Origin of the sequence: Amycolatopsis marina, assembly GCF_900111885.1 — a bacterium.
Classification (GTDB): domain Bacteria; phylum Actinomycetota; class Actinomycetes; order Mycobacteriales; family Pseudonocardiaceae; genus Amycolatopsis; species Amycolatopsis marina.
The window spans coordinates 1-56689 of record NZ_FOKG01000028.1; the positions used below are offsets into that span (position 1 = coordinate 1).

Annotated in this window: 55 protein-coding genes, 2 tRNA genes, 2 rRNA genes, 1 other RNA gene and 1 pseudogene (1 of these 61 cut by a window edge); 40 read left to right on the forward strand and 21 right to left on the reverse strand. The window is 68.2% G+C overall.

What is annotated here, in order from left to right:
- From BM199_RS29470 to BM199_RS29480, 3 genes are all read left to right on the forward strand, one after another.
- Positions 1-110, forward strand: a 23S ribosomal RNA gene (locus tag BM199_RS29470); the annotation flags it as partial.
- An 89-nt stretch (positions 111-199) separates the two neighbouring features.
- A 5S ribosomal RNA gene (gene rrf, locus BM199_RS29475) occupies positions 200-316 on the forward strand.
- A 142-nt stretch (positions 317-458) separates the two neighbouring features.
- A complete protein-coding gene (locus tag BM199_RS29480; protein WP_091678492.1) occupies positions 459-869 on the forward strand; it encodes a hypothetical protein in 411 nt (136 codons plus the stop codon).
- Positions 870-874: 5 nt separating this feature from the next.
- Here BM199_RS29480 and BM199_RS29485 read toward each other — a convergent pair whose 3' ends face one another.
- Positions 875-1630, reverse strand: a complete 756-nt coding sequence (locus BM199_RS29485; protein ID WP_091678638.1) for a type 1 glutamine amidotransferase — start codon at positions 1628-1630, stop codon at positions 875-877.
- 78 nt (positions 1631-1708) lie between these two features.
- On the opposite strand from BM199_RS29485, the gene BM199_RS29490 reads away from it, so the two are divergent.
- Positions 1709-4681: a bifunctional [glutamine synthetase] adenylyltransferase/[glutamine synthetase]-adenylyl-L-tyrosine phosphorylase gene (locus tag BM199_RS29490; RefSeq protein WP_091678495.1), complete on the forward strand. Its 2973-nt coding sequence runs from the start codon at positions 1709-1711 to the stop codon at positions 4679-4681.
- Between the two features lie 83 nt (positions 4682-4764).
- Positions 4765-5196, forward strand: coding sequence for an acyl-CoA thioesterase (locus tag BM199_RS29495; protein ID WP_091678498.1), 432 nt, complete (start codon positions 4765-4767; stop codon positions 5194-5196).
- Between the two features lie 61 nt (positions 5197-5257).
- Here the strand turns inward: BM199_RS29495 and BM199_RS29500 are convergent, their stop codons facing one another.
- Positions 5258-5671, reverse strand: a complete 414-nt coding sequence (locus BM199_RS29500) for an SDR family oxidoreductase (protein ID WP_245788901.1) — start codon at positions 5669-5671, stop codon at positions 5258-5260.
- On the opposite strand from BM199_RS29500, the gene BM199_RS29505 reads away from it, so the two are divergent.
- The 3 genes from BM199_RS29505 (at position 5570) to BM199_RS34305 (ending at position 7466) form a co-directional block, all read left to right on the forward strand.
- On the forward strand, positions 5570-6664 hold the full coding sequence (locus BM199_RS29505; RefSeq protein WP_245788891.1) for a dihydroorotase: 1095 nt from the start codon (positions 5570-5572) through the stop codon (positions 6662-6664). The genes BM199_RS29500 and BM199_RS29505 overlap by 102 nt on opposite strands.
- Entirely contained in the window at positions 6661-7212 is a 552-nt protein-coding gene (locus BM199_RS29510; RefSeq protein ID WP_218160465.1) for an HpcH/HpaI aldolase/citrate lyase family protein, read from the forward strand. Before BM199_RS29505 ends, BM199_RS29510 begins: the two co-directional genes overlap by 4 nt.
- 74 nt (positions 7213-7286) lie before the next feature.
- Positions 7287-7466: a hypothetical protein gene (locus BM199_RS34305; RefSeq protein WP_218160466.1), complete on the forward strand. Its 180-nt coding sequence runs from the start codon at positions 7287-7289 to the stop codon at positions 7464-7466.
- Positions 7467-7599: 133 nt separating this feature from the next.
- Here BM199_RS34305 and glnA read toward each other — a convergent pair whose 3' ends face one another.
- On the reverse strand, positions 7600-9024 hold the full coding sequence (gene glnA / locus BM199_RS29515) for a type I glutamate--ammonia ligase (RefSeq protein WP_091678504.1): 1425 nt from the start codon (positions 9022-9024) through the stop codon (positions 7600-7602).
- Between the two features lie 174 nt (positions 9025-9198).
- Here glnA and BM199_RS29520 point away from each other — a divergent pair, with 174 nt between their 5' ends.
- Complete coding sequence (locus tag BM199_RS29520; protein WP_091678507.1) at positions 9199-9684, forward strand: RDD family protein; 486 nt, start codon at positions 9199-9201, stop codon at positions 9682-9684.
- A gap of 43 nt (positions 9685-9727) precedes the next feature.
- On the opposite strand, the gene BM199_RS29525 is transcribed toward BM199_RS29520, so the two are convergent.
- Positions 9728-10456, reverse strand: a complete 729-nt coding sequence (locus tag BM199_RS29525; protein ID WP_091678510.1) for a DUF4191 domain-containing protein — start codon at positions 10454-10456, stop codon at positions 9728-9730.
- Positions 10457-10558: 102 nt separating this feature from the next.
- Between BM199_RS29525 and BM199_RS29530 the strand changes: the two genes are divergently transcribed.
- From BM199_RS29530 to BM199_RS29555, 6 genes are all read left to right on the forward strand, one after another.
- Positions 10559-12637, forward strand: coding sequence for an ATP-dependent DNA helicase UvrD2 (locus BM199_RS29530; RefSeq protein WP_245788903.1), 2079 nt, complete (start codon positions 10559-10561; stop codon positions 12635-12637).
- A 217-nt stretch (positions 12638-12854) separates the two neighbouring features.
- Entirely contained in the window at positions 12855-13148 is a 294-nt protein-coding gene (locus BM199_RS29535) for a hypothetical protein (protein ID WP_091678517.1), read from the forward strand.
- A 138-nt stretch (positions 13149-13286) separates the two neighbouring features.
- Entirely contained in the window at positions 13287-13661 is a 375-nt protein-coding gene (locus tag BM199_RS29540) for a WhiB family transcriptional regulator (protein WP_091678519.1), read from the forward strand.
- A gap of 88 nt (positions 13662-13749) precedes the next feature.
- Positions 13750-14016 (forward strand): hypothetical protein, encoded by a 267-nt coding sequence (locus BM199_RS29545; RefSeq protein WP_091678522.1) that lies wholly within the window; start codon positions 13750-13752, stop codon positions 14014-14016.
- Positions 14017-14130: 114 nt separating this feature from the next.
- A complete protein-coding gene (locus BM199_RS29550; RefSeq protein WP_091678642.1) occupies positions 14131-15045 on the forward strand; it encodes a class I SAM-dependent methyltransferase in 915 nt (304 codons plus the stop codon).
- Complete coding sequence (locus BM199_RS29555) at positions 15042-15230, forward strand: hypothetical protein (RefSeq protein WP_091678644.1); 189 nt, start codon at positions 15042-15044, stop codon at positions 15228-15230. Before BM199_RS29550 ends, BM199_RS29555 begins: the two co-directional genes overlap by 4 nt.
- A 193-nt stretch (positions 15231-15423) precedes the next feature.
- Here BM199_RS29555 and BM199_RS29560 read toward each other — a convergent pair whose 3' ends face one another.
- The 3 genes from BM199_RS29560 to BM199_RS29570 all read right to left on the reverse strand — a co-directional run bounded on the left by BM199_RS29560 (position 15424) and on the right by BM199_RS29570 (position 18986).
- A complete protein-coding gene (locus BM199_RS29560) occupies positions 15424-16392 on the reverse strand; it encodes a hypothetical protein (protein WP_245788893.1) in 969 nt (322 codons plus the stop codon).
- 112 nt (positions 16393-16504) lie between these two features.
- Positions 16505-17854: an ABC1 kinase family protein gene (locus tag BM199_RS29565; protein WP_091678651.1), complete on the reverse strand. Its 1350-nt coding sequence runs from the start codon at positions 17852-17854 to the stop codon at positions 16505-16507.
- 49 nt (positions 17855-17903) lie between these two features.
- Entirely contained in the window at positions 17904-18986 is a 1083-nt protein-coding gene (locus BM199_RS29570) for a TOMM precursor leader peptide-binding protein (protein WP_091678525.1), read from the reverse strand.
- A 215-nt stretch (positions 18987-19201) separates the two neighbouring features.
- On the opposite strand from BM199_RS29570, the gene BM199_RS29575 reads away from it, so the two are divergent.
- Positions 19202-19723, forward strand: coding sequence for a M48 metallopeptidase family protein (locus BM199_RS29575; protein ID WP_425425614.1), 522 nt, complete (start codon positions 19202-19204; stop codon positions 19721-19723).
- A gap of 66 nt (positions 19724-19789) precedes the next feature.
- Here the strand turns inward: BM199_RS29575 and BM199_RS29580 are convergent, their stop codons facing one another.
- Entirely contained in the window at positions 19790-21211 is a 1422-nt protein-coding gene (locus BM199_RS29580; protein ID WP_091678527.1) for a zinc-dependent metalloprotease, read from the reverse strand.
- Between the two features lie 340 nt (positions 21212-21551).
- On the opposite strand from BM199_RS29580, the gene BM199_RS29585 reads away from it, so the two are divergent.
- Positions 21552-22715, forward strand: coding sequence for a YlbL family protein (locus BM199_RS29585; RefSeq protein ID WP_342741744.1), 1164 nt, complete (start codon positions 21552-21554; stop codon positions 22713-22715).
- A gap of 8 nt (positions 22716-22723) precedes the next feature.
- Here BM199_RS29585 and BM199_RS29590 read toward each other — a convergent pair whose 3' ends face one another.
- Positions 22724-23290, reverse strand: a complete 567-nt coding sequence (locus BM199_RS29590) for a PPA1309 family protein (protein WP_091678530.1) — start codon at positions 23288-23290, stop codon at positions 22724-22726.
- Positions 23291-23452: 162 nt separating this feature from the next.
- Between BM199_RS29590 and BM199_RS29595 the strand changes: the two genes are divergently transcribed.
- The 9 genes from BM199_RS29595 to BM199_RS29635 all read left to right on the forward strand — a co-directional run bounded on the left by BM199_RS29595 (position 23453) and on the right by BM199_RS29635 (position 32316).
- Positions 23453-26407: a UPF0182 family protein gene (locus BM199_RS29595; RefSeq protein WP_091678532.1), complete on the forward strand. Its 2955-nt coding sequence runs from the start codon at positions 23453-23455 to the stop codon at positions 26405-26407.
- Positions 26408-26475: 68 nt separating this feature from the next.
- Positions 26476-26549 (forward strand) — tRNA-Met (locus BM199_RS29600).
- A 237-nt stretch (positions 26550-26786) separates the two neighbouring features.
- Positions 26787-26860 (forward strand) — tRNA-Met (locus BM199_RS29605).
- 331 nt (positions 26861-27191) lie between these two features.
- The gene (locus BM199_RS29610) at positions 27192-27692 is read left to right on the forward strand and encodes a helix-turn-helix transcriptional regulator (protein WP_091678535.1); all 501 of its coding nucleotides are present in this window, start codon (positions 27192-27194) and stop codon (positions 27690-27692) included.
- Positions 27693-27945: 253 nt separating this feature from the next.
- Positions 27946-29055: a peptide chain release factor 2 gene (prfB, locus tag BM199_RS29615; RefSeq protein WP_091678537.1), complete on the forward strand. Its 1110-nt coding sequence runs from the start codon at positions 27946-27948 to the stop codon at positions 29053-29055.
- A gap of 90 nt (positions 29056-29145) precedes the next feature.
- Positions 29146-29835: a cell division ATP-binding protein FtsE gene (gene ftsE, locus BM199_RS29620; protein WP_091678541.1), complete on the forward strand. Its 690-nt coding sequence runs from the start codon at positions 29146-29148 to the stop codon at positions 29833-29835.
- Between the two features lie 67 nt (positions 29836-29902).
- Positions 29903-30802, forward strand: coding sequence for a permease-like cell division protein FtsX (ftsX, locus tag BM199_RS29625; protein WP_091678544.1), 900 nt, complete (start codon positions 29903-29905; stop codon positions 30800-30802).
- A gap of 87 nt (positions 30803-30889) precedes the next feature.
- Positions 30890-31372, forward strand: a complete 483-nt coding sequence (smpB, locus tag BM199_RS29630) for an SsrA-binding protein SmpB (RefSeq protein ID WP_091678546.1) — start codon at positions 30890-30892, stop codon at positions 31370-31372.
- Positions 31373-31434: 62 nt separating this feature from the next.
- Positions 31435-32316 (forward strand): amidohydrolase family protein, encoded by an 882-nt coding sequence (locus tag BM199_RS29635; RefSeq protein ID WP_425425615.1) that lies wholly within the window; start codon positions 31435-31437, stop codon positions 32314-32316.
- On the opposite strand, the gene BM199_RS29640 is transcribed toward BM199_RS29635, so the two are convergent.
- From BM199_RS29640 to BM199_RS29660, 5 genes are all read right to left on the reverse strand, one after another.
- Entirely contained in the window at positions 32279-33619 is a 1341-nt protein-coding gene (locus tag BM199_RS29640) for an acyltransferase family protein (RefSeq protein ID WP_091678549.1), read from the reverse strand. The two genes, BM199_RS29635 and BM199_RS29640, sit on opposite strands and share 38 nt — an antisense overlap.
- A gap of 94 nt (positions 33620-33713) precedes the next feature.
- Positions 33714-33932 (reverse strand): hypothetical protein, encoded by a 219-nt coding sequence (locus BM199_RS29645; protein ID WP_091678552.1) that lies wholly within the window; start codon positions 33930-33932, stop codon positions 33714-33716.
- Positions 33933-34134: 202 nt separating this feature from the next.
- Positions 34135-34779, reverse strand: coding sequence for a response regulator transcription factor (locus tag BM199_RS29650; protein WP_091678554.1), 645 nt, complete (start codon positions 34777-34779; stop codon positions 34135-34137).
- A gap of 27 nt (positions 34780-34806) precedes the next feature.
- Positions 34807-35922, reverse strand: a complete 1116-nt coding sequence (locus BM199_RS29655) for a sensor histidine kinase (protein WP_425425616.1) — start codon at positions 35920-35922, stop codon at positions 34807-34809.
- 56 nt (positions 35923-35978) lie between these two features.
- Positions 35979-36677, reverse strand: coding sequence for a sensor domain-containing protein (locus tag BM199_RS29660; protein WP_091678557.1), 699 nt, complete (start codon positions 36675-36677; stop codon positions 35979-35981).
- A 302-nt stretch (positions 36678-36979) separates the two neighbouring features.
- Here BM199_RS29660 and ssrA point away from each other — a divergent pair.
- The 4 genes and pseudogenes from ssrA to BM199_RS29680 all read left to right on the forward strand — a co-directional run.
- Positions 36980-37376, forward strand: a transfer-messenger RNA (tmRNA) gene (ssrA, locus tag BM199_RS29665).
- A gap of 386 nt (positions 37377-37762) precedes the next feature.
- Complete coding sequence (locus BM199_RS29670; RefSeq protein WP_091678559.1) at positions 37763-37993, forward strand: hypothetical protein; 231 nt, start codon at positions 37763-37765, stop codon at positions 37991-37993.
- Positions 37994-38254: 261 nt separating this feature from the next.
- Positions 38255-38458, forward strand: a complete 204-nt coding sequence (cspE, locus tag BM199_RS29675) for a transcription antiterminator/RNA stability regulator CspE (RefSeq protein ID WP_091678561.1) — start codon at positions 38255-38257, stop codon at positions 38456-38458.
- A gap of 143 nt (positions 38459-38601) precedes the next feature.
- A pseudogene (locus BM199_RS29680) lies at positions 38602-38917 on the forward strand (DUF2267 domain-containing protein); the annotation flags it as partial.
- On the opposite strand, the gene BM199_RS29685 reads toward BM199_RS29680, so the two are convergent.
- Complete coding sequence (locus BM199_RS29685; protein ID WP_091678567.1) at positions 38914-39696, reverse strand: IclR family transcriptional regulator; 783 nt, start codon at positions 39694-39696, stop codon at positions 38914-38916. The pseudogene BM199_RS29680 and the gene BM199_RS29685 overlap by 4 nt on opposite strands.
- Positions 39697-39783: 87 nt before the next feature.
- Here BM199_RS29685 and hutH point away from each other — a divergent pair, with 87 nt between their 5' ends.
- The 6 genes from hutH to BM199_RS29715 all read left to right on the forward strand — a co-directional run bounded on the left by hutH (position 39784) and on the right by BM199_RS29715 (position 48024).
- A complete protein-coding gene (hutH, locus tag BM199_RS29690) occupies positions 39784-41322 on the forward strand; it encodes a histidine ammonia-lyase (RefSeq protein WP_091678569.1) in 1539 nt (512 codons plus the stop codon).
- Complete coding sequence (gene hutU / locus BM199_RS29695; protein ID WP_091678571.1) at positions 41319-42971, forward strand: urocanate hydratase; 1653 nt, start codon at positions 41319-41321, stop codon at positions 42969-42971. The genes hutH and hutU overlap by 4 nt, the downstream gene beginning before the upstream one ends.
- A complete protein-coding gene (locus BM199_RS29700) occupies positions 42968-44179 on the forward strand; it encodes an allantoate amidohydrolase (RefSeq protein WP_177242852.1) in 1212 nt (403 codons plus the stop codon). The genes hutU and BM199_RS29700 overlap by 4 nt, the downstream gene beginning before the upstream one ends.
- Positions 44176-45510, forward strand: a complete 1335-nt coding sequence (locus BM199_RS29705) for a formimidoylglutamate deiminase (protein WP_091678574.1) — start codon at positions 44176-44178, stop codon at positions 45508-45510. The genes BM199_RS29700 and BM199_RS29705 overlap by 4 nt, the downstream gene beginning before the upstream one ends.
- Positions 45507-46676, forward strand: a complete 1170-nt coding sequence (hutI, locus tag BM199_RS29710) for an imidazolonepropionase (protein WP_091678577.1) — start codon at positions 45507-45509, stop codon at positions 46674-46676. The genes BM199_RS29705 and hutI overlap by 4 nt, the downstream gene beginning before the upstream one ends.
- A 361-nt stretch (positions 46677-47037) precedes the next feature.
- A complete protein-coding gene (locus tag BM199_RS29715; RefSeq protein WP_091678579.1) occupies positions 47038-48024 on the forward strand; it encodes a LysR family transcriptional regulator in 987 nt (328 codons plus the stop codon).
- A gap of 304 nt (positions 48025-48328) precedes the next feature.
- Here BM199_RS29715 and BM199_RS29720 read toward each other — a convergent pair whose 3' ends face one another.
- Together BM199_RS29720 and BM199_RS29725 are read right to left on the reverse strand one after the other, a co-directional pair.
- The gene (locus BM199_RS29720) at positions 48329-49168 is read right to left on the reverse strand and encodes a TauD/TfdA dioxygenase family protein (RefSeq protein WP_091678583.1); all 840 of its coding nucleotides are present in this window, start codon (positions 49166-49168) and stop codon (positions 48329-48331) included.
- 25 nt (positions 49169-49193) lie between these two features.
- Positions 49194-50021, reverse strand: coding sequence for an isocyanide synthase family protein (locus BM199_RS29725; RefSeq protein WP_177242853.1), 828 nt, complete (start codon positions 50019-50021; stop codon positions 49194-49196).
- A 298-nt stretch (positions 50022-50319) separates the two neighbouring features.
- Between BM199_RS29725 and BM199_RS29730 the strand changes: the two genes are divergently transcribed.
- Positions 50320-50523: a hypothetical protein gene (locus BM199_RS29730; RefSeq protein ID WP_143101950.1), complete on the forward strand. Its 204-nt coding sequence runs from the start codon at positions 50320-50322 to the stop codon at positions 50521-50523.
- A gap of 99 nt (positions 50524-50622) precedes the next feature.
- Here the strand turns inward: BM199_RS29730 and BM199_RS29735 are convergent, their stop codons facing one another.
- Both BM199_RS29735 and BM199_RS29740 read right to left on the reverse strand, forming a co-directional pair.
- Complete coding sequence (locus BM199_RS29735) at positions 50623-51432, reverse strand: hypothetical protein (RefSeq protein ID WP_245788897.1); 810 nt, start codon at positions 51430-51432, stop codon at positions 50623-50625.
- Positions 51429-51644: a hypothetical protein gene (locus BM199_RS29740; protein ID WP_091678600.1), complete on the reverse strand. Its 216-nt coding sequence runs from the start codon at positions 51642-51644 to the stop codon at positions 51429-51431. Before BM199_RS29740 ends, BM199_RS29735 begins: the two co-directional genes overlap by 4 nt.
- Positions 51645-51795: 151 nt before the next feature.
- On the opposite strand from BM199_RS29740, the gene BM199_RS29745 reads away from it, so the two are divergent.
- Both BM199_RS29745 and BM199_RS29750 read left to right on the forward strand, forming a co-directional pair.
- On the forward strand, positions 51796-53370 hold the full coding sequence (locus BM199_RS29745) for a sensor histidine kinase (protein ID WP_245788899.1): 1575 nt from the start codon (positions 51796-51798) through the stop codon (positions 53368-53370).
- The gene (locus BM199_RS29750) at positions 53367-54026 is read left to right on the forward strand and encodes a response regulator (protein WP_091678602.1); all 660 of its coding nucleotides are present in this window, start codon (positions 53367-53369) and stop codon (positions 54024-54026) included. The genes BM199_RS29745 and BM199_RS29750 overlap by 4 nt, the downstream gene beginning before the upstream one ends.
- A gap of 27 nt (positions 54027-54053) precedes the next feature.
- Here the strand turns inward: BM199_RS29750 and BM199_RS29755 are convergent, their stop codons facing one another.
- Together BM199_RS29755 and BM199_RS29760 are read right to left on the reverse strand one after the other, a co-directional pair.
- Complete coding sequence (locus tag BM199_RS29755) at positions 54054-54872, reverse strand: hypothetical protein (protein ID WP_091678605.1); 819 nt, start codon at positions 54870-54872, stop codon at positions 54054-54056.
- A 3-nt stretch (positions 54873-54875) separates the two neighbouring features.
- On the reverse strand, positions 54876-55808 hold the full coding sequence (locus BM199_RS29760; RefSeq protein WP_091678608.1) for an ABC transporter ATP-binding protein: 933 nt from the start codon (positions 55806-55808) through the stop codon (positions 54876-54878).
- Between the two features lie 139 nt (positions 55809-55947).
- Between BM199_RS29760 and BM199_RS29765 the strand changes: the two genes are divergently transcribed.
- Positions 55948-56689, forward strand: the 5' portion of a protein-coding gene (locus BM199_RS29765; protein WP_091678672.1) for an ion transporter. The gene runs 68 nt beyond the window's last position; 742 of the gene's 810 nt are visible here — the first part of the coding sequence; its start codon is at positions 55948-55950; the stop codon falls past the right edge of the window.

Here is a 56689-nt window from a genome sequence, read left to right on the forward strand (position 1 = left end):
CCCTTTGTGGGTTAAGGCCCCCAACAGACCATTGGGTTGATAGGCCAGAAATGGACGCACAGTAATGTGTTTTGAGTTGACTGGTACTAATAGGCCGAGGACTTGCCCACAAACATGCTACGCATCCGCTCTACAGCTCTGAAACACCACACCACCACCGGTCCGGCCGGTGGACAGGTGGTTGGTTGTTTCACAGAGTTACGGTGATCATAGCGCCAGGGAAACGCCCGGTCCCATTCCGAACCCGGAAGCTAAGCCTGGCAGCGCCGATGGTACTGCAGCCGAAGGGCTGTGGGAGAGTAGGACGTCGCCGAACACCCTTTGAAGAATGCCCGGAGCCCCGGTCGAGAAGCACACCTTCTCCCGGGGCTCCGCGCATTTCCACCCCGCCACCCGAATTTGCGGCAACTTGCGGCCATGGCCGGGCGCCGTCCCGGCCGTGTTCCTACGCTGAGGCAATGGAAAAGTTGAGTCGGGTGGCGCTCGGTGTCCTGTCTGTGATCGCGGTGCTCGGCGGGATCACGCTCGCGGTGAGAATGATTCTGTACTTGGGCCCTGTCGGGTACGTGCCTGAACTGGCGGAGATCGGCGGCTGGGGGATCATTGCCGGCCCGCTCGCGTTGGGGGTCTACGCCGCGGGCGCCGTCGAGGCGAGGCTCGCGTCGCGTATCGGCGTCGGCGTCGGCCTGATGTTCGCTGCCTTCTTCGCCACTGTGCTGATTTCGTATGTCGTTTCGCTGACCGCGCATAGAGGTGGTCCGCGGGGCAATGTGGAGGACGGCACTGCGGGAATTCTGTGGCTGCTCGCCGGTGCGTTCTTCCTCTGGCGCCTCGCGGTCCGTCGCTGGCCGGTGCAGCTGCCCGGGTGAGCTGCTCAGGCCAGGGGCAGCGTGCTGCGTGGCTTCTGTGCGGGCGCGATCCGGCCTGCCGCCAGTTCGACGAACCTGTGCGCGAACGGCCGCCAGGTTTCCGCGATGTCTGCGTGCGCGGTCGCGAGCGTGTCGTCGTTCAACCCACCTGGCCGGGCGTACTCGGCCAGCTCCGGGGAGTCCGCGGCCCACCTGCGAACCACGTCAGGTGTCGTCTCGATGTGGAACTGGATGCCGTAGACGCAGCGATTCAGACGGAACGCCTGGTTCGCGTAGCCAGGGGCGGAGGCCAGGAGGTCGGCTCCCGCCGGCAGTCGCTCGATCACATCCTGGTGGAACTGCAGCACATCCTGAACCAGGGGAAGGTCGGCGAAGAGCGGGTCCATCCACGCGACGTCCTTCTTCGACACCAGCGCGGGCCCGACCTCCGGTCCCTGCTTGCCCCGTCCGACCACGCCACCCGTCGCGACGGCAAGCAGTTGCGCGCCGAGGCACACCCCGAGGGTCGGGATCGCGTTGCCTGCCGCTGTGGCCAGGAGCCCGCGCACCGCGGCGAGCCAGGGATGGGCGCGGTCCTCCTCGGCGTTCATGCCACCACCGAGGCACACCACGCCCTGGTACCCCTCGATGCCGTCCGGCAGGGTGTCCATGGGCGGTAGCCGCACGTCCAGTTCGGCGCCCGCCTCGGACAGCCAGTCGCCGAGGGGGCCGATCGGGTCGGATTCGTCGGGCTGGATCACCAGCAGGCGCACGCCGTTCACGCCCACCAGGATACGTGCGGTGTATCGCCGGTGATGTCTCGCATGGTCCGCTGAGGCTGCGGACTACGGTAAGACGCGATGGCAGAACGAGCTCGGGCGACCGCGTCGGCGGCGCGGTTCGGTTTCACCGACGACCGCGCCGAGCAACTCCTGCGCGATGCCGGGTGGTGGAGCGAATCGGGACCCCTGCCGGGCAGCGACGCGCTGCTCACCGCCTTCGCCCGCAGCCCTGATCCGGATCTCGCGCTGCGGGGAGTCGACCGCGTCCGGGAGGCGGACGAATCCGGCTGGCCCGAGCTGGCCGAGGAGCTTCGCACCAACGCCGTGCTGCGGGGCAGGCTGCTGTCCGTGCTCGGCTCGTCCACCGCGCTTTCGGACTTCCTCGCCGGGAACCCGGCCCAATGGCGCAGGGTCGTGGGCGCCGGCCTGACGAGACAAGAGGACTACGCGACCACCCTCGGCGCGGCCGTCCGGGACGACGAGGGTGTGCTCAGCGGCGCGGCGGCCGAGCAGGCCCTCCGTGTCGGCTATCGCGGCCTGCTGCTGGAGGTCGCGGCCGCGGACCTCGGTCACCTGGTGGAGCGGGAACTGGAGCAGCCGGACTACACCAGGATCGCCGCCCTGCTCACCACGCTCGCCGAGGCCGCCCTACGTGCCGGACTGGACGTGGCTGTGGGGGAGGTGGACAACGCCGAAGCGGCCCAGCTGGCCGTGATCGCCATGGGCAAATGCGGCGGCAGGGAACTCAACTACGTCAGCGACGTCGACGTGATCTTCGCGGCGGAGGGCGACCTCCAGGTCGCCACCAGGTTGGCCACCACGATGATGCGCACCGTCGGCAAGGCGTGTTTCGAGGTCGACGCCGCGTTGCGACCCGAGGGCAAGGCCGGCGCGCTGGTGCGGACGCTGGAGGGCCACGAGACGTACTACAAGAAGTGGGCCAGCACCTGGGAGTTCCAGGCCCTGCTCAAGGCGCGCCCCGTGGCGGGTGATCCCGACCTAGGGCAGCGCTACGCCGAGCTGGTCGCGCCGCTGGTCTGGTCGGCATCGGAACGGGACAACTTCGTCACCGACGTGCAGCGCATGCGGCGAAGAGTCGAGCGGCACGTACCGAGCGAGCTCGTCGACCGTGAACTCAAACTGGGCAGGGGCGGCCTGCGCGATGTCGAGTTCGCCGTGCAACTGCTGCAGATGGTGCACGGCAGGGTGGACGCGGACCTGCGCTCGGCATCCACGATGGAGGCGCTGTCCGCGCTCGGGTCGGGTGGCTATGTCGGCCGTTCCGACGCCGCCGAGCTGGAGGAGTCCTACGAGTTCCTCCGCACCGTCGAGCACCGGCTCCAGCTGCGCAGGCTGCGCCGCACCCACTTGTTTCCCGACGATTCCGAGACCGCGGAACTGCGCTGGCTGGCGCGGGCGTGCGGACTGCGCCCGGTACGCGGCAGGTCCGAGGGCGAGGCCCTGATCACCGCGTTCCGCAGACACGTACAGCGGATCCGGCGATTGCACGAGAAGCTGTTCTACCGCCCACTGCTCGACTCGGTGGCACGCGTGCCGACCGCCGCGTTGCGGCTGACGACCCAGCAGGCCGCGAGCAGGCTGGCTGCGCTCGGCTACGCCGCACCCGACGGGGCGCTGCAGCACATCCAAGCGCTGACGTCGGGGGTTTCCCGGCGTGCCGCGATCCAGCATGCGCTGCTGCCGGTACTGCTCGATCTGCTGGCGGACACCCCGGATCCCGACGGGGGGCTGCTCGCGTACCGGCGGGTGTCCGAGGCCCTCGCGGAGACGCCCTGGTATTTACGGGTGCTGCGCGACGAGTCGGCTGTCGTGGAGCGGGTCGCCCTGCTGCTCGGCACCTCGAAGCTGGTGCCCGACCTGCTGGTCCGCGCGCCCGAGGTGTTGCAGCTGCTCAGCGACCCCAACCGGCTGGCGGGCCGGTCACCGGCGGAGGTCGCGACGTCCCTGCGCGCAGCGGCGCGCAGACAGCCCGGTCTCGAAGCCGCTGTCACCATCGCCCGTTCCCTGCGCAGGCACGAGATGCTTCGGGTCGCGGCCGCGGATCTGCTGGACCTGCTCGACGTGCCCTCGGTGTGCGCGGCCCTCTCCTCGGTGTGGAGCGCCGTGCTGGAAGCCGCGCTGGCGGCGGCCGTGCGGGTGCGCAAGGCGGAACTGGGCAGCGAGCTGGCCACCATCGCCGTGATCGGGATGGGCAGGCTCGGCGGCGCCGAACTCGGCTACTCCTCGGACGCTGACGTGCTGTTCGTCTGTGAGCCAGCCGAGGGCGCCACTGATGCCGAGGCCGTCCGGTTCGCGTCCTCGGTCGCCGAGACCGTGCGCAAGGCACTCGGGGCGCCCAGTCAGGATCCGCCGCTCGAGGTGGACACCAATCTTCGGCCGGAAGGCCGCAACGGCGCGCTCGTGCGGACGCTCGCCTCCTACCGGGCGTACTACGAACGCTGGTCCGAGGTGTGGGAGGCACAGGCGCTGCTTCGCGCCCGGCCGGTAGCGGGAGATCCCGAGCTGGGGGAGCGGTTCATCGAGGCGGTGAACCCGTTCCGGTACCCGGAGGGGGGCCTCGACCCGGTGCGGATCAGGGAGGTCCGGCGGATCAAGGCCAGAGTGGACACCGAGCGGATGCCGAAGGGAGCCGACCGCACGACGCACACGAAGCTGGGCCGCGGCGGGCTGGCCGACGTCGAATGGACCGCCCAGTTGTGGCAGCTGCGGTACGCGCACGAGGTGCCGGGGTTGCGGACCACGTCGACCCCTGGCGCGCTGCGTGCCATGGCCGAGGCGGGGCTGGTCGAGTCCGAGGATGCCGAGGCACTGGTCGACGCCTGGATGCTGGCGACAAGGGCCCGCAACGCGGGCATGCTGGTCCGCGGAAAGCCGGTCGATCAGCTCCCGGGATCGGGGCGGGAACTGGCCGCCGTGGCCCGTGTCCTCGGTTACCCGGCCGATGAGGACCCCGGCGAGTTCCTCGACCAGTACCGCCGCACGACCCGGCGGGCGCACGCCATCGTCGAACGCCTCTTCTACGAGGACTGAGTCCGGTCCTGCTCGCGCGGGAGAAACTGCCTGCTCGGTCACCATCGGCACGCGCTGTCGGTACGGAGATTTACAGTGACTGCGTGACCGAGCGCGAACCATTCCGGGTACAGATCAAAGTCCGCCACTACGAGCTGGACACGTTAGGGCATCTCAACCACGCCGTGTACCACTCGTACGGCGAGGTGGCGCGCCTGGAGTTGATGGAGCAGGCCGGGCTGCTCACCAGCGGCATGCGGGAGGAACGCCTGGCCGCGGTCCTGCTCGAGTCGCACATCAGCTTCCGCAGGGAGTTGCGGGCAGGTGACGTCGTCGACGTCACCTGCGAGTCGAAGTTCGGCGAGGGCAAGACGTTCCGGATGGACTCGATGATCTACAAGTCCGACGGCACCACGGCGGCGGAGATCACCTGCACGCTCGGACTGATGGACCTCGAACGCCGCAAGCTTGTCGCGGACCCCCTGGACAGGATCAAAAAGGCCGGGGTCGACGTCGCGATGCTCGGCGCGACCTGAACGGACGCTCGCCGAAACGGAGCACGTCCACAGCAAGCGCGGCCACAGCCACCGAAGTAGCTCAGCCCATCCACATTCCGCCGTTGACGTCGACGGTGGCACCGGTGATCGACGCCGCGCCGGCTGAGCAGAGCCAGCCGACCGTCTCGGCGATCTCGGCCGGGGTCGCGATGTGGTCGAGCGGAATGGTGGCGCGCAGCGCGGTGAGCTCGTCCTCGGTCAGGCGATCGATCATCGTGGTCGCCACCGGGCCGGGTGCCACGCAGTTGACCCGGATTCGGCGGTGTGCCTGGTGCTTCGCCAGATGCCGGGTCAGCCCGATGAGCCCGGCCTTGGCCACCGCGTAGGCCGGGCCGGACAGCTCGGTGCCGCCGTGCCGCCCATTGACGGAACTGAACAGGACGCGGGAACAGAGAGCCGGGCATGTGCCCAGGGCGGCGTCACCACCGCACTGAACTACATGCGCACCGGGCAGTACTACCTGAACCGGGGCGGCGACTACGCCGATGTGTTCCCGGAGGTGCTTTCCGCCACCGAAGGAAAGTCCTACGTGGACTACGCCTACCACCTGGCCCCGATGATGCGTAGGCACATCGAGGAAATTCCGGCGCTGGTCCGCGACCACGGGGTCACCTCATTCAAGGTGTTCATGTTCTACGGCAGCCACGGACTGCACGGGCGGTCGACAGACCAGAACTCGTTCCTGATGATCCCCGAGGGCGAGCGTTATGACTACGCACACTTCGAGTTCGTCATGCGCGGCATTCAGGCCGCCCGCGAGCAGTTTCCCGATCTCGCGGACGAGATCTCGCTGTCGCTGCACTGTGAGACCGCCGAGATCATGGACGCGGCGCTGCGGATGGCCCAGGCGTTCCCGCACATCCGCTTTCGGCGTGAGGTGACGGTGGGACATCTGCTGGCCGACATCGACACCGCGTCGGGGATCGGCGGAAAGGTCAATCCGCCACTGCGTCCCCGCGAGGATGTCGAAGCGTTGTGGGAGCACGTGCTGGCCGGCGAGGTCGACTGGGTGGTCAGCGACCACGCCTGCTGCCGTGACGAGCAGAAGTTCGGTGACCCTCGGGAGGACGTGTTCGTCGCCAAGTCCGGCTTCGGCGGTGCCGAATATCTGCTTGCCGGCCTGATCACCGAAGGCACGCGGCGCGGCCTTCCCCTTGGTGAGATCGCCAAACTGACCGCCTGGAACCCTGCCACCCGTTTCGGCCTCCGCACCAAGGGGGCGATCGAGGCCGGGTTCGATGCCGATTTCGCCCTTGTCGACGCGGATACCGAGTGGACGGTCCGGGCGGCGGATTCGGAGTCCACGCAGGAGTACACCCCGTTCGAAGGTTTCGCGATGACCGCGGCCGTCACGGACACCTTCGTTCGCGGGCACCGGGTCCTCGATACCGGCAAGGTCGTTGGCGACCCGATCGGCCGCTACCAGAAGCGACCCACCGGCGCATGACTGCCCGCAGCTACCTCTACGTCCCAGGGGACCAGCCCGAGAAGCTGGCCGGCGCCGCTCGCCGAGGCGCCGACGCCTTGATCGTCGACCTGGAGGACGCCGTCGCCCCGTCGCGCAAATCGGACGCGCGGGCGGCGGCGTGCGCCTACCTCCGTACGGGGAAGGCGTGGGTCCGGATCAACTCCGAAACGGCATCACTGGACCTGGACGCCATCCTCGGTCGCCCCGGGCTGGCCGGGGTCGTAGTGCCCAAGGCGGAACCGGAGTTGCTCGCTGAGGTGGACGCGCTCCTTGCGGCGCATCCGGACCTGCCGATTCTGGCGATCATCGAAACCGCTCGGGGTATGCGCCGATTGGACGCGGTCGCGGAGTCCGCCCGCGTGGTCCGCCTCGGCCTGGACGAGGCCGATCTGGCAGGTGAACTGGGGCTGCGTCCCGGCCCGGATCGGGTGGAATTGTGGCCTCTCCGTTCGCAGGTCGTTGTCGCTTCCGCCGACGCCGGACTTGTGCCCCCGTTGGGCCTGTCGACACCTCGGTTCGTGATCTGACCCGGCTGGCCGATTCCACCCGGCTCCTGCTCCGGCAGGGCTTCCGCGCCCGGACCGCGATCACACCGGCTCAGGTGGACACCATCAACGCGGTGTTCACGCCCACACCTGATGAGGTGGCTGCCGCTCGTCGCGCCATCGAGCGGCTGGACCACGCGGACTCCGGCCTGGCCGTGGATACCGACGGCCGGCTGCTGGACCCTGCGGTTGTCCGTACGGCCCGTGAAGTGCTGAGCCGGGCCTCCGGCTCCTGAACACTCTTGCCGCTGTCGTATCGGTGGCACCTGAGAACGCGGAACGGCGACTGACCATGCACAGCACTGAGCAGTGTTTGTGCAGGTCAGTCGCCGTTCTGGCGATCGGGCTCTGGTCAGCCCTCGATCCCGATCACACGTCGTAGTAAAGCGCGAACTCGTACGGGTGCGGGCGCAGGCGCAGCGGGTCGATCTCGTGCTCGCGCTTGAAGGCGATCCAGGTCTCGATGACGTCCGGCGTGAAGACACCGCCCTCGAGCAGGTAGTCGTGATCGCGCTCGAGGTTGTCCAGCACGGTGCCGAGGTCACCCGGCACGAGCTTGACGTCCTTGGCCTCCTCCGGCGGGAGCTCGTAGAGGTCCTTGTCGATGGGGGCGGGCGGCTCGATCTTGTTCTTGATGCCGTCGAGCCCGGCCATCATCATCGCCGCGAACGCCAGGTACGGGTTCCCCGACGGGTCCGGGCAACGGAACTCGGCCCGCTTGGCCTTCGGGTTGTTGCCGGTGATCGGGATGCGGACGCAGGCCGAGCGGTTGCGCTGCGAGTAGACCAGGCTGACCGGGGCCTCGAAACCGGGCACCAGGCGGTGGTAGGAGTTCACCGTCGGGTTGGTGAACGCCAGCAGGCTCGGCGCGTGGTGCAGCAGGCCACCGATGTAGTGGCGAGCGGTGTCCGAAAGGCCCGCGTAACCCGACTCGTCGTGGAAGAGCGGCTGGCCGTCCTTCCAGAGCGACTGGTGTGCGTGCATTCCGGAACCGTTGTCACCGAAGAGCGGCTTCGGCATGAAGGTGGCGGTCTTGCCCGCCTTCCACGCCGTGTTCTTCACGATGTACTTGAAGAGCTGCAGGTCGTCGGCAGCGTGCAGCAGCGTGTTGAACTTGTAGTTGATCTCCGTCTGACCTGCGGTGCCGACCTCGTGGTGGGCGCGCTCGACCTCGAAGCCCGACGCGGACAGCTGGGTCACGATCTCGTCGCGCAGGTCGGCGAGGTGGTCGACCGGGGGCACGGGGAAGTAGCCGCCCTTGAAACGGGTCTTGTACCCCTTGTTGCCACCCTCTTCGTCGGCGCCGGTGTTCCACCAGCCCTCGACCGAGTCGATCTCGTGGAACGAGCCGTGCTCGGCGGAGTCGAACCTGATCGAGTCGAACACGTAGAACTCGGCTTCAGCGCCGAAGAACACCGCGTCGGCGACACCGGACTCGGCGATGAACTGCTCCGCCTTGCGAGCGATGTTGCGCGGGTCGCGGCTGTAGGCCTCACGGGTGAACGGATCGTGCACGAAGAAGTTGACGATCAACGTCTTGTGGTCGCGATACGGGTCGATCGTCGCCGTGGCGAGGTCCGGCAGCAGCAGCATGTCGGACTCGTGGATCGACTGGAAGCCACGCACGGAGGAGCCGTCGAACGCGAGCCCTTCTTCCATGGCCTCGCGGTCGAACGCCTTTGCGGGGACGGTGAAGTGCTGCATCACACCCGGCAGGTCACAGAACCTGATGTCGACGAACTCGATGTTCTCGTCGGCGATGAGGCGCTGGATATCGTCTGGAGTAGTGGACACCCTCTGTAGCTCCTTCGTGTTCGTTGCCCGCGGGGGGTACTCTCTTCGGCTCACGCTAAGAGCGCGGTGTTGCCCGACAGTCACCCGAATGTTTCGCCAGTGTTAACGGGTTGGCGAATACCGGAATCCCGACCAGGGCGAACGGCCCACGGGTGAGCGGAATACCCTGGACGGGTGGCGAGATGGACCGGTGAATGGCTCTCCGCACCCGCGGCTTCTCGGAGAATAGATGAATCCGAGCTCCCGCGCTGGCCCGGCGAGCGACTAGGGTTGCCCAAGGAAGGTGTCGGCTCCGCGGCAGGCGGTGGTCGCCGCTTCCTGGCCTTGGCGATAGACCTGGCCATGGCGTCCCTGCTGACCACCTTGTTCATTCGGCCCGACTTCAGCGACCCCGCAGTCATGCAGGGGTTCAACCTGTGGGCCGGTGCCGTGTGGGCCCTGATCACGATCGTGCCGGTCGCGTTCTTCGGCCTCACCCCAGGGATGCTCGCGCTCGGCATCCGGGTGGGCAGGCTGGACGGCGCGTCCTCTGTCGGGCTGTGGCGTGCGGTGGTGCGGGGCGCACTGACGTTCCTGATCATCCCCGCCGCAGTGCGCAATCCGGACGCCCGTGGCTGGCACGACCGGCTGACCGGCACGGTCGTGGTCCGCCTGCGCTGAGCACCGTCCCCGCGCAGGCGAGTCCTGACCCCGTTGTACGGAGTCAGCGGCGCCGGATCGTGCGCTGCACGTTGCGCATCTTGGCGCCCTGCGGCATCGGTCCCTTGGGCATCGCGGCCCCCCGAGTGCTCAGCGCGGCCAGCTTCGCCTCGAGCGCGTCGACCTGCGCGGGCTTGAGGTTGCGAGGGAGCTTCATCAGGTGTCGCTGCAGTTTGCGCAGCGGAACCTGGCCGTCCTCGTGCCCGATCACGACATCGTAGATCGGTGTCTCGCCGACCAGTCGTGCCACGCGCTTCTTCTCCTGCGCGAGCAGGCCCTTCACCCGGTGCGGCGCTCCCTCGGCCACGAGGATGACACCGGGACCACCGAGCACCCGGTGCACGGCGTCCAGTTGCGTGGTCGCGGCGACGGTCTGGGTCACCCTCCAGCGGCCCCGCAGATTGTCCAGCGCCCAGGCGGCGGCACCCGGCTGGCCGTCGGCCTTCGAGTAGACGGTTTTCTGCACGCGCCTGCCGAAGATGATCACGGCCGCGAGCACGCCGAGCATGATGCCCACAGGAAGCAGCGCCCACTCGATGCCCAGCAGCAGCCCGATGCCGAACACGGCAGCCGTGACCACCAGCACCGCACCCAGCATCCAGGGGATGAGCGCCTTGTCTTCCTTGCGCTGCATCTTGAAGGCTTCGAAGATCTGCCCGCGCCTCGCCTTGCTGGCAGCGCGCTTCGCCTTCTTCGCTTCCTTCTTCGCAGCCTTGTCCTGCTTACCCGCCATACGGTCCAGGATACGGCCGGGTGGGCAAGCGGTGACCTGTCGGCCCCCTCTGCGAGGATGCGGGCCGTGTCTTCCTTGGGTAGCGCTGCGTCCGAGACGTCTCTGACGTCGTCGAAAGCTCCCGCGAAGGCCGATGACCTGCTCGATGGTCTCGATCCTGAGCAGCGGGCCGCGGCCGTCGCGCCGCGGGGGCCGGTCTGCGTGCTGGCCGGCGCCGGCACGGGCAAGACCCGCACGATCACCCACCGCATCGCGCACCTGGTTCGATCCGGGCACGTGGCGGCGGGGCAGGTGCTGGCGGTGACGTTCACCGCGCGGGCCGCGGGGGAGATGCGGTCGAGGCTGCGTGCGCTCGGCGTCGAAGGGGCACAGGCGCGGACCTTTCACGCCGCGGCGCTGCGTCAGCTGCGCTACTTCTGGCCACGCGTGGTCGGTGACCAGCAGTGGGATCTGCTCGAGGGCAAGTTGCGCATGGTCGGGCAGGCCGCCAACCGCGTCGGCGCGGGCACGGAGCCCGAGGTACTGCGCGATCTGGCCGGGGAGATCGAGTGGGCCAAGGCCTCGCTGATCAGCCCCGAGGACTACCCGGCGGTGGCGAGCAGGTTGCAGCGGGACATCCCGGAATCCCCCGCGAGGGTCGCCGAGGTGTACCGGATGTACGAGCAGCTGAAGACCGCGGCGTCCCAGCTGGACTTCGACGACCTGCTGCTGCACACCACCGCTGCTCTGGAGGAGCACGGAACGGTGGCGAACGAGTTCCGGGACCGGTACCGCTGCTTCGTGGTCGACGAGTACCAGGACGTCACTCCGCTGCAGCAGCGACTGCTGGACGCCTGGGTCGGTGGCCGGGACGACCTGACGGTCGTGGGGGACGCGAACCAGACCATCTACTCCTTCGGCGGGGCGTCGCCGAAGCCGCTGCTCGAGTTCACCAGACGGTTTCCCGAGGCGGCCGTCGTGCGGTTGGAGCGGGACTACCGCTCGACTCCGCAGATCGTGGACCTGGCCAACCGGGTCATCGGCGCGGCGCGAGGCAGGCCGGCCGGATCCCGGCTACGGCTGATCGGTCAGCGCCCTGACGGGCCTGCGCCGCGGTTCGGCGAGTACGACGACGAGCCTGCCGAGGCCGCGGCCGCTGCCGCTCGGATCAGGGAACTCCTCGACTCCGGAGTGCCCGCCAGTGAGATCGCGATCCTCTACCGCGTCAACGCCCAGTCCGAGGCGTACGAACAGGCGCTCGCCGAGCTGGGCATCCCGTATCTCGTCCGGGGCGGGCAGCGCTTCTTCGATCGCCGCGAGGTGCGTCAGGCGGTGATCGCGTTGCGCCAGGCCGCGGCGAGTTCACCGGAGGGTGAACTCGCCGATCTGGTCCGCAGGGTGCTCGCCGCGGTCGGCCTGACCGAGCAGCCGCCGCAGGGAGGGGCGGCCAAGGAGCGCTGGGACGCGCTGCTCGCGCTCGTCGAGTTGGCGGAGGAGCTCCAGCGCACGGTCGAGGGGGCCACCTTGCGCACCTATGTCGCCGAACTTGAACAGCGGGCGTCGGCACAGCATCCGCCCACCGTGGAGGGCGTGACCCTGGCATCGCTGCACGCCGCGAAAGGCCTGGAGTGGGACGCGGTGTTCCTGGTGGGGCTCGCCGAGGGCACCATGCCGATCCAGCACGCCGACGGCGACGAGCGTGCGGTCGAGGAGGAGCGCAGGCTGTTCTACGTCGGGGTGACCCGCGCACGGGAGCACCTCTCGCTCAGCTGGGCGCTGTCCCGGCATCCTGGTGGCCGGCGCAATCGCAGGCGTAGCCGGTTCCTGTATGGGCTGCTTCCCGAGGAGCATCCGGCGGCGCGGGTGGCGCGGCCGCAGCCGAAGTCCGCGGCCGGCAAGGCCAAGTGCCGGGTGTGTGGTGGCCCACTGATGGCGACGATGGAGATAAAGCTGGGCCGCTGCGGTTCATGTCCGTCCGATCTGGACGAGGAACTGCTGGCCAGGCTCAAGGACTGGCGCGTGGAGCGAGCCAGGGAGCTGAAGGTCCCCGCCTATGTTGTCTTCACCGACGCGACACTCGTCGCGATCGCCGAGCAGCGCCCGGTGGATCACAGCGCACTCGTCGCGATCTCCGGCATCGGGGCGGGAAAACTCGACCGCTTCGGCGCCGAGGTCCTCGCCGTGGTGCGCGGAGCGAGCTGAGACGACTGTCGCGGTCGGTAGCCGGGCCGGCACGAGTTGCCAGGTATATCCCCTGTTCAGGGGTGTTTCCGGAGATCTTTGGAGATTTCTGGAAAATCGGTTGCCCCCGTACGCCGAAGAGCAATAGCCTGCATGTACTGGGTGGAAGCAACCACGCATGTTTCGCCGACGAGCACCATGGCGAGCCGTCCGGACAGCGTGAGGAGGTGGCAGCGAGATGAAGATCTTCGAACTGATCGGCACTCCTGGCACCAGGCTGTCCTGCGCCGCCAACACGCGCTTGACCGCTCGCCGGGAGTCCGGCATGTCCTGGGGCACCCAGCCGTGGCATGAGATGAGCTCTCGCACCGCTCGTGTGCGTAATGACCTCGTCCAGGCACTCGCTGGAGCCGACGCCAAGGCTGAGCGCATCTCCATCGCGCAGCGCCTCGCGTTCGTCCCGGTGACCGTCGATCTGCCGATCTACAAGCAGGTCTCTGCTCCGTCGTCTGCACATGAGCGAAGTCCCTGACGCTCCGTCAGGAGAACAGGCTCACAAAGGCCGCGGAACCGTAGACCGGATCCGCGGCCTTTGTGCTGTTCAGACCACCTTTTTGTCCAGCCGGCCTCGTCAGTCAGCAGTACAAACACGACACAAAGGAGAACGAGAATGTCTTCGGCAATCGCCTTCGCGTCAGAGAAGGCGTTATCCGACGAACTCGTCGACCATGGCATTGGGGACCTGCTCGACACGGTGTCCTCGCCCGACCTGGACCTGCCCTGCCGTTCGGGTGACGCGGACCTGTGGTTCGCCGAATCTCCCGCAGAACTGGAGCGGGCCAAGGGTTTCTGCGCCGACTGCCCGGTACGGGCAGCCTGCCTGGCAGGTGCTCTCGCACGGCGTGAGCCCTGGGGCGTATGGGGTGGCGAGATTTTCGAGCGCGGCGCCGTCGTCGCGCGGAAGAGGCCGCGGGGGCGGCCTCGCAAGAACGCCGTTGTCGAGCACAAGCCGGCAGCTGATCGCAACAGGAGCGTTGCGGCATGAGCAAACCTATGCAGCGCGCGATGAAGGTAACAAGCGGTGAGGGGCGAATGCCTTGCACGCCGAACGAAGTGAGGCAGGTCGAGACGGCATGAGCACGAGCATCAGCACCTCGAAACAGCGCACGTTGATGGCAGGCAGCGCTGCGGAGCGGATGCCGAGCACACCGAACGACGCTCCGAAGAACGTCAAGGAGATCCTGGAAATGTTGATGTACGAAGAACTGGCCAGAGCCCGAATACGCGATCTCGAGGAAGCCCTGGGTGGCCATCTCAACCCTACCCAGGGTGTGCGGCGGTTCGGCCGATGGCAGGGACGAAAGCCACGGCGCAACAGGGCTTCGGCCCGATCCTCCTAGAAAAACGCCTAAGCGGGCGGCTTTTCGCGGTCGAATAGCGGGAGCGGGACGGGTGCCGGTGCGACCGGCGCTCGTCCCGCTCTTCTCACGTTCGTTCGTGTTTAGATGGCGGTCATGTCCGCGCATACCCACGACGACTTGAACTGGGCGGCCAAGCTGCCCTCGATGCGCCGGGCGGACGCCCTGTTCGAAAAGGCCCTTCGGGATGTGGCCGAACGACTCGTCCGCGACCTCCCCGCACAGGCCACAGTGGTCGACGTCGGATGCGGTTCCGGCGGCATGAGCAGGGCGCTGGCTTCTGCCCTCGCCTGTCGAGGAGGGGGCACCCTCGTGCTCCTTGACGCTGTCGCGGAACTGCTACACGCGGCGTCCGAGGCCGCCCGCAGCGCTTCCGACGCCACCGTGGCTGACGCCGATTCGGTGGACGCACCGGTTGTCGCTCCCGTGCGGGTGCGTACGGTCCTCGCCGATGCCGGGCGCTCCGACCTACCGGCTCTGCTGCCGGAAGCCGATCTGGTCTGGGCGTCCTCGGTGGTGCATCACCTCCCCGATCAGCAGAAAGCGGTGGGCAGTCTGGCGGCTGCGCTACGCCATGGCGGCCTGCTCGCGGTCGCCGAAGGCGGGTTGGCGGCACGGTGCCTGCCGTGGGACCTGGGAGTGGGCGAGCCGGGCCTGGAAGCCCGGCTGATATCCGTACGCGAAGCCTGGTTCGGTGAGCTGCGCGCGGGCATGAAAGACGTCGTCCGAATGCCCTACGGCTGGGGTGCGGCTCTGGGCAAGGCCGGGCTTTCCGGGATCAGCTCCTTCAGTTATCTCGTGGATCACCCGGCCCCGGCTGCGCAACTGGTCTCGGACTTCGCAGTGGAGCGAGTCACCTGGCTGGCCGAGACTGCTGGGGACAAGCTCACGGCTGGCGACCACGCGGCCGTGCAGTCGCTGGTCGATCCGAACAGCGCGGACTATCTCGGCCACCGGGCCGACGTCCACCTGCTCTCCGCCTCGACTGTCCACTGTGGGTGGCGCCGGTGACCGGAGACGGAGTGGTGAGTTGCGCCCGCTGTGGCCGACTGCGGGATCCGGACGGGGATCCGGCGCGGAATCTGGCTTGGGCAGCCGAGTGGGACCACGGCGTGCTCCGTTGGCTCTGCCCGGACTGTGCACGGGCGCACGTGCGCGATATCGAAGGGAAGCTGCCCACCGAGTACTGGGGCTGATCCTGATCCGGCTGGCGCCCTCACAGCAAGATTGCTCGGCGACAGCGAACAACCCGCCGGTGTCTTCACCGAGTGCCTTGAACCGCGCGAGAGCGGCCGAGATGCCATAACGCACGACCTTCACCTGCTGCGATCTGGAACGGTGAGGCGAGGACCGAACGGCGCCTTGCCCGGCGAGATCAGGGTTGGCGGCCTAGTGTCCCGGCACCGCTCTCGTGGTCTCGACCTTGGGGCGAGGGCACAACGCCGCATGGCGAAACGCGCGGACGAGTTCCCGAATGACCTCCTGTCTGTCGTGGTACAGCCGATCGGCGGGGGTGCGGACCAGCACGACGCCCGCGGCGGTCAGTGCGAGGCGGACCATCCGTCCCTGGCCTGAGTTCTCCTCGTAGCGCGGGCTGAACTGCCAGCCCAGACCGGCCTCGTCCCACCAGGCGTCGACGGTTCCGATCGGTTTTCCCCTGCGGTCGCGTACGGTGACGTCCCACTGCGGCGGGGGCAGGGGAGCCTCGGCGCTCACGCGCCTCGCGACACCGAGCAGGAATGTGTCCCAGCCCCCGGTCAACTTCCGTAGCTCGGCGCGAACGGCGGAACTTCCCCGCTGATTGCCCGATGCCAGTTCGGCGTGCAGCTGGCGGGGCGTGCACAACCCTTCGTAGACAGGGACGGTGAGCAGGTCGCGCAGCCGTTCCGGGTCGTGCTCCCTGCGCGCGGCGTCGATCGCGGCGCGGGTGACCGGCGCGCAGGGCAACTCTTCGACGAACACCGGATCGGGTACTCGTGCGGTCCGTTCGACGAGGACGAACTCCGGTGGCCGTATCCGTCTGCCCGCGGGGATGAGAATGTGCACGGTTCGCGGCGGAGGCAGGCTCGCGCCCTGGGCGCGCAGGGCGTCGATACCGGTGATGGCGACATTCCTGCCCAGCCCCGCCACGGCAGCGCTCAACAACTGGTGTCGCGTCGGTTCGCCGAGGCCGAGCAGGACAACCCCAAGGGAGAGCCGGCGCCATGGCCCGCCGGGCCTGCACCGGGAGGCGATCGTCTTGATGGACATCCCGGAGGCTTTGAGCTGGGCGACCGTGGCGATGCCGTGGCGGAGGTGGAGCAGGCCGGAACCGGCACAGGTGGTGTCGCTGCAGGCCGCGAGAGCTGAACTGGTCATGTTCCGAGCGTGCCGCAGCCGATGTGGATCCGGAACGGGAAATCACGGCCTGTGGACAAATGGCGGGTGCGAGCGGAACCCGTGCGCCACGAGAGGGCTCACCTGTGGACTGTCACCCTGCGGCGAACCCTGGCTGCCAGTGCTCCACGATGGCACGCAATTCGAGTTCGGCGTCCAACTGGCACAGGATGCCGACTGCACCCGCGGTCACCCGGTGGATCAGCAGCCAGTTGGGCGGCAGATTGAGCGACCGGCCCGTGCGGAAGTCCTGCCCACGGGTGTCTCCCATCCGGAGGGCCTGCTGCTGCGCCCAACGCCGGGTGAAATGGAATCGCTCGCGGGTCAACGGGGCCACCAGCGGCGCGAGGTAGGCCTGGACATCCTCGGCGTCGAGTACCGTGCCCGGCCGGACGAAACCTTCGTCTCGCAGGGCATCCAGCAGTTCGGTCGACCTGCCCTCGAGTGCGAGGCGCATGATCGCGCCGAGCTGCGGTGGTGCACCCTCCGGCAGGCGGGCGACCGCCCCGAAGTCGATCACACACAGCCTGCCGTCCTCGAGCAGCATGAAGTTGCCGGGGTGCGGGTCGGAGTGAAGGAGCCGCGCGCGGGCGGGGGACGAGTAGTGGAACTCGGCGAGCAGGTGGCCCGCCCGGTCGCGCTGCTCGGTGGTCCCGTCGGCGATGATCTTCGCGAACGGCGTGCCGGTGACCCACTCGGTGACGATGACCCTGGGCGCGCTGGCCACCACGGGAGGTATCAGCACCTGGTCGTCCCCGGCGAAGGCCGCCGCGAACTCGCGCTGGTTGTCCGCTTCGGCGCGGTAGTCCAGCTCTTCGTCCATACGGTCGGCCAGTTCGGCGAGCAGCGGTTTGACCTCGGTGCCCGGGGCCAGTGCCTGGAACAGGCGGGCGAAGCGCTGCAGTTGCCGCAGATCACTGCGCAGCGCCTCGTCTGCGCCGGGGTACTGCACCTTGACCGCGACCTCGCGACCGTCGTGCCAGACGGCGTGGTGCACCTGGCCGATACTGGCCGCGGCGGCGGGTACGTCGCTGAACTCGGCGAACCGCTGCCGCCATCCGCGGCCGAGTTGCTCGGCCAGCACGCGATGGGTCTGCCGGGCCGACATCGGCGGGGCCGCGGCCTGCAGCTTCGTCAGTGCCTCCCGGTACGGCTCGGCCATCTCGTCCGGTACTGCGGCCTCGAACACGCTCAGCGCCTGGCCGAACTTCATCGCGCCGCCCTTGAGGGTGCCGAGCACCTCGAACAGTTGCTCCGCGGCCTTCGCGGACAGTGCTGCGTTGACCTCCTCGGCGCTCTGGCCGGTCAAGCGCTTGCCCCAGCCGCCGACGGCACGGCCCGCGATGCCAAGCGGAAGGCTCGCGAGTTTGGCGGTGCGCACCGCCGCCCTGCGCGGCATCGCGGCGTCGGGACGGTCATCGGTCGAGTCGAGGGATTCGGTCACGCCCACGATTCTGCCTTGCGGAACGGATTTCGCGCAGCCGTAAGGCGGATCAGCCCGGGCTCGCCATCGCTGACCGGGGCCGCGGCGCGCCCGGCGCAGGCGCTCCACACCCGCAGTCCGGGTGCGGCAACCAGGGACGGTGGTACACGGTGGCCTCGTAGGAATCGACTTCCAGCGTCGAGTTCCACACCGGCGGCATACCCTCGTTGTGACAGAGAACACGCAAAGCCTGCGTTGCGGCCAGCGAGGCCGTGGCCTGCACGGCCCCCAGGTCCGCCCGTCTGCTCTGCCCTGCGAGCTGGCTGGCGATCCTCGGCCAGCAGCTGTCCCGGTCGGTTCGATGCAGATCCGCACAGCGCAGGCAACTGCTGCGTCCCGGCCACACCAGTGGGCCCACGATGCCGATCCCGTCGCGCACCTGCACCGGAAGGTGCGGCAGCCCGTCGGCGAGCAGGCCACGCACGACCTCAGGGGCGGGCACGATGGCGTCGGTGAGCAGCACGAGGTCCGGTGACCGTCGGTCGACGGACCGTCCCGCCCTGGTGTCTGGATTGGCCCTGAGTACGGCCTCGAGAATCGACCGGCGCCTCGGCCGGCCGATGTCGGTGTCCAGGTATCCGGAACCCAGCTCGTCGTTGCCCACGGTTCCCGCTGCCCTGACGTCGATGCGGCCGATGCCCGCTGTTGCCAGCAGGACGCTCACCGCGACGGCGAGCCGCCCTCCACCGTGCACGAGAACGCAGCACTGCTCGCGCCGCACCGCGGCGTCGAAGCGGCTCAACCCGGCCCGCAGCGACCACAGTTCCGGTTCGGCCGCTGCCTTGCGGTGCCGGGCGGCCGGATATGCCTCCTCCACCAGTCCGCATTCGGTCAACCCGGTGAGGATCTCCCGCAGCCGTTCGCCGTGCACCGCTCCCGCGGCGTCCAGCAGCGTCCGAGTGCTGCGGCTGCCGTCCAAACCGCGAAGCAGGTCGATCAGGTTCGGTGGCAGTCCCTGTGCCACGACGGCGTGGCGTGGGTCCAGGCCGATCTGTATCTCGTCGGCCGCACGTTCGAGCACGTCAAGTCCTGGCAGTAGCCGAGGTCTGTGTGGAAGCTGTACGGAAATCCCTGCGGATGCGTGTTGGCCCATGTGCACACTGTGACCACCCCTCGCTAACCAGCGGCTAAGAATCCGCTGAGTTGTCCACAGGACGCGATACTTGTGGACAACTCAGCGGATGCGCCCTGAGAGCCGATTGCGCTGTCGGTGCTTGCCCTTACGGTGGACTGGTGGCCGAAGCACGGGTGCCCTCACTGAGGAACCGGGATCAGCAAGTCAGTCCGGGGAGCTCCCCACAACCGAAGATCGAGGTGCGGCGCAGTGCACGAAGGCGGCGCACCGTCACCGCGTACCGCGACGGCGACACACTCGTCGTGATGATTCCAGCCAAGATGACCAGGAAGGAGGAGCAGCACTGGGTTGCGGAAATGCAGCGCAAGCTGCTGCGAAGTGAGAGCAAGCGAGCAGCGCCCCGCAGTTCCGACGCGGCGCTACTGGCGAGGTGCGCGACCCTCTCCGCGCGCTACCTCGACGACACGGTGGCACCGTCGAGTGTGCGCTGGGTGCCGCCGATGCGCACCCGGTGGGCCTCCTGCACGCCTGCCGACCGCACGATTCGGGTGAGCGAGCGGCTGCGCGAGGTGCCGGCCTGGGTGCTCGACTACGTGCTCGTGCACGAACTCGCGCACCTGCGCGAAGCAGGGCACAACGCACGGTTTTGGCGATTGGTCGGCAACTACCCGAAGACGGAGCGCGCGATCGGCTACCTCGAGGGGCTGTCCGCCGCGGCGGGCTTGGGTATCACCGACGCCGACGACCTCGACTGAGAAAAGCACGCCCGGCGCGCCTCGGCGGGCACTTGCCCGCCGAGGCCAGCCGAACAGCGGGGCCGCTCAGCCCTTGGCGTCGCCCTTGTCGTCCTCATCGCTGTTGCTGTCTTCGCTGCTGCCGCCGCTCTCCTGCGGGCCGGACTCACCGGACTGCTGCTCGGCGCGCTCGGTCCGCTCCAGTTCGGCCATCGGGTCGAACGTCTCCACGCTCTCGGGGCCGTCGCCGAGACGGTCGGCGAACTCCATCGGGTCGTCGAGGTCCTCGGCGGTCGGCAGAAGGTCGGGATGTGTCCAGATGCCGTCCCGGACCTCGGCGCCGTGCCGATCGCCCACGAGCTTCCACAGTGCCGAGGCCGCACGCATGCGCCTGGGCCGCAGCTCCAGGCCGACGAGAGTGGCGAACGTCTGCTCGGCGGGCCCGCCGGTGGCGCGGCGCCTGCGCAGGGTTTCCCGCAGCGCGTCGGCTCCCGGCAGCCGGTCGCCGACGGCCTCGGCCACGACCACGTCCACCCAGCCCTCGACCAGTGCGAGCAGGGTCTCCAGTCGAGTGAGCGCGACCTGCTGCTCCGGAGTCGTCTTTGGCTCCAGCAGGCCGGAGGACATCGCTTCCTCGATGCTGGCCGGGTTGGTGGGATCCACCTGGCCCGCGAGTTGCTCGAGTGCTGAGGTGTCGACACTGATGCCGCTGGCGAACTCCTCGACCGTGGCCAGCAGTCGCTGTCGCAACCACGGCACATGGGCGAACAGCCGCTGGTGGGCTGCCTCGCGCGCGGCGATGAAGACGAGGACCTCGCTGCTGGGGCGCTCCAGCCCCTCGGTGAACTTCTCGATGTTCGCCGGCAGCAGGGCAGAGGTGTTGTCCGGTCCCAGCGGAAGCCCGACCTCGGAGGAGGTGAGCACCTCGGAAGCGAGTTCGGCGAGTGCGTTGCCCAGTTGCGAGCCGAACGCCATGCCGCCCATCTGGCCCACCATCGACAGCAGTGGGCCCGCGGCCTGCTTCGCCTCTTCGGGGAGGGCCTGCACCCAGGCGCCGGACACCTGCTTGGCGACCGGATCGCAGAGACGCTGCCAGGTCGGCAGGGTCTTGGACACCCAGTCCCGTGCGGTCCACGCGACGGTGTTGTTCGCCCCCGCGGGCAGGATGGTGGCCGCGTCCAGCCACAGTTCGGCGAGGTGAGCGGCGTCGCGGACCGCGCTCTCCCCGGACTTCTCCTGCGACGAGAACCCCAGTGAGCTGCCGCGCGTGCCGGCCAGCCGCTGCTCCGCGATCTGCTTGGCCAGGTCGTAGTTCACCGGGCCGGTCGAGCTACCCGCCTGGCTGAGCATCTGCCCGAGTTGGCTGAGCATCTGCCCAAGCTGGTTGAAGGCCTCGGGACCACCAGGGGGCTGCTGACCGCCGGACCCCGAGGACTTGTCGGAGTCGCGGTCGTTACCGCCACTGTCGCCGGGATCGGGGGGTCCGAAGCCGAACGGGGGATTGCTCATACTTCTTGCCTCACTCGCCGGCGGGCTGCACATCGCTCAGTGCCGTACCCGACTCGCTCACGGTGCCGGTCGCTCATACTTCTTGCCTCACTCGCCGGTCGCTCATATCTCTGCCTCACTCGCCGGCGGGCTGCACGTCGCTCGGTGCCATACCCATTCGTTCACGGTGCCGGTCGCTCATAGCACCACCGTACGCGGTACGCCAGATGGAGGTCGCCGTCGCAGCCCGGGGTTCGCCCTGAGCCGAACCCTGATTGTTACCGCGGGCGCGACTCGCGGCCGCGCCGTACGGCGTGGGCTGCCCGGCCCGGCCTGCGCTGTCACCGTACGCTGTTGCGCTGTGAGCGAGTCCCGTGACAAGGCCGACGGAAACACGCAGGCAAGCACGCCCTCGATCGGGTTCCCGGCGCCGCCGGTGAGTGTGCGGCCGAGCAGTACCGGCGAAACCGCCGACGACGATTCCGGTGGCACACGGCTGACGAGGCGCGGCTGGACCCTCGTGGTCAGCGGCGTGCTCGTAGTCGCCTTCGCCCTGCTGGGAACCTTCGTCCAAGTGCCGTACGTGGCGCTCGGGCCCGGTCCCACCTACGACACGATCGGGCTGGACGACGGAAAGCCCGTGGTCAACGTCGCTGGGGAGGAGACCTATCCGACCGAGGGCGAGCTCCGCATGACGACCGTGTCGTTGAACGACGAGGTCACCCTGTTCGGAGCACTCGGTCTGTGGGCCAGCGGCCGGTACGCGCTCGCCCCGCGGGAGGACTACTTCAAGCCGGGGGAGACCGACGAAGAGGTCAAGCGGGAGAACGTCAAACAGTTCCAGGACTCGCAGAGCAACGCCGAGGTCGCCGCACTGCGCAGGCTCGGCCACCCGGTGAAGGTGCTCGCCAAGGAAGTGGTGTCGGGCAGCCCGGCGGACCACGTGCTCGCGGCGGGTGACGAGCTGCTGATGGTCAACGGGAAGAAGATCACCAAGGAGGAGGACGTCCGCGCGGCTCTCGAGGGCACCCGCCCTGGCGAGACCATCTCGCTGACGTTCCAGCACGATGGACAGCCCGAGCGCACCGAGTCGGTGACGCTGGCCCAGCACGAGGACCCCGATCAGGAACAGGGGTTCATCGGCCTGGTCCCGATCGACCGTGCCGACGTCCCGTTCAACATAGACATCTCCCTCGAGGACGTCGGCGGACCGTCCGCGGGCCTCATCTTCGCCCTCGCGATCACCGATCGGCTGACGCCCGGTTCACTGGTCGGTGGCGAGCACATCGCGGGCACCGGCGAGATCACCGAGAAGGGCGCGGTGGGCCCGATCGGCGGCATCTCGTTCAAGGTGGTGGCGGCGAAGGAAGCGGGCGCGACGACCTTCCTGGTCCCGGAAGCCAACTGCGCCGAAGCGGCCGCGGCCGCACCGGACGGTCTCAACCTCGTCAAGGTGGGCGACCTCGACGGTGCGCTCAGCGCACTCGAGGACCTCAGGGAGGGCAGGCAGGCGCCGTCCTGCTGAGCGCCCGGCTACGGCGCGAAGGTCGCCTTCAATGCGTCCACGAGATTGGGCGCCAGTTCGGGATGCTCGATGATCTCATCGACACTGTCCCCTTCGCCCAGACCACGCAGCCGCATCACGCAGGCGGCACTGCCGTCGCGCAGCACGGCGGCCACGAGCCTGGCCTCGGTGCGCCTCGGATGGTCGGCAGCGGCCTGCCGCAGCCGCTGAGCGTCGTCATCACCGTGGCCGCCTCCGGGCAGTTCCTCTTCCGCGTCCGGGGGGAGCACGATGATCTCCTGCGCCAGCGCGCATCCGTGCACCGCCTCGGGCCACGCGATCCGCCCGAGTGCCTCGGCGAGGTCGCCCTCCGGAAGCTCGTCCTGTGCGACGGGTGTCAGCGGTGACGCCGCATCCAGTTGCGCGGCGAGTTCGGGCTGTTGGCTGAGCAGCTCGGCCGTGGGAACCAGGGCGAACAACTGGGGCGCCTGATCCCAACCCGCCGAGCCCACGAAGTCCTCGACTTCGCGGGCCAGCGCGGCCACACTCGGTTGCATCGACTGGTTCACTTCTGCCTGCTGTTCGCTGTCTGGCATGGCGACATCGTGGCAGGAACGACCCGGCCATGCCGCACCCGAGTCCGATTTGAGAGGCTTTACTCGGAACTCTGGTACGAATCCGTAGAGTTAAGTAATCAGGGGACGCTCGCTGAGGCCCGCGCCCCCACGAAGTAGATCACGACATCTGGAGCGTGTGCAGTGGCCACTCGGCCCCCCGTGAGCTTACCGAAGCTGTCCCGGCGCAGCCGACTCCTGCTGATCCTTGGCGGAGTGGTCGTACTGGCGTTGTTGCTCGGCGCCCGGCTGCTCGACACCTACGTGGACTGGCTGTGGTTCGGTGAAGTAGGAGCACGTGGCGTGTTCACCACAGTGGTGATCACCCGAGTCGTGCTGTTCTTCGCCGTCGCGGCGTTGGTCGGCGGTTTGGTGGCGCTGAGCCTGTGGATCGCCTACCGAACCCGCCCGGTCTTCGTCCCGGTCTCCGGCGCGGACGATCCGGTCGCCCGATATCGGACGACAGTGGTGAGCCGGATCCGGTTGTTCGGCATCGGTATTCCGGTGCTGGTGGGACTGATCGCCGGCGCGAGTGCCCAGAACGACTGGGAGCGGGTGCGGTTGTTCTTCAACGGCACCAGCTTCGGGCAGACGGACCCCGAGTTCGGTTTGGACATCGGCTTCTACGCGTTCAGCCTTCCGTTCTACAACTGGATCATCGGCTGGCTGTTCGTCGCGGTCGTCGTGTCCTTCCTCGCCGCGCTCGGCGCGCACTATCTCTTCGGTGGCATCCGGCTCGCGGGCAAGGGCGGAACGATTGCCGGCCCAGCCCGGGTGCAGCTGGCGATTCTCGTCGGTGTGTTCGTACTGCTGAAGGCGGTCGAGTACTTCTTCGACCGCTACAACCTGCTGATGTCGGACGGCAACGAGCTGTTCACCGGCGCCACCTACACCGACCTCGCCGCAAGGCTGCCTGCCAAGTGGATCCTGCTCTGCATCTCGCTGTTCGTCGCGATCGCCTTCTTCGTCGGCGCGTTCCTGCGTAACGTCCAGCTGCCCGCGATCGCGCTCGTGCTGCTGCTGCTGTCCGGCATTCTGGTCGGGGTCGCCTGGCCCGCCGTGCTCGAGCAGTTCGAGGTCAAGCCGAACGCCATCGAGAAGGAGTCCGAATCCATCCAGCGGAACATGGACGCCACGCGAGCGGCGTTCGGTCTGCAGGACGTCAAATACGAGGACTATTCGGGGACAACCGAGGCCTCGCCCGAGGAGGTGCGGTCGGAGACCGGCACCATCTCCAACATCCGGCTGCTCGACCCCGGCGTGCTCGAACCGACCTTCACCCAGCGTGTCGGCCGGGAGAACTTCTACGGCTTCTCGGAGAAGCTGGACATCGACCGGTACGAGGTCGACGGCGAGTTGCAGGACTACATCGTGGCCGCGAAGGAGATCAAGACCAGCGGTCTCGCGGAGAACCAGCGCAGCTGGATCAACCGGCATCTTCGCTACACCCACGGAAACGGCTTCGTCGCCGCACCGGCCAACACCATCGACCGGGCCGTCGAGGGTGCGGACAGCGAGGGTGGCTACCCCGTCGCCGGAACCAGTGACACGCAGAACCCCACTGGCGCACAGGGCATCGAGGTCACCGAGCCGCGGATCTACTACGGCGAGCTGACGACGGACTACGCCATCGTCGGTGGTCAGGAAGGCCAGGCGCCCGGCGAGTACGACACCGCCAGTGACAGCAGCTACCTCTACACCGGCGAGGGCGGTGTGCCGATCGACAACTGGTTCAACCGCCTGGTGTTCGCCGCCAAGGAGGGCGAGCGCAACATCCTCTTCTCCGACGCCATCAGCGAAGGCTCGAAGATGATGTACAACCGCGACCCTCGCGATCGGGTCGAAAAGGTGGCTCCGTGGCTGACCGTCGACGGTGACCCCTACCCCGCGGTGATCGACGGGAAGATCAAGTGGATTGTGGACGGTTACACCACGATCAACAACTACCCGTACGCCCAGCAGACGGCGCTGGACGACGCGACGCAGGACTCCCTGTCCGGAGTCGCCCGGCAGCAGCCGGAGACGATCAACTACATCCGGAACTCGGTGAAGGCCACCGTTGACGCGTTCGACGGCACGGTCAGCCTGTACTCCCTCGACGACGAGGAGCCGGTGCTGAAGGCGTGGCGGAACGTCTTCCCCGGCGTCGTGAAGCCGACCTCGGAGATCACGCCGGAGCTGCGGGCGCACTTCCGCTACCCGGAGGACATGTTCAAGGTTCAGCGGGAACTGCTCACCAAGTACCACGTGCAGAACCCGAGGGAGTTCTACAGCACCGAGACGTTCTGGGACGTTCCGGTCGACCCGACCCAGGATGGCGCGGCCGACCCGAACGCCGCCGCATCGGGGCCGAACCAGCCCGCCTACTACCTGCTTGCCGAAGCACCGGGGCAGGACAGCCCGACCTTCCAGATCACCAGTTCGCTCACGCCACTGCGACGGCAGTATCTGGCAGCGTGGGTCTCGGTGTCCTCCGACCCCGAGGACTACGGCACGATGCGGGTGCTGCGGCTGCCCACAGGCGGCGATGCGGGCAGTCAGGTAGAGGGCCCCGTGCAGGTACAGAACCGGTTCCAGAGTGACCCGCGGGTCGCGCAGGAGCGGACCCTGTTCAACAACCCGCAGATCAACGTGATCTACGGAAACCTGTTGACACTGCCCGTCGCGGGCGGGTTCCTCTACGTGGAACCGGTCTACATCCGCCAGAAGAACGAGAACAGCTACCCGCAGCTGGCCCGCGTACTCGTGTCCTACGGGGGCAAGATCGGTTTCTCCTCGACCTTGAGCGGAGCGCTGGACCAGGTCTTCGGCGAGGGCACAGGGGACGTTGCCACCGGCCCGGAACAGGGTGGTGTTCCTGACACCACACCGGACGAGAACGAGGACACGCCACCTCCGGAGACCGATAACCAGGGCACTCCGCCCGCCGACGGGGAGCCGGGCGGCACCGAGCTGGACCAAGCCACGGCCGACATCCAGGCGGCGCTGACGAAGCTGAAGAACGCTCAGCAGTCCGGTGACTTCGACGCACAGGGTGCCGCACTGGCCGAGTTGGACGCGGCAGCCCGGCGCTGGGAAGAAGCGCAGGGCGGCGGATGAGCCGCGTCACGTGAGTGACACCCACTTTGCGTCCCCGGTAAACGGGGGCGTAAGGTGGGTTTCACCAACGCGGGGTGGAGCAGTTCGGTAGCTCGCTGGGCTCATAACCCAGAGGTCGCAGGTTCAAATCCTGTCCCCGCTACAGAGGTAGGAGGCCCGTGCCTGCGGAAAACGCAGGGCGGGCCTCTTTCGTATTGCCCTGGGGGCGCAGCCCCCAGACCCCGTCCTGAGGGGCTCCGTCCCCCGGATCCCCTTGTTGGGGGCTTCGCCCCCTTGCCCCCCCGGTGGCTGGGCGCGATTGCCGGTGATGGTTCCGGGGGTTAGTGGGGGGCGGTGTTGGGCGTCTGGAGGGGCGGGGTATGGTGTGTACACACAACGACGCGGGGTGGAGCAGTTCGGTAGCTCGCTGGGCTCATAACCCAGAGGTCGCAGGTTCAAATCCTGTCCCCGCTACAAAGATTGAGGGCCTGGCCTGCGGAAACGCAGGCCAGGCCCTTTTTTGTGGTGTTCTGGGGCCTTGTCGGCTGGCCTGGTGGCTCGAGTGGGGTTGAGCGGCCACCCGCACTTTTTTGGGAAAGTGCGGTGGATCGTTCGTTGTGGGGCAGATGATCGGGCGGGTTGGGCCGTTTGGTGTCCGATTTGCATGCCGCGTGCATTGAGACTCGGCGAACGGGGCCATCGCATGCTCCGTTCGGGTGTCCCTACCGACGTTCGGAGGGTTCCACAGTGGACTTCGAGGTAGACCACTGTGGACAGATATGGAAAAACATGGCACGGTAGACACGTGTCCGATTTGAATGCAACTGCCGCAGCACTGCTTGGCCTGCTCCACGACGGTCCCGCCACGGGTGGTGAGCTCGTCGCGGCCGCCGATGAACGCTTCGGTGCGTTCTTCAGCGTGACCCGGAGCCAGGTCTACCGGGAGCTTCCAGCTCTGGCCAAGGAAGGCCTTGTCCGCCTTGGTAAGCAGGGGCCGCGCTCAAGCCAGCAATATGTCATCGCCGCAGCCGGGAAGAAGGCCTTCAAGGCCTGGCTCGTTTCCGATGCCGGCCCCGACCACCTGCGCAGCCCGCTCATTCTGCGCCTGGTCCACGCCGGATCGTTGACAGCCAAGCAGCGGGCCGCCTTGTTCGACTCGGCCCGCGCCGTGTACAGCGAGGAGCTCGACGCGGCGAAGGCAGCGGTCAAGGCCGCGGGCGACCCCGTCACCAAGGCGGTGGCCGACTTCGGTCAGGCGCACGCGAAGGCGGCGCTCAAACTGCTGGACACGATCGCAGCCCAGTAAGGGTTGTTCACAAGTCATTCGGCGGGGCTGCCCCGGAGAGGGCTCCGCTGCGGCATGCTGTTTCGCCGCAGTAGGGGTAGCTCGCGACGAATGACTGCAGGTGAGTCGCATGATCGCGGTGACTGTCTGCGGTGAATTACCCGAACCACGACCAAGACGCACGACCAAGACGCAGTGATCCGACGGCGTCCCCCGGCCGCTTCAGGGCGGTGTGCCGAAGGCGGCCGGGGGATTTGCCGTAACCTTGTCCGGCGTGAGTGCTGACTTCGAAACAGGCCTGAAGGACGTCACCGGCAAACTGACCCAGGTTGAGTCGGTGATGGATCTCGAGACGCTGCGCGCGCAGGTCGCCGACCTCGAGCAGCAGGCGTCCGACCCGTCCCTGTGGGACGACCCGGAGTCCGGGCAGAAGGTCACCAGCCAGCTCTCCTACCGGCAGGCCGAGCTGCGCAAGGTCACCGAACTGCGCCAGCGGCTCGACGACCTGGCCGTGCTGCACGAGCTGGCCAAGGACGAGGGTGACGCGGCGAGCGTGACCGAGGCGGAGCAGGACCTGGCGCAGCTGGCCAAAGAGGTCGATCTGCTCGAGGTCCGCACCCTGCTGTCCGGTGAGTACGACGACCGCAACGCGGTGGTCACCATCCGGTCCGAAGCAGGCGGTGTCGACGCCGCCGACTGGGCCGAGATGCTGCTGCGCATGTACCTGCGCTGGGCCGAGCGTCACGACTATCCGACAGATGTCTACGACATCTCCTACGCGGAGGAGGCCGGCATCAAGTCGGCCACGTTCAAGGTCACGGCGCCGTACGTGTACGGCACGCTCTCCGTCGAGCAGGGCACCCATCGGCTGGTGCGGATCTCGCCGTTCGACAACCAGAGCCGCAGGCAGACCTCGTTCGCGCACGTCGAGGTGATGCCGGAGGTCGAGGAGGTCGACCACATCGACATCCCGGAGAAGGACATCCGGGTCGATGTGTACCGCTCGTCCGGCCCGGGCGGCCAGAGCGTGAACACCACGGACTCCGCGGTCCGGCTCACCCATATCCCGACCGGTGTGGTCGTCTCCTGTCAGAACGAGAAGTCGCAGCTGCAGAACAAGGTGGCCGCGATGAAGGTGCTGCAGGCCAAGCTGCTGCAGCGACAGAAGGAGCAGGACCGCGCCGAGTTGGACGCGCTCAAGGACGGCGGCTCCAGCTGGGGTAACCAGATGCGCTCCTACGTGCTGCACCCGTACCAGATGGTCAAGGACCTGCGGACGGAGTTCGAGGTCGGCAACCCGTCCGCGGTGCTCGACGGCGACATCGACGGCTTCCTCGAGTCCGGCATCCGCTGGCGCAAGCAGTCCATGGACGCCAACTCCTGACCGTAATTCGGGGTCCGGTAGGGCTGGCTCGGGAGCGTCCGAACGGAGGCAACCAGGGCTTAACGGGTGACATGAGTAGGATGACCCACCGTGATCCGGCTCGAAAGTGTTTCCAAGGCCTACAAGACGTCGACGCGTCCAGCGCTCGACGGTGTGTCCGTCGAGGTGGACAAGGGCGAGTTCGTCTTCCTGATCGGCCCATCGGGTTCGGGTAAGTCGACGTTCCTCCGGCTGCTGCTACGCGAGGAAGTGCCGAGCAAGGGCCGTGTCTTCGTGTCCAACTTCGACGTGGCGAAGATGGCCCGGCGCAGGATCCCCCGACTGCGCCAGACGATCGGCTGCGTGTTCCAGGACTTCCGGCTGCTGGCCAACAAGACCGTGTCGGAGAACGTCGCGTTCGCACTCGAGGTCATCGGGAAGCCGAAACACACCATCACGAAGGTCGTGCCGGAGGTGCTCGAGCTGGTCGGCCTGGACGGCAAGGCCGACCGCATGCCCAACGAACTCTCCGGTGGTGAGCAGCAGCGGGTGGCGATCGCACGGGCGTTCGTCAACCGGCCGCTGGTCCTGCTGGCCGACGAGCCGACCGGAAACCTGGACCCGGACACCAGCCAGGACATCATGCTGCTGCTCGAGCGCATCAACCGCACAGGTACGACCGTGCTGATGGCGACCCACGACCACTCGATCGTGGACTCCATGCGCCGTCGCGTCGTCGAGTTGCAGCTCGGCAAGGTCATCCGCGATGACAAGCGAGGTGTGTACGGCGTGGGCCGCTGACCGCCCGTCGTACGCTCAGCGCGACCCGCCCCACCCCGTTACCCCCGACCCAAGGATATCCGCCCCGATGCGTGCCAGTTTCGTGTTCAGCGAGGTCATCACCGGCTTGCGCCGGAACGTCACCATGACCATCGCGATGATCCTCACCACGGCGATCTCGCTCGCGATGCTGGGCGGTGGCCTGTTGGTCGTCAAGACCATCGACAAGATGAAGGTGAGCTACCTCGACGACGTCGAGGTGTCGGTGAACCTCACCTCCGACGTCAGCGCCAATGACCCGACCTGTTCCCAGGAGCCGTGCGCGTCGCTGCGCCAGCAGCTGGAGAGCAACCCGGCCGTCGAGTCCGTGGTGTTCGAGAACCGGGAAGAGGCCTTCGAGCGGTTCAAGCAGATCTTCGAGGGCCAGCCCGAACTCGTGGAACTCGCCAGGCCCGAGTCGCTGCCCGCGTCCTTGCAGGTGAAGCTGTTCGATCCGGAACGCAGCGAAGTGATCGTGCAGGAGTACTCCGGTCAGCCCGGGGTGAACGACATCAACGATCAGAACAAGTTCCTGGACAGCTTCTTCGGTGTGCTGAACAGCGTGCGCGACATGACCTTCATCGTCGCCCTCATTCAGGCGGCGGCCGCACTGCTGCTCATTTCCAACACGATCCAGCTGTCCGCGTTCACCCGCCGCACCGAGGTCGGCATCATGCGACTGGTCGGCGCGACCCGCTGGTACACCCAGCTGCCGTTCCTGCTCGAAGCGGTCGTCGCCGGTCTCATCGGCGCGGTCCTGTCGATCGGTCTGCTGATCGCGGGCAAGTTCACGTTCTTCGAACCGGTACTCGCCGCGACCGGCGGGATCATTCCGCAGATATCCCTGCTGGACGTGCTGTTCCCCGTGGCGCCCATCCTGCTCGGGGTCTCGGTGCTGATCTCCGCCGTCACCGGGTACGTCACGCTCCGCCTTTACGTCCGCCACTAGGCGCTTCGCGCCACTGGGCCCGCCCGTCACCCGGCCACCGAGATCAACCCAGCTGCGACCTGGAAATCGAACACGTAGAGTTGCGCTATGCCCAAGGAAATCGGCCGCAAGGTGATCGTGTCGAACCGCAAAGCTCGGCACGACTACTCGATCCTGGACACCTACGAGGCCGGACTGGTTCTGGTGGGTACCGAGGTGAAGAGCCTGCGCGCCGGTAAGGCGTCGCTGGTCGACGCCTTCGCCACCGTCGACGACGGCGAGGTGTGGCTGCGTAACGTGCACATCCCGGAGTACACCCACGGCACCTGGACCAACCACGAGGCACGGCGGCATCGCAAGCTGCTGCTGCATCGCGGCGAGATCGAGCGGCTGATCGGCAAGACCAAGGAGAGCGGTCTGAGCCTGGTCCCGCTGTCGATGTACTTCAAGGACGGCAAGGTCAAGGTCGAGATCGCGCTGGCCAGGGGCAAGAAGGCCTACGACAAACGCCAGGACATCGCCAAGCGTGACGCCAGGAAGGAAGTCGAGCGGGCGATGGGCCGCGCGGTGAAGGGCAAGTACGGCAGGTGACCCTGTCGGAGTCCGCCGCAGGCACAGCGCGGCCACGGTCCGATGAGGACGTCCGCCCCTGGCTGCGTTCCGTCGGCCTGGACGGCATCGTGGACATGCACGTCCACTTCCTGCCCGAGTCCGTGCTGCGGAAGGTGTGGGCCTACTTCGACCGGGCCGAACAGAACTACGGAATGGCCTGGCCGATTCACTACCGGCAGTCGGAGCAGGACCGCCTGGAGACGTTGCGCCGGATTGGCGTCACCCGCTTCGCGCCGCTGGTCTACCCGCACAAGCCGGGGATGGCGGAGTGGCTGACGACATGGGCGATGGAGTTCGCCGAACGGGAACCGGACGCGGTGCCCACCGCGACGTTCTTCCCCGAACCGGGCGCCGCCTCCTACCTGGACTCGGCACTGCGGGCAGGAGCCCGTTGCGTGAAGGCCCACGTCCAGGTGGGCGGCTACGACCCGCGAGACCCGCTGCTCGACGCCGTCTGGGGCGCGCTCGAGGACAGCGGGGTTCCCGTGGTGATCCACTGTGGCCACGGACCGCTGCGTGGCGTGCACACCGGCCTCGACGTCTTCGAGCAGGTTCTCGCGCGCCACCCCAGACTGACCGCGGTGCTGGCGCACGCCGCGATGCCGGAGTACGAGGCCGCGTTCGACCTGGTCGAGCGGTACCCCCGCGTGTACCTGGACACCACGATGGTCGGCGTGCCCTTCACCGAAAGCACGACACCCCTGCCACCGGACTGGACGAACCGCCTGGCGCGATGGCCCGAGCGGATCGTGCTCGGTAGCGACTTCCCGAACATCCCGTACTCCTACTCGGCACAGTTGCAGGTGATCGCGGGCTGGGCCGAGGACGACCGTCTCGGCGAGCCGTTTCTGCGTGCGGTTCTGCACGACACCCCCAGGCGCTTGCTCAGACTCTCGCCCCGCGTACCGAGTTCCACGTCGTGACGCACCGGTCCAGTAGTCGTAGGCCGGCCTGGCGGGCCGGCACCGGCGCGGTGGTGAGCAGGTAGGCGCTCAGCACGAGCGCTATCCACGGCAGCGGGCCGCCGAGTAACCCCGCTCCGACCGGGGTGGTGAACCCCTTGGCGGCAAGGCCGAGCAACCCGGTGGAGCCCAGCAGCGCAGCCGCCGCCAGCTGTGCCACGGGCACGGTGGCGGGCACCGCGACCTGCCGGACCTCGAACCGGCCGAAGACCTGGAGCAGACCGAGCAGTATCGCGCCGGCCAGCAGCACCCACACCGGAGTCGCCGCGAACCAGCCCAGGGAACCGGGGTCCGGTGTGGTGTAGCCGAGTCCGAGCACGGTCACCCCCGCGACCACGATCAGCGCGGGCATGTGCCAGAGGTAGATGGTCATGAACCGGGGCCCGAGCCACGACAGCGCGGCACGGGGGCCTGGCCGGGCCGTCAGCGCGTGTAGTGCGGGTCGGGCGGCCAGCAGCAGGCCGATCTGGCCGACGGCGAGGGAGGTCAGCAGCACGGTAGGTGGGCTCATGTTGGACATCGGTGCTCCCGGCATGCCGATCATGCTGGCCGGGTACGGTCCCGCGAGCACCAGCAACGCGGTGACCGTGAAGCCGCCGGCCGCGAGAGCGAGCGCCCCGCGGCCGTGCAACGTGCCCAGCCGCCCCTGCGCGTAGTGGAAGCCGAGCTGGTGCACCGCGAGCCAGACGAAGACCGCGTTGGCGTAGCCGACCAGCGGGACATCCGCGAACCGGGCGATGTCGACCAGCGCGGCGGCTCCGGCGAGCGCGAAGGGCACGGCCAGGCCCCAGCGGCGGTGTGCCGCGGCCAGCAGCGGAGTCGCCAGCACCGTGAGCAGGTAGACGGCGAGGAACCAGAGCAGTTGGCCTGCGATGGCGCCGGCCACCCGTAGGGGTTGTTCGGCGACACCGAGTTCACGCAACAGCTCGGGCACCGCCAGCCAGACGGCCAGCAGCGGCAGCACGGGCAGCAGTAGCCGCCGCACCCTGGCACCGAGCCAGACCCGTGCCCCCGGACTGCGTCCCAGTGAGATCAGGTTGGCCGCGCCACCGGCGAAGAACACCAGCGGCATTACCTGCGAGAGCCAGGTGAAAACCCACCAGCCGGGCGTGGTGAGAGCGTTGCCGGTGGTGATCGTCGCATCCTCGTAGCCGAGCACCGGCATGATCCAGTGCTGTCCGACGACGGCGAGAATCGCCACTGTCCGAACGAGATCGAGGAACGGATCCCTTGCGCGGGACGGGCTGGTGCTGGACGTGTGCATGCCCAAGAGCCTGCTCGGCGCGGGGTCTCCGCACAGCCGTGCCAGCTGGAGTCTTGGCAGTCAGCTTTTCCGTAGTTCCCGGGTAGGGTCTTCCCTACCGCTCGCCGACCTCGTCGGGCGCGGGCAGCCCGCACAGCCGGTACTCCCAGCCCGTGCGGTCGGTGTAGCCGAGTTGGTAGTGCGTCTCGATCTTGGGGCCGTCGTGCAGATGGACGTGGCGCATCACGCTGCCACAGACGGGTTCGGCCTCGCCGAGGTCCTGGACCCTCCCGTCGAGCGGTCCTCCGAAGAACCGCACGCTCATCGCGGTCATCGTCAGCCCTCCTCACCCGTCTCCCCGTTGCTTCGCGTCCGACAATCGTAGGTGAGCTGCCAGCGGCTGAGCCGCCCTCAGATGGGTGATCCCCGATGGGCCGAATGGTTGCGCACGGTGTCTGTCAGTGCCCCGTTCGAGAACCCGGGACGCGGTCGCGCCGCCAGCATCTACCCTGCTCAGCTCAGCTCCCGACGCGTTGTCAGGTCCGTCCGAGGTACGTCAGCACCGCGCGAACCCGCCGGTGTTCTTCGGTGCTGGCCTCCAGCCCGAGCTTGGCGAAGATGTTGCCGATGTGCTTTTCCACGGCACCGTGGGAGACCACGAGGGTGTTGGCGATGGCGGTGTTGGACAGTCCCTGCGCCATCAGTCCGAGCACTTCGGACTCACGCGCGGTGAGCGCGTCGAGCGGGTTCTTCCGGCCGCGTGCCATCAGTTGCGCGATCACATCGGGGTCGATGGCGGTGCCACCACCCGCGACCCGGCGCACCGCATCCAGGAAATCGGCGACATCCGCGACACGCTCCTTCAGCAGGTAACCAATTCCGCCCGCTCCCGCGGACAGCAGTTCGACGGCGTAGCTCTCTTCCACGTACTGCGACAGCACGAGCACGGGCAGGTCGGGGACCACCTCTCTGGCCCGGAAGGCGGCGCGCAGGCCTTCGTCGGTGAATGTGGGCGGCATGCGCACATCCACGATGGCCAGGTCCGGCCGGTGCTGGTCGATCGCGGCGACCAGGTCGTCACCGTTGTCCACCGCCGCGACCGTGTCGATCCCCTCGTCCGCGAGCAGACGCTGGACCCCCGCGCGTAGCAGGACGGCATCCTCGGCGATGACCACACGCATCAGGTGACTCCCCAGTGATGGGTCAGCTCACCAGGTGCAGGGCAGATCGGCACGGACCACCGTGGGACCTGCTGGCGGGCTGACGACAGTGATGACGCCGTCAATCGTTGCAGCCCGATCGGCGAGGCCGGCGAGCCCACCCCCCGGGCGCATCTCGGCGCCCCCGTGGCCGTTGTCACTGACCTCGACGGTCACGGTGTCCTCGGTTCGCCAGACCTGCACCCTGGCCTCGGTGGCTCCGGAATGCTTTGCGATGTTCGTGAGTGTCTCGCCGACGATGAAGTAGGCCGTGGTCTCCACGGCCGCCGGCGGGCGCGGATCGACCTCGACGGAGACGTCGACCCGGATCGGGGACTTCGCGGCCTGCGCGGACAGCGCGGCGTCGAGGCCGCGATCGGCCAGCACGGCCGGGTAGATACCCCTGGCGAGGTCGCGTAGTTCGGAGACCGCCAGCTTGGCGTCGGAGTGTGCCTCCTCGATGAGTGCGCGCACCGCTTCCGGATCCTTGTCGAGCTTGGACTTGGCCCGCCCGAGGCTCATCGCCACCGCGACGAGGCGTTGTTGCGCGCCGTCGTGCAGATCGCGTTCGATGCGCCTGCGCTCGGCCTCGGCGGCGTCGACGCCGCGTGCGCGGGACGCCTGCAGCCGCTCGGCCTTGTGCTCGAGACGCTGACTGCGGTCCGGTCCGAGCAGGGCCATGGCCAGCCTGCCGTGCGCCCAGCCGATCCAGGGCACCACCCAGATGGCCATCGGCAGCAGGATGATCGAGGTCAGCCCGACGGCGAACTCCAGTACCCCCACCGGAAAGCAGATCATCAGGTAGGCGAGGTCGCGCCAGGTGGAGGAGTCGACCAGGTGGATGCGCCAGCGCCGGAGGAGGTTTCCTTCGGCGGGCAGGCGTTCGGCGTCGGGCAACGGAACGCCGAGCATGGTCCGGGCCCAGCGTCGCTCGAGATCACCGAGCCAGCGCACGAGCGCCGTGGTGCCGAGCAGGATCGGCAGGCCGACCCAGATGACGACCGTGGCGAGACCGACGAGGCCGCCGACGACGATGAGGACGAACTGAAGCAGCCGTAACGGGAAGCTGGCGATCATGAAGGCGATGGCGTTCACCGCGAAGGGCCGGCGCTGGTCGATGTCCATACCGCTCTCGGCCATCGAATGGCCTCCCGCTGGATGAGCAGTGTCGATGGTGCTGTTCACCATCCTGCCACCGCGCTGGTGGACCGCGTGGCGGAGAGGTCGTCGGTCTCGATCTCCTGCGCGCGACCAACGGTCGGGCCGAGGAGGGTGCGGGCGAGTCCGGCGTGCATACCGGCCAGCGCACGGGTGAGGACGACCGTGACGGCAACGAACAGGACGCCGAGAGCCGCCCACGGCAGTGCGGCCACGGTCGAGTCGACAGTGATCCAGCGAACGTCCCAGGCAGGGAAGTAGTAGGCGCCCTCGGGCAGGTAGCGGTAGTAGATCGGCAGCGTGAGCAGGGCCAGCGAGACCGACCATGAGGTGATCAGCAGAACGAACTCGATGATGCCGAGGGGGAACAGCAGGACGAGGTAGACCAGGTCACGCCAGGTCGCGGCATCGCGGAGCCGGGTCGTCCAGCGTGCCTTCTGCCCGCCCTCCGGCAGGGGCCGGTAGGGCATCGGGACGACCGTGCCGAGGAACGTCGCCACCCGTGCCCGCTCCATTTGCGCGCCACCGCGCCAGAGCAGCACCGCGAACGCGGCGATCGGCACACCGATCCAGATGATGGCGGTGGAGACGCCTACCGCGATCAGGGTGACCAGTGCCACGAACCAGAAGATGCCCAGCGGGAAGTTCAGCAGCAGATAGGCCGCGGATCCGCGGAGTGGGGGACGGGTGCGGGCGGGCGCCGAGGCGGGTGCCGAGGCCATGACCTGGCTCCTTCCTGTCGTGAGGGACATGAACCAAGAATGGCCTGGTGGGCGCGGTGGGACGATGGTGTGGACGGGCGTTCGTGTGGTGGGGACAACCCCACCTGGGCCGGTTGGGGGCCGCGGGAATTATCCGGCTTGCCCCGGGCGTTATCCTGGTGTGGATGTAGTGAAGGAGGGTTATTCACAAGTCGGCAGACGGGGCAGCCCCGAGGGTGTCGTGGCGGTCGACTACGGGTGAGGTTCACGTGACCGCATGTCGTCGGTGAATGACCTGACTTTGCATGAGACACAAGGCCCTAGGGGGTGAACGGTTTCGACTTTGGACGTTGATTCAGGGGAAGCGTGCCGGTGCAGGCGAGAGACCACCGTTAAGCGTCATCGCAAATCAATATGCGCCAACTCTAATGAGCGCGTCCAGGTCGCCAACGCTACGCGTGGCGACTTCGCTCTCGCCGCCTGAGCGAGAGTGAGGACTGTCGGCCCGGGGTCGCCTCCGACCCGGTTGCCGGCATCAGCTAGGAGGCTTACCGCCGGTTCCGGCCACGGGGACCGGTTGGGAAACCAACAGTGGCTGGGCCCGTCACATCGGCTTGTTCGCGTGACCGATGGGGCCAAGTAGAGGCACAGCGAACTGCGCACGGAGAAGCCCTGGAGAGGCGCCAGAGGACCCGGGTTCGATTCCCGGCACCTCCACCAGTGGAAGGCTCGCGCTCACGGAGAGCGCGAGCCTTTCTTGTTCACGGGTCCTGTGGGGGACAGCCCCGCACCCCAGCCGGGGCCGCGCCGGACCACCGGTGTGGTGGACGACCTGCCGCGTGAGGGGGACCGGCGAAGTTGCTTCGCAAAAACATGTGTCTTCCCTGGCGTGGGACCGGAAGCCCGGGGCGTCACTTCGGAAACTAATTTGCATTCGGGGGTTGTGGCGGGGCGAGGGGGTGTCATGATGGGAATGTCCGCATTAGTGAATACCCCTGCGGATGGTTTGTGTCCCGCTGCCCCGCCCCGGTGAGAACGCGTTGCATGAATCCCGTTCGTGGTGCCGGTGTCGACATATGACACCGCACCGGAAGAGAAGGTGACAGATGGCCTGGTCACGGCACATCGGACGACCCGATCCCGCCGAGGACAAGGGATGGCTGGCAGGGGTGAAAGCCGAGGAGAAGGTCCGGCTCGGCGTCCAGGCGGGACAGGCCGCACGTACGGTCGCCAGCCATTGTGAGGACGCGGAGGAGTGCGCCGAGATGCTGGCGATGCTCGGACTCCTGCCTGGTCAGGGTATTTCTGCCACTGACCAGGCGGTCGGGCGACTCTGAGTGAGCTGTGACGCGACCGTGTCCGAGTCTGAGGACGCCCGGGCTGTCGCGTTCGGCCGGTGTGTGGTTGACTAGGGAGCGGTCGTAGTTTTTGTGTTCGTGTCCTCACGCTCGCAAGACAGAGTTGCGAGCGGTTCTTTTTCACCGGCATCAACCGGTAGAAGTCACCGTTCTGCACGTCGGCCGAGATGTCGTCTCGGCGGCATCGGAGATGTCAGAAGGTATGCAGGTTAAGAAGTTGTTGAAAGCAGGAGAAAAAGAATGACACAGGGCACCGTGAAGTGGTTCAACTCGGAAAAGGGCTTCGGCTTCATCGCTCCGGAGGACGGCAGCGCTGACGTCTTCGTGCACTACTCGGAGATCCAGGGCAACGGATTCCGTACCCTCGAGGAGAACCAGCGCGTGCAGTTCGAGATCACGCAGGGACAGAAGGGGCCGCAGGCCTCCGGCGTCACCCCGCTGTGATTTAAGGCTTCAGGGAACCGGGACCGCACCCCACGGGGTGCGGTCCCGGTTTCGTATCTGCTGGTCGTGCTGCCGATTGAAACGCCAGCAGCCCCGCCCCTGCGCGCATTGTCGCCTTGTCGGTTTGTGTCTTCGGCTCGCCGGAGACGCTCGGCGAGCGGAATCCGGAGCAGGTCGCCACGCACGTCGCGGCTCAGCTCCCGCAGGAGATCGGTGAGCATCTGCGGCGCACGGTGACCATGGGAGGCGCGGGTTTCGGCGAGCGGTTCGACCGCGACGATCGCCGACCGGGTCGCGGACCGGGGCCAGCTGCAGGTGCCGGACGCGGTGTACGGATCGCGAGTGGTGCTCGACGTGCTCGGCGAGGCGACTGATGGCGTACTCGACAAGGTCCGTGACTCGCTGCCCGATGATCTACGCACACTGGTCGACGCGGGCAGTTCCGGCGACGTGCGCTAGGGAGCCCGCCCACCGAGACGGACGGTCAGTTCCGTTGCCGTGCGTGCGACCTCCGCCGCCAGTTCCGGCCACGTACGCCCGCACGGCTCGGCCTCGCACACGTGGCGGAACGTCACGCTGATCGCGGCGAGTGGTCGGCCGCCATGATCGAACACGGGCCGGGCGACCGAGGCGAAGCCCGCCGTCACGTTCCCGTCCTCTACCGCCCAGCCCAGCCTGCGGTGTGCGGCGAGAGTCCGCCGCAGTTCGGCCAGGCCGCGGGGCCCCCGGCCGGTACGGTCGACGAACGCCGAGGCCGCCGGAAACAGCGCCCGGATGTGCGCCGCCGGCAGATACGCCAGGATTGCCCGCCCCGAGGCCGTGAGCTGCCCCGGCAGCCGGACCCCGACGTCGGTGACCAGGGTCTCCGGCCGGACCGGGCGCTCCTTGATCAGGTACAGCGACTCGTTGCCGTGCAGCACACCGAGGTGCGCGTTGTGGCCGATCCGGTCCACCAGCACCCGCAGCAGCGGCGCGGCCAGCCGTTCCAATGGCTCATGGCGCAGGTATGCCGAACCGAGTTCGAATGCGGCGATACCCAGCCCGTAGCGGCGTTCCTCGGGCAGATGCGTGACGAATCCGGCCGCCTCGAGCTCGGCCAGCAGGTGGTAGGTGGTCGACCTGGGCAGGCCGAGTTCGCGGGACACCGCCGCGGCCGAGACCGGGCCCGCCTTTCTCGAGAGCATGCTCAGCACGGCAAGGCCCCTGCGCAGAGCGGGTACGTCACTGCTCGCCGCCATGATCACCTCGCGAAGAGTCTGGTATTCCAGACAGTCTCCCCGATCGAGGGCTCGTGCACAGCCCCCGGCGCGGGTTGGGATGGGTACATGGACCACACCGTCGTTCTCGGTTCCGTGCCGGTGACCCCGGCCGATGTCGTCGCGGTCGCCCGCGCCGGCGCCGAGGTGCACCTGGCCGAGCAGACCGATCACGCGCTCAGCGAGGCGCGCAAGCACATCGACGCGCTGGCAGGCGCGGCCGAACCCACCTACGGCGTCTCGACCGGCTTCGGCGCGCTCGCCGTCCGCCACATCCCGGAGGACAGCCGCGCCCAGCTGCAGCGTTCCCTGATCCGCTCACACGCCGCGGGCGCCGGGGCCGTAGTCGAGCCGGAGGTCGTGCGCGCCATGATGCTGCTGCGGCTGCGGACCCTCGCTTCCGGGCATACCGGTGTCCGGCCGGTCACCGCCAGGACGCTGGCCGCGCTCCTCAACGCCGGCATCACCCCGGTCGTGCACGAGCACGGTTCGCTTGGTTGTTCCGGTGATCTCGCCCCGCTCGCCGCCGTCGCGCTCGCGCTGATGGGCGAGGGGGAGGTGTTCGACGCGGAGGGCGCCCGGATCCCGGCGGGGGACGCCCTGCGAGCCGCGGGGATCGAACCCGTGGTGCTGGCGGAGAAGGAAGGGCTGGCGCTCACCAACGGGACCGACGGGATGCTCGGCATGCTGGTCCTGGCCGCCGCAGACCTGCACCGGTTGTTCGACGTGGCGGACCTGACCGCGGCGATGAGCGTCGAGGCACTGCTCGGCACCGACCGCGCTTTCGCGGCCGACCTGCAGGCGCTTCGCCCGCATCCGGGGCAGGCCCGTTCCGCCGAGCGGATGCGGGCGGCACTCGCCGGATCGGAGATCGTCGCGAGCCACCGGGGCCCGGACTGTCCTCGGGTGCAGGACGCCTACTCGTTGCGGTGCGCGCCGCAGGTGCACGGCGCGGGCCGGGACACCCTGGACCACGCCGGGCTGGTCGCCGAACGGGAACTGGCCGCCGCGGTCGACAACCCCGTGGTGCTCGACGACGGGCGGGTGGAGTCCAACGGCAACTTCCATGGTGCCCCGGTGGCCTACGCGCTGGACTTCCTCGCGATCCCGGTCGCCGACCTGGCCGGTATCGCCGAGCGACGCACCGACCGGATGCTGGACGTGTCCCGCTCCCACGGGTTGCCCGCCTTCCTCGCCGCCGATCCCGGCGTCGACTCGGGGCACATGATCGCCCAGTACACGCAGGCCGCGATCGTCAGCGAACTCAAGCGCCTCGCGGTACCGGCCTCCGTGGACTCGATCCCCAGCAGCGCCATGCAGGAGGACCACGTCTCGATGGGCTGGGCCGCCGCCCGCAAACTGCGCCGTGCCGTGGACGGGCTCACCAGCGTGCTCGCGATCGAGTACCTGACCGCGGCGCGCGCACTGGACTTCCGCGCGCCCCTGAGCCCGGCCCCGGCCACCGCCGCCGCCCGTGATCTGTTGCGCGCGACCGTGCCCGGCCCCGGTCCCGACCGCCATCTCGCCCCCGAGATCGCCGCAGCCGAGGAGCTCGTCCGCTCCGGCGCGCTGCTCGACGCCGTATCCCAGTATGTGGAGGAACGATGACCCGAGAGGTTCGCGCGGCTCGCGGCACCAACCGCACCGCGAAGAACTGGCAGACCGAGGCCGCACTGCGGATGTTCCACAACAACCTCGATCCCGAGGTCGCGGAGCGTCCGGAGGACCTGGTGGTCTACGGCGGCACCGGCAAGGCCGCCCGGAACTGGGCCAGCTTCGACGCCATCACCCGGTGCCTGACCACTCTGGACGACGACGAGACCCTGCTGGTCCAGTCGGGCAAGCCGGTCGGCGTCTTCCGGACCCACGAGTGGGCGCCGAGGGTGCTGCTCGCCAACTCCAACCTGGTCGGTGACTGGGCCACCTGGCCGGAGTTCCGCAGGCTCGAATCACTCGGGCTCACCATGTACGGGCAGATGACCGCGGGATCCTGGATCTACATCGGCACCCAGGGCATCCTGCAGGGCACCTACGAGACCTTCGCCGCCGTGGCCGAGAAGAAGTTCGGCGGTTCGCTGGCAGGCACCCTCACCGTCACGGCCGGGCTCGGTGGGATGGGCGGCGCCCAGCCGCTCGCGGTGACGATGAACGACGGTGTCGCGCTCGTCGTCGAGTGTGATCCGGCGCGGGCGCAGCGGCGGGTGCAGCATCGCTACCTCGACGAGCTGGCGACCGATCTGGACGATGCGATCACTCGCGTGGCCGCCGCGAAGAAGGAGCGAAGGGCGCTGTCCGTCGGCGTGATCGGCAACGCCGCCGAGGTACTGCCGGAGCTGTTGCGCCGAGGCGTCGAGGTCGACATCGTCACCGACCAGACCTCGGCACACGACCCGCTCGCCTATCTGCCGAAGGGCGTGGACCTCGACGACTGGCAGGACTACGCCGCGAAGAAGCCGGACGAGTTCACCGACCGTTCCCGGGAGTCGATGGCCGAGCATGTGGACGCGATGCTGGGGTTCCTCGACGCGGGCGCGGAGGTGTTCGACTACGGCAACTCCCTGCGTGGGGAGGCCAAGCTCGGCGGCTGTGCGCGGGCCTTCGACTTCCCCGGGTTCGTACCCGCATACATCCGTCCGCTGTTCTGCGAGGGCAAGGGCCCGTTCAGGTGGGCAGCGCTCTCCGGCGATCCGGCCGACATCGCGGCGACCGACCGCGCGATTCTGGAACTGTTCGGCGAGAACGAGTCCCTCGTCCGCTGGATCAAGATGGCAGGCGAGCGGATCGAGTTCCAGGGCCTGCCCTCGCGGATCTGCTGGCTGGGCTACGGCGAGCGTGCGCGTGCGGGACTGAAGTTCAACGAGATGGTGGCCAGCGGTGAGCTGAGCGCGCCGGTGGTCATCGGTCGTGACCACCTCGACTCGGGCAGTGTCGCCTCGCCCTACCGGGAGACCGAGAGCATGGCCGACGGCTCGGACGCCATAGCCGACTGGCCGCTGCTCAACGCGCTGCTCAACACCGCGTCGGGGGCGAGCTGGGTGTCCATCCATCACGGCGGCGGCGTGGGGATGGGCCGCTCCATCCACGCGGGCCAGGTGTGCGTCGCCGACGGCACCGAGCTCGCGGCACGCAAGCTGGAGCGGGTGCTGACCAACGACCCCGGCACCGGGGTGATCCGGCATGTCGACGCGGGATACGACCACGCCGTCGAGGTGGCCGAGGAGCGTGGCGTGCGGATCCCGATGCGGGAGCAGGCGTGAGCACCGGAGCAGGCGCGGTGTCGCTGCTCGGCGACATCGACGGCGTCGGCCGGGACGGCGTGCGCGGCGGCTACTCGCGGCACGTGTTCGAGCCCGCCGAGCTGGACCTGCGCGAGTGGTTCACCGAACAGGCCGCCCGTCGTGGCCTCGAAGTCGAAACCGACGCCAACGGCAACCTGTGGGCCTGGTGGGGGCAGCCTGGTCCGGACGCGCTGGTCACCGGAAGCCACCTCGATTCGGTACCCGGCGGCGGCGCGTTCGACGGACCGCTGGGCGTGGTCAGTGCGCTGGCCGCCGTGGATCTGCTGCGGGCCAGGGGAGTCGCCCCGAGCAAACCGATCGCGGTCGTGGTGTTCGCCGAGGAGGAAGGCGGGCGTTTCGGGGTGCCGTGCCTCGGCTCGCGGCTGCTGACAGGGGCGATCGACGCCGACAGGGCCCGCGCGCTCACCGACGCCGACGGCACGACCCTCGCCGAGGCCGCGGCGTCCGCGGGGCTCGATCCGGCCCGGCTCGGGGCGGATCCCGCTGTGCTGGGCCGCATCGGCCAGTTCGTCGAACTGCACGTCGAACAGGGCAGGGGGTTGATCCACCAGGACGCACCGGTCGCGCTGGGCAGCACCGTGATCGCGCACGGCCGGTGGCGGTTCTCCTTCTCCGGGCAGGGAAACCACGCGGGCGCGACGCTGCTCGCCGATCGCAGGGACCCGATGCTGCCGGCCGCAGCCGTCGTGGGCGCGGCCCGCAGGGTGGCCGCGGCGTGGCCGGACGCCAGAGCCACGGTGGGCAGGCTGGTGCCGAAACCGGGTGGCACCAACGTGATCGCCTCGAGCGTCGACCTGTGGCTGGACGCCAGGGTGCCCGGCTCAGGAAAGACGCCGGCGATGGTGACCGAGATAGCGGAGGCCGCCCGGCACGCGGCCGAGCAGGAGGGCTGTTCCGTCACGGTCACCGAGGAGTCGTGTTCGGACGACGTCGTCTTCGACGCGGGCCTGCGTGCCGAGTTCGACAACGTACTCGGTGGCGTGCCCGCGCTGCCGACAGGAGCCGGGCACGACGCCGCGATCCTCGCCGCGCACGTGCCGACCGCGATGTTGTACGTGCGCAACCCGACCGGGATCAGCCATGCCCCCGAAGAGTTCGCCGAGCCCGCCGACGTCGAACGCGGAGCTGCGGCCCTTGCGGACGTACTGGAGAATTCGGCGATATGACACAACCCGCATCGCGTTCGCCCGCCGACCACAGCACGCTCTGGTGTGAGTACGCCTGGCTGCCGGACGGGGTGGCCGAGAGCGTGCGCATCGAGATCGACGGCGACCGCATCACGTCGGTGGAAGCCGACCTGCCTAGGGCCGGAACCATCCTCAATGGACTGACCATGCCCGGCGCGGCCAACGGGCACTCCCATGCCTTTCACCGCGCGCTGCGCGGCCGGACGCACGGTGAGCAGGGCACCTTCTGGACGTGGCGCGAGCGGATGTACGACATCGCCGAACGGCTCGATCCCGACTCCTACTACCGCCTTGCCCGCGCGGTTTACGCCGAGATGGTGCTGGCCGGGTACACCGGCGTCGGCGAGTTCCACTACTTGCACCACGCGCCGGGCGGACACCGGTACGACGACCCGAACGCGATGAGCACCGCGCTGGTGCGGGCCGCGGCCGACGCGGGCCTCCGGCTCACCCTGCTCGACACCTGCTACCTCACCGGCGGATTCGGTACCGAACTGGACGAGCGCCAGTTGCGGTTCGGTGACGGGGACGCCCACGCCTGGGCGGAGCGGGTGGAGGCGTTCGTGCCGGAGACCGGGCACGTGCGGGTCGGCGCCGCCGTGCACTCGGTGCGCGCGGTCCCCGCCGATCAGCTGCCGATGGTCGCCGAGTGGGCCGATGGGCGGCCACTGCATGTGCACCTTTCCGAGCAACGCGCCGAGAACGCGCAGTGCCTCGCCCGCCACGGCCGCACCCCGACCACCCTGCTCGCCGAAGCGGGAGTGCTCGGTGAGCACACCGTCGCGGTGCACGCCACGCACCTGACCGGCGACGACATCGGTCAGCTCGGGCGCTCTGGCACCCGTTCCTGCCTGTGCCCCACCACCGAGCGGGATCTGGGCGACGGCATCGGCCCGGCACGCGGGCTGTCCGACGCGGGGTCCCGGCTGTGCCTCGGCAGCGACAGCCACGCCGTGATCGATCCGTTCGAGGAGGCCAGAGCGCTGGAACTGGACGAACGGCTCGCCGGGGAGCGCCGGGGGCGGTTCGGAGTGGACGAGCTGATGGCAGCGGCGACCGATCACGGAGCGATCGGCTGGCCGGAGGCGGGCCGGATCGTGGAGGGAGCGGCTGCCGACCTCGTCAGCGTCGACCTCGGCTCGGTGCGGACCGCGGGCACCGCGCCGGACGGCGCCCTGTTCGCGGCGACCTCGGCCGATGTGCGTGACGTTCTCGTCGCGGGCCGCTGGGTGGTCCGCGACCGGGCCCATCAACTCATCCGGCATCCGGAGTCGGCGCTGGCCAGGGAGATCGGGGAGCTGTGGCAGTGAACTCGACGAACTCCACACTCGTCACCGGGATCGCCGAGCTGACCACGAATGATCCGGAACTCGGTGTCCTGCGTGATGCCGCTCTGGTGCTGGAAGGTGACCGCGTGGCGTGGATCGGGGCCGCTGCCCACGCTCCCGTGGCCGACGATCGGGTGGACGTCGCCGGAAGGGCCGCGCTGCCCGGCTGGGTCGACAGCCACACCCACCTGGTGTTCGCGGGCGACCGGACCGCCGAGTTCGAGGCACGGATGTCCGGCAAGCCCTACACCGCGGGCGGGATCGCGGTGACCGTGGCCGCGACCAGGGAGGCGAGCGACGAGGAGTTGCTGGCTAACCTGCGCAGGCACACCGAGGAGGCGCTGCGGCAGGGCACCACGTGCCTCGAGACGAAGACCGGGTACGGGCTCAGCGTTGCCGACGAGGCGCGCTCGGCCGGAATCGCCGCCCAGCTGGCCGACGAGGTCACTTTCCTTGGCGCGCATCTCGTGCCCCCGGGAGCCGACGCGGAGTCCTATGTAGACCTGGTCTGTGGCGAGATGCTCGACGCCGTCGCCGGTAGTGTCGGCTGGGCGGACGTGTTCTGCGAGACCGGCGCGTTCGACGAGGCACAGTCCGCGCGCGTGCTGGAAGCCGCCGCACGGCGGGGGCTCGGCCTGCGGGTGCACGGCAACCAGTTGGGGGAGGGGCCAGGTGTGCGCCTCGCGGTGGAGCTCGGGGCGGCCAGCGTCGACCACTGCACGTACCTCTCCGAGTCCGATGTGGAGGCGCTGGCCGGTTCCGACACCGTGGCGACGCTGTTGCCTGCCTGCGATCTCTCCACCCGGCAGCCACTCGCCCCCGCGCGCAGGCTGCTCGACGCGGGGGCGACGGTCGCGCTGGCCAGCAACGCCAACCCGGGAAGTTCGTACACGACGTCGATGGCGTTCTGTGTCACCACAGCCGTGCTGCAGATGGGGTTGTCCGTCGCGGAGGCGGTGTGGTCGGCGACCGCGGGCGGAGCCCGCGCGCTGCGCAGGGACAGCGGCGACGGCGCTGTCGGCGTACTGCGCCAGGGTGCACGGGCCGACCTGCAGGTGCTGGACGCTCCCTCGGTGACCCACCTGGCCTACCGGCCAGGAGTGCCGCTGACCTGGGCGGTCTGGCGCGAGGGCGGCCGCAGGCGCTGACCGGGTCTCTTACCGTTCGCTTACCGGCCGGGCTTCAAGCCTGCGTCGGAGCGGCGCAGACCGCCCGGGCACGGCAGGTCCGGCCGCTGTCGTAGCCCGTTGCGCGGACCGTGGCCGACATCGGGGTCCGGCCTGGTACTGCTGATTGGGCTGCCGTTTGTGACGCTGACCGGCCTGCTGGCTGATATCGCGTACGGTCCGCAGTTGCTGGGGTGCCGACCGGCCGACAATGGGTCACCGTAACGCGCCGAAGGCCGAGTTGCATCGGTAAAGCGTGTGTCGCCACCAGGGGATACACCCGGGACCAACCTTCGTAGGTCGAAACTTCTAATCAATATCGAGAATCATTAGCATCGAGCTCATGGAGCTCGAGGTTCGACACCTGAGAGTGATTTGCACGATCGCCGAGGCAGGCAGCCTGACCAAGGCCGCTGCCCAGCTCGGACTGTCGCAGCCCGCGCTGAGCAACCAACTCCGCCGCATCGAGCAGGTGCTGGGTGGCCCGCTGTTCGTTCGCACTCGTCAGGGTGCGACAGCCACCAATCTCGGTGAGTTCGTCGTGGCCAGGGCCAGGCCAGCGCTCGGAGTGATCGACCAGCTCCGCGAGGACACGATCGACCACTGTGGACTCGCCGAGGACCAGAGGCCGTTGCGTTACGTAGCCACGCAGGGGCCACTGATGGTCGGGCTCCTCGGCGACCTGGAACGGTTACGGCCGGGTGGGGTCACACTGCGTACCGAGGCCGACGTCGTCACCGCGGCCGAGCTGATCGCCGACGGCCAGCGGGACCTCGCCGCCGTGGTCACCTACGTGCAGCCGGGCCCGGCGGTACCGGGAAAGGTGGAAAATCTAACCATCGCCGAGGAGCCGGCGTTTGCCATCGTCAGCGCCCAGCACCCGGCCGCGAGCAGGGCCGAGGAAGGCGTTGCGCTGTCGGAGTTGAGCGATTCGTCGTGGGCTTTGCCTCCTCCGCAGGGGAGCGGCTTGATGGCGGCTTTCGCCGAGGCGTGCTCGTTGGCGGGTTTCACCGCCCGTGTCCGGCACGAGGTCGAGGCTAACGCGGCTCGCGAACTCGTTGCCGCCGGCGAAGCCATCGGTCTCGGACAGGCGACGTTTCGCGCCACGGACAACATCATCGCGGTCCCGTTGCGCGACGAACCACTGCGAATCCGACATCTACTGCTGTGGCGCGCAGGAAACACGATCGCTCCTGAGGTGCCCGTGATCGCCCGCCATGCCCGCGAGGTCTACCGCCGCGCGGTCGATCGCAGCCCGCACTACCTCGCCTGGCTGGCCCGGCGCGGACCCAAAGGTCATCACCATGACGTAGAACCCGTTGGAAACTAGTGTGGGGTCTGCTCGTCTTACGTCTGCTGGGGCTCAGGCGGCATCACGCGACACTAGGCGTGCGCTGGAGACAACATGAACTATCCGCGAGTACTCGGGCGTGTCCACATCGATCTTCGCATCGCCAAGGACGAGTAGCGTAAATTTCGACAGTCAAGCGGCGAACAGATGGGCGTGCTTCTGGTGACTTGTCGGCCATCAGGACGCGCAGGTCTAAAGGTCGCCAAGAAAGGCGCACAGCAGACCAACCGGGCCTGCTCCAACGATGTCGGGCACAACTGGCACCTTTGACTACGTTCGTGGCTCAGTCGACCAGTGCGGAATTGTGCAACGGTGGGTCACCGAGCACGTGTACTCGGCGTAGATGCCGCGAGGCGCGGCTGGTGAATGCTTCGCGCCCATGCAGCAGCGTGTAGTTGTCGGCCACGACAACGTCGCCATCCCGCCAGATATGCCTGTAGAAGTGCTCAGGCGCGTACAGAGCTTCGCGGATGCTGTCATGGAAACGGCCCAACTCGGCTGGGTCGACACCGGTGAACTCGAGATCGGGATGGTTGATGAAGTTCGGGTCGCCGTCCGGTACAGGCTCGCCGTAGCGCAGCACTGGAAAGCCGCCAACGGGGTGTGTGGCCACCACTGGCGAGACGGCCGTGCTGTCGTAGTACTCCATCTTGCGACGGTAGGTGCCGGTCACCTGTTCCCAGCGGCGCCGCGTTTCCGGGGCTGCCTCGTCAAGTACAGCCGATGTGTTCGAGAAAGTGGTTCGGCCGCCCTGACTCTCCCCCGGCGCACTGACACAGTGGAAGACCTGAAACTCGGGTATCTGCTTCCGGTACATGCCGTCCCAGTGCAGTGGGACGTAGCTGTTGTCGAATATGTGGTCACTGGGGTCTTCGTGCTCGACCAGTTCGAGCACGGCGCCGAACGGCCACATGCTGATCTCACCCCAGCCACCGCACCATTCCGTGAGGTCCACAGGCGAGGTGAACGATGCGAATCCCCGCAACAGCAACAGGTGATGGGTCCTGACCAACTCCCGCAGGCGCTCGACCGGCAACTCGGTCACCGCCTTGGCAGACTGCGAAGGGCGCACCGCCACTCCGAACGGATGAAGTTTTTCGACGGTAACGTTGGTGACGGTCATCATTCTCCTTATCCGACAACATGTTCTACGCGATTTGCGAGCGTGACTGCCGCATGGTGAAGTGGCTTGGCCGCTCACCCAGACTGACCAACTCGGCACCGGCGGCTTCGGCTTCGGCACGTTTCATCAGTACGAACCGGTCACCGAGGTCGACCGCGACGCTGTGCCACGGAGTGAGCCAGTTGTCCCTGGTCTCGGTGAGATGAATGCCCAGTTTCGGCGCGCCGCAGGGCTGCGGGTGGATGGACAGACGCACGGCCCCGGGATAACGCTCCACCAGGAGATCGCCCCAGGCCTTGCTGCGCTGCAGCATCTGGTAGGCCCGTGCCCGCGCCGTCCGCTGGAGGGCGGAGCGGCTGCCTTGATAGGTCGCTGTGTTTCTGTCCTCGAACAGGAATCGGGTGATCGCGCGGTACAGCGCGACATCGATGCCCGCCCGGACCCGCTCTCGGAGTGTGTCGAGGTCTTCGGCATAGGCTTCGGCCAGCCGTGCTCTTGCCTGATCATGGCTACGTCGGGCGAATCCAGGGAAATCGTCGAGGGCGATCAGCCGGATCCGCCTTTGCGGCAGGCTGTCGATCATCACCTGCAGTTCCCGCCGGTAGATGGTGATGTCCTCGTCCGGAATGCCCAGAATATCGCCGAAGACCCGGCCATCGGAGGCGATCACGAGCTCCGCTCCTGGCGGGTGGACCGCGCCGATCTGGCCGATCAAGGTGTCAAGCGACTCAAGCGCGAGCTGTTCGGCCAGATCCGGCACGTTGCCGAGTACCTTGGCCTCGTTGGGCGACTTGCAGGGAAACGCGGGCAGCACGAACAACACCGGCCTGCCCGCTTCGACACTGCGTTTCACCTGGTCGAGATGAGCGGACAAACATCGGTCGCAGCGCGGCTCGCGGCACTTTTCCGGCCCGGGCAGCTTCCGCTGGCGAGCGAGTACCAGCTTCATCACTAGCCCCGCGACCCGCCGTGCTTTCTCGGACATTCTCGGCCTTTCTCGATCTACGCAAACCTCAGCGTGACCAGATCGGAAGGGCGTTCATACTGGCATTTAGGTATAACACCAAGTTATGTGACTGATCAGCCTTCTGGCTGCCTGTAGATCGGGTTGACTACCTGGCCGTTTCGCAATGGCGAGGTTGCCCGGTGCGGTGATTGTGCACGTCTTGGTGCTGTTCCCGTTGTGCGCGACTGTCGAAAGGGGACTGCTGCTGTCCTCGCCCCGGTTGGCTGTGACCGTGCTGAATCACCTGCGTGTACCGGCACTGGCGAGCGGGCTGCTGTTCGTGCTCTTCTTCCCCGAAATCATCGAGCACGGTTCGCGGACCTATCAGGCCGCGACCGGGCAGAAGTAGGAGCCGTTCCTGGTCAGTGACTGCTGCTGGATGCGGACTTCTTCGCGGTCAGCCTGCTCGCCTACGCTTCGGGGTGCTCCGCGGGTACAGCTGACCGCCTCAGGCCAGGGCCGTGCGGACCGGCCCCGCCTCGTCCAGCAGACCCAGTGCGGCGGCCTGTTTCCTGGCGTCCGCGCGCACGCCGGACTCGAGGCCGGCCACGGCGCTGATCAGCCGTTCCTGGTTCGCCGGGCGCAGGTGTGTCAGCAGGTCGAAAGCCAGCGGCCACAGGTCGTGCTCCGCGGCCGCCGCGGCGAGACCTGGAAAGCGCGTGCTCGGCAGCAGGTCGACGACGTGGTCGATCCGCTCCTTCTCGTCGAGCACGAACGCGACCCGCAGCAGGGCCTCGTCGTGCACGGCGTCGAGGGTGGCCGAGACCGTCCGGTCGGGCAGGTGGCCGACGAACCGGCCGATGGTGATCCAGTCCTGCCTGCCGACGAGTTCGTGCGCCACCTCGCGCACGGTGTCCGCCGGGATTCCGGCGATGATCCGCCTGGCCCTGCGGGGATCGAGTTCGGCGGCGACGTCGGAGAGGAAGGCGGGGGAGAGGCGCCGGGCGACGTCCACACCCCTGGAGACGTCGATGAGTCCGGCGAGCCGGGCGCACAGCAGTGGCCCGAAGACCTTCTCCGCGATCCGGCCCAGCACGGAGACCGGCAGCAGCTTGCTTGCCGCCGCCATGCGTTGCAGCACGCCGAGGTTGGCGTCGAACAGCACGTCCGTGGCCTGTTCCCGCAGGCGGCGGATGTCCACCGCGTCGACCTGCTCCAGGAAGTCGAGCCGTTCGGCGGGGGTCTTCAACAGCCTGGCGAGTTTGAGCACCTCGGCGCGGGACTCCAGTTCGGCCAGTGTCGCCGTCTGCGCGCTCACAGGCCCACCGCCTTGCGGACCGCCCCGCGCAGCAGCGCGGGCACGTACTTCAGCGAATCCTCGGCGGACGCACTCAGCGCGGCCGCCTGCTGCCGTCGCGCCTGGCGCAGCGAATCGGCCAGCACCTGCTTGTGCGCCTCGTCCAGGGCCTCGATGCCGTCGGGAAGTGCGCCCCCGAGCTGCTCGGCGAGACCGCGGGTGGGGCCCGGCATAGTCGCTCCTTTCGCCACGCTTCCGGTGACCGGTTCGGCGTCATCATGCCTCATCCGGTGGACCCCGGCAGCGACACGAGCTGGTCAGGCGGGGTGACCATTGACTTTCGACAGTGTCCGGCCGCCTGGTTCGCTGGGTAGCGTGAGCGGCGTGAGCGCAAGGTGGCGGCGGCGGGCGGTGCTGCTGTTCGACGTCGTCGTCTGGGCACTCATCTGTCTGCTAGTCATCTACGAGACGCGGCGCAACCCCAACCAGTGGGAGCTGGTCGGCGGACTCCTCGTCACCACCGTCGCGCTGGCATCGTCACGCCGACTTCCGCTGCTGTCAGTGGTCGCCGCTGCCGCGTCCAGCCTGGCCGTCCTGCCGAACTATTTGGGCCGTTTCCCGGTGTGGCCGCTCCTGCTGATGCTCGTCACCGGTTACCTCGCGGGCCGCCGAATGGAGCACGCGAAGGCCGCGGTGCTCTCCTTCGCCGGTGTCGCTCTCGCCGGGCTGCCCTTCGCCTACTTCATCGGCGAGGACGTCGTCGGCAGCTGGTTGTCGCTGGTGGCGACCCTGCTGTTCGCGATCTTCGTGCCCTGGCACCTCGGCCGCTACCTCCGGCTCAGGGAGAACCTCGCCAGGACCGGATGGGAGCGCGCGGAGCGGCTGGAACACGAACAGCGAGTGGCCGCTGAGCAGGCAAGGCTGCGGGAGCGCGCCAGGATCGCGACCGACATGCACGACTCGCTCGGCCACGAACTCAGCCTCATCGCGTTGCGAGCGGGCGCGCTGGAGGTCTCCGCCCACCTCGACGAGCGCGACCGGACCGCCGCGGGCGAGCTACGGGAGAGCGCGGCAGCGGCAACCGATCGGCTGCACGAGATCATCGGGGTCCTGCGTGCGGACGACGAGGGCGCGCCGGTCCGGCCCGCTGATGAGGCGATCTCCGAGTTGGTCGAGCGTGTCGCGGCCTCGGGGATGGCCGTCGCACACCGGATCGAGCCGTTCGGCTGCGCTCCCCCGATGGTCGAGTTGGCCGCTCGCAGGGTGGTCCAGGAAGGGCTCACCAATGCCGCGAAGCACGCCCCCGGTGCGGCGGTGCGGGTCGGTGTGCGACAGAGCGGCCGCGAAACCGAGGTGTCGGTAGTCAACGACCCACCCCCGGCAGGCCCGCTTCCCGGGGTCCCTTCGGGCGGCTGGGGGCTCACCGGCCTGCGCGAACGGGTCCGCCTGCTCGGCGGCAGCCTGCGTGCCGGTCCGGATACCGGCGGTGGCTTCGAGGTGGTTGCCGTGTTGCCGCACGACGCGCCCGCCCAGGACCCGGCCGACGGTGTCACCGACTCCGAGTCGGCCCGCCAGTTGGCCGGGCAGCGCAGGCAGCTCAGATTGACCCTGATCAACGCCGTCGTGCTACCGCTCGGGGTGCTGATCGCGATGTTCGCCATCTCGGCGGCGTACTACTTGATCAACATGTTCGGTTCCGTGCTCGCGGCCGGTGACTACGAGCGGATGCGGATCGGGCAGTCGCGAGCCGAGTTGGCGCCCGTGCTCCCGGCCCAGCAGCGCCTGGATCGCCCGGATCTGGCGGAACCGCCGACGCGGGAGGGCGCGGTGTGCGAGTACTACGGCACCGATGCGGGTGTTCTCGGTACCAGCGGCGACGTCTACCGCCTGTGCTTCGAGCGAGGCGAACTGGTGTCGAAGGACGTACTCCTGAACCTGACCGGGGAGGTCAACAAGTGATCCGGGTACTGCTGGCTGACGACGAGGCGATGGTGCGTGCCGGGGTGTCGGCGATTCTGGCCGCGGACGAGGGGATCGAGGTGGTCGCCGAGGCGGGGGATGGCCGCGCGGCCGTCGAACAGGTCTTGCTGACCCGGCCGGACGTCGCGTTGCTGGACATCCGGATGCCGAGGATGGACGGGCTCGCCGCGGCGAGTGAGATCCGCAGGGTGCGGCCGGAGACCGCAATGATCATGTTGACCACCTTCGGGGAGGATGACTACATCGCGCGTGCACTCGGTGACGGTGCGGGCGGGTTCCTGCTGAAGTCCGGGGACCCTCGGGAGCTGCTGGCGGCGGTGCGAGCGGTGGCCGACGGCGCCGCCTACCTCTCCCCAAAGGTGGCCCACCGGGTGATCGCGCACATGTCGGGTGGGCAGTTGTCCCGGCAGGCCGCGGCGCGAACGCGTATCGAGGGGCTGACCGAGCGGGAGCGTGAGGTACTCGCGCTACTCGGATCGGGACTGTCCAACGCGGCCATCGCCGGAACACTGCACGTGGTGGAGGGCACGGTGAAGGCCTACGTCAGTTCGATCCTGGCCCACCTCGGCGCCCGGAACCGGGTGCAGGCCGCCATCCTCGCCTACGAGGCCGGGCTGGTGAACCGGGACGGCTGAGGCTGGATCCTTGCCGTCCCGGTCCGCTCACGCGTCGCGCCTGCGCAGCAGCGTGGCGCCGACACCCAGCGCCAGCAGCGCCCAGGCAGCCAGGACCACAAGGGCGACCGCCTGCGGGTAGGGGGACGGCATTCCGGTGATCGGATTGATCCCGTCCTGGCCGAACATGAGGTTCAGGCCTGCCAGCCCGGGCAGATAGTCACCCGCCGCGCGCAGCCCGATGGCTGCCAGCAGCATCGGTACCACGAGCAACAGCATGAAGGTCATCGTGATCGTGCCCGCGACGCTGCGCAGCGCGGTGCCGATGCCCAGGGTGAGCGCGCCGAGCAGGGCGCAGTAGACGGCGATCGCGAGCGACATCTCGACCGCGTCGCCGAAATCGGACGGCGTGCCGGCGCCGCCCATGGTCAGGGCCGCGAGGCCGGTGCTGGTAGCGCCAAGGACAACTCCCAGCACGCACAGGATCGGGGCGAGCACGGTCAACTTCGCCAGCAACATGCGTGTGCGGACCGGGACCCACTGCAGCGTCGAGCGGATGCTGCCCGTGCCGTACTCACCGGCGATGGTCATCGTGGCCCACGCGAGCACGGTGAACTGCGCCAGGTAGAAGACCGCGCTCGCCGCGATCTCCGGCGCACCCATCTGCAGGGCTTCACTGCCGTCGTCCGCCTGCACCCGTACGGATATGGCGGTCAGCACGGTGTAGCCGAGTGTCAGGACGACCGAGGCGGTGAGGCTCCACCAGGTGGAGCGCACCGACCAGAGTTTCGTCCACTCGGCGGCGATCGCTCCGTGCAGTCCGCCGCCAGTGGTGTGCCCGGTGTCGGGAACGGTGAGCGTGGTCATGGATCAAACTCCTACTTTCTGCCCGGAAGGGGCGCCGTACTCGACCGAACCGGCGGTCAGTTCCACATAGGCCTGTTCCAGAGAGGCGGTGTGCGTCGTCAGGCCGTGCAAGCGGACCCCCAGCTGGTGCGCCAGATCACCGACGTAATCGACGTCGACCCCGCGCACGTGCAGTTCATTCCCGCTCACTTGCTCCATGGTTACCTCGTTCGCCCGCAGCCGGTCGGCGAGTGCTCGTCGGTCGCCGTCGTCCGGCAGCCGGACCCGCACGGACTGGGTGGAGTTGCGGGCGATGAACTCGTCGATCGAGGCGTCAGCGAGCAGCCGGCCCTTCCCAATCACGACGAGCCGGTCCGCGGTCAGCTGCATCTCGCTCATCAGATGGCTGGAGACGAACACGGTTCTGCCCTCCGCCGCCAGTGAGCGCATCAGTTCGCGCACCCAGCGGACGCCGTCGGGGTCGAGGCCGTTGACCGGCTCGTCGAACATCAGCACGGCAGGATCGCCGAGCAGCGCGCCCGCGATGCCGAGACGTTGTCCCATCCCGAGGGAGAACGAGCCCGCCCGCTTGCCCGCGACGTCGGTGAGGCCGACCGCTGCGAGCACGTCCTCCACCCTGCGCTCGGCGATACCGTTGCTGCGGGCCATCGCCAGCAGGTGCTTGCCCGCGCTACGACCCGGGTGTAGCGCCTTGGCCTCCAGCAGGGCTCCGACCTCGCGCAACGGGTGACGCAACTCCGAGTAGGGCTTGCCGCGCACGAGTGCCGCGCCGGAAGTCGGATGGTCCAGCCCGAGCACCATCCGCATGGTCGTCGACTTGCCCGCACCGTTGGGGCCGAGGAAGCCGGTGACCGCGCCCGGCGCGATCTCGGTGCTGAGTCCATCGACAACGGTCTTCTCGCCGTATTGCTTCGTCAATGCCCGAAGCGTGATCATGAGTCTCCTTCGGTAGATCGGTGAACTCACGGTAGAAACCGTCCACACGGCCGTGCAGCGCACGATCGCCACCGGTCCGACCCGACTTTCGTCAGGGGCTGGCCAGGCGAGCACCGAGGTCCACCGGCAGAATGCGGCCATGACTGCCAGCCGGAACGCACCCCGCCAGCGCCGTCTCGTCGCCTTGGACGTCGCGATGCTCCTGCTGGCTGTCTTCTCCGTCGGACTGCTCGCGTACGTGACGTTCGCCGACGTCAGTGTCGAAACCGAGTACACCGTGTTCGTCATCGACACCTCGATCTGCGGCGTGTTCCTGATCGAGTTCCTCTTCCGCTGGCGCGCTACCCGGTGGGAGCGCGGGTTTCCGCTGCGCAACTGGTACGAGATCCTGGGGATGATCCCGATCGCCCATCCCGCGCTGCGGGGGTTCCGGTTGCTGCGAATCATCGTTGTGCTGACACGACTCGCGCGCACCGCCGACCGGACCTTCGGGGAGAAGGTCACCCAGCGACTCGTCGAGAAGCTGTCGCGGCCGATCGTCCTGGCGATCAAGAAGCCCATCACGATCGCCGTGATGGACGAGGTCGTAAAAGTGCTCGAAACCGGAAACTACCCGGAGAATCTCGCCCGTTCTCTTGGGGAGAACCGCGAGATGCTGCGCTCGATCGTCACCGAGAAGCTGCGCGAGGATCCACAGGCTGGCCGGTTCTCCCGCCTCCCCTTCCACGACGAGATCGTCCAGTCCGTCGTGGACACAGTTATGCGGGTTACTCTCGAGGTGCTTACCGACCCGCGCATCGACGACTTCTTCGCGCACGTCGTCCGTGAGAACCGTGAGCAGATTCGCAAAGCCGTGCAACTCGGCCTGCACGAGGAGGACG

Bases quoted from the DNA above. Each gene is read 5' to 3' on its own strand.
- ftsX (WP_091678544.1), top strand. From the start codon at position 29,903: ATGCGTGCCAGTTTCGTGTTCAGCGAGGTCATCACCGGCTTGCGCCGG.
- BM199_RS29740 (WP_091678600.1), bottom strand. From the start codon at position 51,644: ATGCCGGGCCCCACCCGCGGTCTCGCCGAGCAGCTCGGGGGCGCACTT.
- hutU (WP_091678571.1), top strand. From the start codon at position 41,319: ATGACCCGAGAGGTTCGCGCGGCTCGCGGCACCAACCGCACCGCGAAG.
- BM199_RS29570 (WP_091678525.1), bottom strand. From the start codon at position 18,986: ATGGGCCAACACGCATCCGCAGGGATTTCCGTACAGCTTCCACACAGA.
- BM199_RS29715 (WP_091678579.1), top strand. From the start codon at position 47,038: ATGGAGCTCGAGGTTCGACACCTGAGAGTGATTTGCACGATCGCCGAG.
- BM199_RS29640 (WP_091678549.1), bottom strand. From the start codon at position 33,619: ATGCACACGTCCAGCACCAGCCCGTCCCGCGCAAGGGATCCGTTCCTC.
- BM199_RS29650 (WP_091678554.1), bottom strand. From the start codon at position 34,779: ATGCGTGTGGTCATCGCCGAGGATGCCGTCCTGCTACGCGCGGGGGTC.
- BM199_RS29490 (WP_091678495.1), top strand. From the start codon at position 1,709: ATGGCAGAACGAGCTCGGGCGACCGCGTCGGCGGCGCGGTTCGGTTTC.
- BM199_RS29685 (WP_091678567.1), bottom strand. From the start codon at position 39,696: ATGGCGGCGAGCAGTGACGTACCCGCTCTGCGCAGGGGCCTTGCCGTG.
- BM199_RS29755 (WP_091678605.1), bottom strand. From the start codon at position 54,872: ATGACCACGCTCACCGTTCCCGACACCGGGCACACCACTGGCGGCGGA.
- BM199_RS29720 (WP_091678583.1), bottom strand. From the start codon at position 49,168: ATGACCGTCACCAACGTTACCGTCGAAAAACTTCATCCGTTCGGAGTG.
- BM199_RS29480 (WP_091678492.1), top strand. From the start codon at position 459: ATGGAAAAGTTGAGTCGGGTGGCGCTCGGTGTCCTGTCTGTGATCGCG.
- BM199_RS29550 (WP_091678642.1), top strand. From the start codon at position 14,131: ATGTCCGCGCATACCCACGACGACTTGAACTGGGCGGCCAAGCTGCCC.
- hutH (WP_091678569.1), top strand. From the start codon at position 39,784: ATGGACCACACCGTCGTTCTCGGTTCCGTGCCGGTGACCCCGGCCGAT.
- BM199_RS29670 (WP_091678559.1), top strand. From the start codon at position 37,763: ATGGCCTGGTCACGGCACATCGGACGACCCGATCCCGCCGAGGACAAG.
- BM199_RS29655 (WP_425425616.1), bottom strand. From the start codon at position 35,922: ATGGACATCGACCAGCGCCGGCCCTTCGCGGTGAACGCCATCGCCTTC.
- BM199_RS29590 (WP_091678530.1), bottom strand. From the start codon at position 23,290: ATGCCAGACAGCGAACAGCAGGCAGAAGTGAACCAGTCGATGCAACCG.
- BM199_RS29525 (WP_091678510.1), bottom strand. From the start codon at position 10,456: ATGGCGGGTAAGCAGGACAAGGCTGCGAAGAAGGAAGCGAAGAAGGCG.
- BM199_RS29660 (WP_091678557.1), bottom strand. From the start codon at position 36,677: ATGGCCTCGGCACCCGCCTCGGCGCCCGCCCGCACCCGTCCCCCACTC.
- BM199_RS29560 (WP_245788893.1), bottom strand. From the start codon at position 16,392: ATGACCAGTTCAGCTCTCGCGGCCTGCAGCGACACCACCTGTGCCGGT.
- BM199_RS29510 (WP_218160465.1), top strand. From the start codon at position 6,661: ATGACTGCCCGCAGCTACCTCTACGTCCCAGGGGACCAGCCCGAGAAG.
- BM199_RS29535 (WP_091678517.1), top strand. From the start codon at position 12,855: ATGAAGATCTTCGAACTGATCGGCACTCCTGGCACCAGGCTGTCCTGC.
- cspE (WP_091678561.1), top strand. From the start codon at position 38,255: ATGACACAGGGCACCGTGAAGTGGTTCAACTCGGAAAAGGGCTTCGGC.
- BM199_RS29760 (WP_091678608.1), bottom strand. From the start codon at position 55,808: ATGATCACGCTTCGGGCATTGACGAAGCAATACGGCGAGAAGACCGTT.
- smpB (WP_091678546.1), top strand. From the start codon at position 30,890: ATGCCCAAGGAAATCGGCCGCAAGGTGATCGTGTCGAACCGCAAAGCT.
- BM199_RS29540 (WP_091678519.1), top strand. From the start codon at position 13,287: ATGTCTTCGGCAATCGCCTTCGCGTCAGAGAAGGCGTTATCCGACGAA.
- BM199_RS29705 (WP_091678574.1), top strand. From the start codon at position 44,176: ATGACACAACCCGCATCGCGTTCGCCCGCCGACCACAGCACGCTCTGG.
- BM199_RS29545 (WP_091678522.1), top strand. From the start codon at position 13,750: ATGAGCACGAGCATCAGCACCTCGAAACAGCGCACGTTGATGGCAGGC.
- BM199_RS29580 (WP_091678527.1), bottom strand. From the start codon at position 21,211: ATGAGCAATCCCCCGTTCGGCTTCGGACCCCCCGATCCCGGCGACAGT.
- BM199_RS29645 (WP_091678552.1), bottom strand. From the start codon at position 33,932: ATGACCGCGATGAGCGTGCGGTTCTTCGGAGGACCGCTCGACGGGAGG.